The sequence below is a fragment of the Clostridium sp. CTA-7 genome (genome assembly GCF_054768095.1).
Map to the genome: position 1 here is coordinate 115,344 of NZ_BAAAAV010000001.1, position 57,671 is coordinate 173,014.

At 28.9% G+C, this 57,671-nt stretch carries 49 protein-coding genes (2 of these 49 cut by a window edge); 40 read left to right on the plus strand and 9 right to left on the minus strand.

What is annotated here, in order from left to right:
- The 6 genes from ACYUEX_RS00455 to ACYUEX_RS00480 form a co-directional block, all read left to right on the plus strand.
- A protein-coding gene (locus ACYUEX_RS00455; RefSeq protein WP_411169759.1) for a glycoside hydrolase family 130 protein crosses the window boundary here: on the plus strand, positions 1-569 show its 3' portion. 526 nt of this gene lie to the left of the window's left edge; 569 of the gene's 1,095 nt are visible here — the last part of the coding sequence; its start codon lies beyond the left edge, outside the window; the stop codon is at positions 567-569.
- A 73-nt stretch (positions 570-642) separates the two neighbouring features.
- On the plus strand, positions 643-1,674 hold the full coding sequence (locus ACYUEX_RS00460) for a LacI family DNA-binding transcriptional regulator (RefSeq protein WP_460286067.1): 1,032 nt from the start codon (positions 643-645) through the stop codon (positions 1,672-1,674).
- A 25-nt stretch (positions 1,675-1,699) separates the two neighbouring features.
- Complete coding sequence (locus ACYUEX_RS00465; RefSeq protein WP_460286068.1) at positions 1,700-2,611, plus strand: DUF1861 family protein; 912 nt, start codon at positions 1,700-1,702, stop codon at positions 2,609-2,611.
- 11 nt (positions 2,612-2,622) lie between these two features.
- Positions 2,623-4,203 (plus strand): alpha-glucosidase, encoded by a 1,581-nt coding sequence (locus ACYUEX_RS00470; protein WP_460286069.1) that lies wholly within the window; start codon positions 2,623-2,625, stop codon positions 4,201-4,203.
- Positions 4,204-4,491: 288 nt separating this feature from the next.
- On the plus strand, positions 4,492-4,725 hold the full coding sequence (locus ACYUEX_RS00475; protein WP_411169763.1) for a hypothetical protein: 234 nt from the start codon (positions 4,492-4,494) through the stop codon (positions 4,723-4,725).
- Between the two features lie 47 nt (positions 4,726-4,772).
- The gene (locus ACYUEX_RS00480) at positions 4,773-5,036 is read left to right on the plus strand and encodes a beta-galactosidase small subunit-related protein (protein WP_460286509.1); all 264 of its coding nucleotides are present in this window, start codon (positions 4,773-4,775) and stop codon (positions 5,034-5,036) included.
- A 1,071-nt stretch (positions 5,037-6,107) separates the two neighbouring features.
- Here ACYUEX_RS00480 and ACYUEX_RS00485 read toward each other — a convergent pair.
- Together ACYUEX_RS00485 and ACYUEX_RS00490 are read right to left on the minus strand one after the other, a co-directional pair.
- Positions 6,108-6,275: a hypothetical protein gene (locus ACYUEX_RS00485; protein ID WP_460286070.1), complete on the minus strand. Its 168-nt coding sequence runs from the start codon at positions 6,273-6,275 to the stop codon at positions 6,108-6,110.
- A gap of 273 nt (positions 6,276-6,548) precedes the next feature.
- A complete protein-coding gene (locus ACYUEX_RS00490) occupies positions 6,549-6,722 on the minus strand; it encodes a BhlA/UviB family holin-like peptide (RefSeq protein ID WP_460286071.1) in 174 nt (57 codons plus the stop codon).
- Positions 6,723-6,915: 193 nt separating this feature from the next.
- On the opposite strand from ACYUEX_RS00490, the gene ACYUEX_RS00495 reads away from it, so the two are divergent.
- Positions 6,916-7,341 carry a hypothetical protein gene (locus ACYUEX_RS00495; protein WP_460286072.1) on the plus strand — a complete coding sequence of 142 codons (426 nt, stop codon included), beginning with the start codon at positions 6,916-6,918 and terminating at the stop codon, positions 7,339-7,341.
- A gap of 73 nt (positions 7,342-7,414) precedes the next feature.
- Here ACYUEX_RS00495 and ACYUEX_RS00500 read toward each other — a convergent pair whose 3' ends face one another.
- Positions 7,415-7,561, minus strand: coding sequence for a hypothetical protein (locus ACYUEX_RS00500; protein WP_460286073.1), 147 nt, complete (start codon positions 7,559-7,561; stop codon positions 7,415-7,417).
- Between the two features lie 4 nt (positions 7,562-7,565).
- On the minus strand, positions 7,566-7,688 hold the full coding sequence (locus tag ACYUEX_RS00505; RefSeq protein WP_460286074.1) for a BhlA/UviB family holin-like peptide: 123 nt from the start codon (positions 7,686-7,688) through the stop codon (positions 7,566-7,568).
- A gap of 545 nt (positions 7,689-8,233) precedes the next feature.
- Between ACYUEX_RS00505 and ACYUEX_RS00510 the strand changes: the two genes are divergently transcribed.
- Positions 8,234-8,731: a hypothetical protein gene (locus ACYUEX_RS00510; RefSeq protein ID WP_460286075.1), complete on the plus strand. Its 498-nt coding sequence runs from the start codon at positions 8,234-8,236 to the stop codon at positions 8,729-8,731.
- Here ACYUEX_RS00510 and ACYUEX_RS00515 read toward each other — a convergent pair.
- Positions 8,721-9,017, minus strand: a complete 297-nt coding sequence (locus ACYUEX_RS00515) for a hypothetical protein (protein ID WP_460286076.1) — start codon at positions 9,015-9,017, stop codon at positions 8,721-8,723. The two genes, ACYUEX_RS00510 and ACYUEX_RS00515, sit on opposite strands and share 11 nt — an antisense overlap.
- 685 nt (positions 9,018-9,702) lie before the next feature.
- Between ACYUEX_RS00515 and ACYUEX_RS00520 the strand changes: the two genes are divergently transcribed.
- From ACYUEX_RS00520 to ACYUEX_RS00580, 13 genes are all read left to right on the plus strand, one after another.
- Positions 9,703-10,500 carry a Cof-type HAD-IIB family hydrolase gene (locus ACYUEX_RS00520; RefSeq protein ID WP_460286077.1) on the plus strand — a complete coding sequence of 266 codons (798 nt, stop codon included), beginning with the start codon at positions 9,703-9,705 and terminating at the stop codon, positions 10,498-10,500.
- 228 nt (positions 10,501-10,728) lie between these two features.
- On the plus strand, positions 10,729-13,443 hold the full coding sequence (locus ACYUEX_RS00525; protein ID WP_460286078.1) for a sigma 54-interacting transcriptional regulator: 2,715 nt from the start codon (positions 10,729-10,731) through the stop codon (positions 13,441-13,443).
- 263 nt (positions 13,444-13,706) lie between these two features.
- Entirely contained in the window at positions 13,707-14,090 is a 384-nt protein-coding gene (locus ACYUEX_RS00530; protein WP_460286079.1) for a PTS sugar transporter subunit IIA, read from the plus strand.
- A 16-nt stretch (positions 14,091-14,106) separates the two neighbouring features.
- Complete coding sequence (locus ACYUEX_RS00535) at positions 14,107-14,583, plus strand: PTS system mannose/fructose/N-acetylgalactosamine-transporter subunit IIB (RefSeq protein ID WP_460286080.1); 477 nt, start codon at positions 14,107-14,109, stop codon at positions 14,581-14,583.
- 18 nt (positions 14,584-14,601) lie between these two features.
- Positions 14,602-15,390, plus strand: coding sequence for a PTS mannose/fructose/sorbose/N-acetylgalactosamine transporter subunit IIC (locus ACYUEX_RS00540; RefSeq protein WP_460286081.1), 789 nt, complete (start codon positions 14,602-14,604; stop codon positions 15,388-15,390).
- Positions 15,377-16,222 carry a PTS system mannose/fructose/sorbose family transporter subunit IID gene (locus ACYUEX_RS00545; protein WP_460286083.1) on the plus strand — a complete coding sequence of 282 codons (846 nt, stop codon included), beginning with the start codon at positions 15,377-15,379 and terminating at the stop codon, positions 16,220-16,222. Before ACYUEX_RS00540 ends, ACYUEX_RS00545 begins: the two co-directional genes overlap by 14 nt.
- 16 nt (positions 16,223-16,238) lie before the next feature.
- The gene (locus ACYUEX_RS00550; protein ID WP_460286084.1) at positions 16,239-16,943 is read left to right on the plus strand and encodes an SIS domain-containing protein; all 705 of its coding nucleotides are present in this window, start codon (positions 16,239-16,241) and stop codon (positions 16,941-16,943) included.
- 216 nt (positions 16,944-17,159) lie between these two features.
- Entirely contained in the window at positions 17,160-18,068 is a 909-nt protein-coding gene (locus tag ACYUEX_RS00555; RefSeq protein WP_460286085.1) for a Gfo/Idh/MocA family protein, read from the plus strand.
- A gap of 242 nt (positions 18,069-18,310) precedes the next feature.
- On the plus strand, positions 18,311-18,514 hold the full coding sequence (locus ACYUEX_RS00560; RefSeq protein ID WP_460286086.1) for a hypothetical protein: 204 nt from the start codon (positions 18,311-18,313) through the stop codon (positions 18,512-18,514).
- 195 nt (positions 18,515-18,709) lie between these two features.
- Positions 18,710-19,837 carry an ABC transporter ATP-binding protein gene (locus ACYUEX_RS00565; protein ID WP_411169770.1) on the plus strand — a complete coding sequence of 376 codons (1,128 nt, stop codon included), beginning with the start codon at positions 18,710-18,712 and terminating at the stop codon, positions 19,835-19,837.
- Positions 19,837-21,420 (plus strand): ABC transporter permease/substrate-binding protein, encoded by a 1,584-nt coding sequence (locus tag ACYUEX_RS00570; protein ID WP_460286087.1) that lies wholly within the window; start codon positions 19,837-19,839, stop codon positions 21,418-21,420. The genes ACYUEX_RS00565 and ACYUEX_RS00570 overlap by 1 nt, the downstream gene beginning before the upstream one ends.
- 134 nt (positions 21,421-21,554) lie before the next feature.
- Positions 21,555-22,136 carry an AAA family ATPase gene (locus ACYUEX_RS00575; RefSeq protein WP_411169772.1) on the plus strand — a complete coding sequence of 194 codons (582 nt, stop codon included), beginning with the start codon at positions 21,555-21,557 and terminating at the stop codon, positions 22,134-22,136.
- A 480-nt stretch (positions 22,137-22,616) separates the two neighbouring features.
- On the plus strand, positions 22,617-23,258 hold the full coding sequence (locus ACYUEX_RS00580; RefSeq protein WP_411169773.1) for a histidine phosphatase family protein: 642 nt from the start codon (positions 22,617-22,619) through the stop codon (positions 23,256-23,258).
- A gap of 152 nt (positions 23,259-23,410) precedes the next feature.
- Here ACYUEX_RS00580 and ACYUEX_RS00585 read toward each other — a convergent pair whose 3' ends face one another.
- On the minus strand, positions 23,411-24,415 hold the full coding sequence (locus tag ACYUEX_RS00585) for a helix-turn-helix domain-containing protein (protein ID WP_460286088.1): 1,005 nt from the start codon (positions 24,413-24,415) through the stop codon (positions 23,411-23,413).
- A 304-nt stretch (positions 24,416-24,719) separates the two neighbouring features.
- Between ACYUEX_RS00585 and ACYUEX_RS00590 the strand changes: the two genes are divergently transcribed.
- The 9 genes from ACYUEX_RS00590 (at position 24,720) to ACYUEX_RS00630 (ending at position 43,131) form a co-directional block, all read left to right on the plus strand.
- Positions 24,720-25,670, plus strand: a complete 951-nt coding sequence (locus tag ACYUEX_RS00590; RefSeq protein WP_460286089.1) for an iron-hydroxamate ABC transporter substrate-binding protein — start codon at positions 24,720-24,722, stop codon at positions 25,668-25,670.
- Complete coding sequence (locus ACYUEX_RS00595) at positions 25,657-26,649, plus strand: FecCD family ABC transporter permease (RefSeq protein WP_460286090.1); 993 nt, start codon at positions 25,657-25,659, stop codon at positions 26,647-26,649. The genes ACYUEX_RS00590 and ACYUEX_RS00595 overlap by 14 nt, the downstream gene beginning before the upstream one ends.
- Positions 26,649-27,656 carry a FecCD family ABC transporter permease gene (locus ACYUEX_RS00600; RefSeq protein WP_460286091.1) on the plus strand — a complete coding sequence of 336 codons (1,008 nt, stop codon included), beginning with the start codon at positions 26,649-26,651 and terminating at the stop codon, positions 27,654-27,656. Before ACYUEX_RS00595 ends, ACYUEX_RS00600 begins: the two co-directional genes overlap by 1 nt.
- Before the next feature lie 2 nt (positions 27,657-27,658).
- A complete protein-coding gene (locus tag ACYUEX_RS00605; protein ID WP_460286092.1) occupies positions 27,659-28,459 on the plus strand; it encodes an ABC transporter ATP-binding protein in 801 nt (266 codons plus the stop codon).
- Positions 28,449-29,858 (plus strand): MFS transporter, encoded by a 1,410-nt coding sequence (locus ACYUEX_RS00610; protein WP_460286093.1) that lies wholly within the window; start codon positions 28,449-28,451, stop codon positions 29,856-29,858. The genes ACYUEX_RS00605 and ACYUEX_RS00610 overlap by 11 nt, the downstream gene beginning before the upstream one ends.
- Positions 29,859-30,364: 506 nt before the next feature.
- A complete protein-coding gene (locus ACYUEX_RS00615; protein WP_460286094.1) occupies positions 30,365-36,841 on the plus strand; it encodes an endo-alpha-N-acetylgalactosaminidase family protein in 6,477 nt (2,158 codons plus the stop codon).
- A gap of 197 nt (positions 36,842-37,038) precedes the next feature.
- Positions 37,039-38,634, plus strand: coding sequence for a peptide chain release factor 3 (locus ACYUEX_RS00620; protein ID WP_411169782.1), 1,596 nt, complete (start codon positions 37,039-37,041; stop codon positions 38,632-38,634).
- 231 nt (positions 38,635-38,865) lie between these two features.
- Positions 38,866-41,775, plus strand: coding sequence for a cell wall-binding repeat-containing protein (locus tag ACYUEX_RS00625; protein WP_460286095.1), 2,910 nt, complete (start codon positions 38,866-38,868; stop codon positions 41,773-41,775).
- Positions 41,776-41,949: 174 nt separating this feature from the next.
- Positions 41,950-43,131 carry a DegT/DnrJ/EryC1/StrS family aminotransferase gene (locus ACYUEX_RS00630; protein ID WP_460286510.1) on the plus strand — a complete coding sequence of 394 codons (1,182 nt, stop codon included), beginning with the start codon at positions 41,950-41,952 and terminating at the stop codon, positions 43,129-43,131.
- Between the two features lie 46 nt (positions 43,132-43,177).
- Here ACYUEX_RS00630 and ACYUEX_RS00635 read toward each other — a convergent pair whose 3' ends face one another.
- The gene (locus ACYUEX_RS00635) at positions 43,178-44,398 is read right to left on the minus strand and encodes an O-antigen ligase family protein (RefSeq protein ID WP_460286096.1); all 1,221 of its coding nucleotides are present in this window, start codon (positions 44,396-44,398) and stop codon (positions 43,178-43,180) included.
- A 159-nt stretch (positions 44,399-44,557) separates the two neighbouring features.
- Between ACYUEX_RS00635 and ACYUEX_RS00640 the strand changes: the two genes are divergently transcribed.
- From ACYUEX_RS00640 to dltC, 6 genes are all read left to right on the plus strand, one after another.
- The gene (locus ACYUEX_RS00640; protein ID WP_460286097.1) at positions 44,558-45,736 is read left to right on the plus strand and encodes a DegT/DnrJ/EryC1/StrS family aminotransferase; all 1,179 of its coding nucleotides are present in this window, start codon (positions 44,558-44,560) and stop codon (positions 45,734-45,736) included.
- A 77-nt stretch (positions 45,737-45,813) separates the two neighbouring features.
- Positions 45,814-47,130, plus strand: coding sequence for a nucleotide sugar dehydrogenase (locus ACYUEX_RS00645; RefSeq protein ID WP_460286098.1), 1,317 nt, complete (start codon positions 45,814-45,816; stop codon positions 47,128-47,130).
- A gap of 457 nt (positions 47,131-47,587) precedes the next feature.
- A complete protein-coding gene (gene dltD, locus ACYUEX_RS00650; protein WP_460286099.1) occupies positions 47,588-48,781 on the plus strand; it encodes a D-alanyl-lipoteichoic acid biosynthesis protein DltD in 1,194 nt (397 codons plus the stop codon).
- Between the two features lie 124 nt (positions 48,782-48,905).
- A complete protein-coding gene (gene dltA / locus ACYUEX_RS00655; RefSeq protein ID WP_460286100.1) occupies positions 48,906-50,423 on the plus strand; it encodes a D-alanine--poly(phosphoribitol) ligase subunit DltA in 1,518 nt (505 codons plus the stop codon).
- Complete coding sequence (gene dltB, locus ACYUEX_RS00660) at positions 50,423-51,577, plus strand: D-alanyl-lipoteichoic acid biosynthesis protein DltB (protein ID WP_460286101.1); 1,155 nt, start codon at positions 50,423-50,425, stop codon at positions 51,575-51,577. The genes dltA and dltB overlap by 1 nt, the downstream gene beginning before the upstream one ends.
- 25 nt (positions 51,578-51,602) lie before the next feature.
- Positions 51,603-51,833: a D-alanine--poly(phosphoribitol) ligase subunit DltC gene (gene dltC / locus ACYUEX_RS00665; RefSeq protein WP_460286102.1), complete on the plus strand. Its 231-nt coding sequence runs from the start codon at positions 51,603-51,605 to the stop codon at positions 51,831-51,833.
- 90 nt (positions 51,834-51,923) lie between these two features.
- Here dltC and ACYUEX_RS00670 read toward each other — a convergent pair whose 3' ends face one another.
- Positions 51,924-52,700 carry a DeoR/GlpR family DNA-binding transcription regulator gene (locus tag ACYUEX_RS00670; protein ID WP_460286103.1) on the minus strand — a complete coding sequence of 259 codons (777 nt, stop codon included), beginning with the start codon at positions 52,698-52,700 and terminating at the stop codon, positions 51,924-51,926.
- Positions 52,687-53,520: a hypothetical protein gene (locus ACYUEX_RS00675; RefSeq protein ID WP_460286104.1), complete on the minus strand. Its 834-nt coding sequence runs from the start codon at positions 53,518-53,520 to the stop codon at positions 52,687-52,689. The genes ACYUEX_RS00670 and ACYUEX_RS00675 overlap by 14 nt, the downstream gene beginning before the upstream one ends.
- 479 nt (positions 53,521-53,999) lie before the next feature.
- On the opposite strand from ACYUEX_RS00675, the gene ulaG reads away from it, so the two are divergent.
- From ulaG to ACYUEX_RS00695, 4 genes are all read left to right on the plus strand, one after another.
- Positions 54,000-55,064 (plus strand): L-ascorbate 6-phosphate lactonase, encoded by a 1,065-nt coding sequence (ulaG, locus tag ACYUEX_RS00680; protein WP_411169785.1) that lies wholly within the window; start codon positions 54,000-54,002, stop codon positions 55,062-55,064.
- An 83-nt stretch (positions 55,065-55,147) separates the two neighbouring features.
- Complete coding sequence (locus tag ACYUEX_RS00685) at positions 55,148-55,588, plus strand: PTS sugar transporter subunit IIA (RefSeq protein WP_460286105.1); 441 nt, start codon at positions 55,148-55,150, stop codon at positions 55,586-55,588.
- 26 nt (positions 55,589-55,614) lie between these two features.
- Positions 55,615-57,075, plus strand: a complete 1,461-nt coding sequence (locus tag ACYUEX_RS00690; RefSeq protein WP_460286106.1) for a PTS ascorbate transporter subunit IIC — start codon at positions 55,615-55,617, stop codon at positions 57,073-57,075.
- A gap of 370 nt (positions 57,076-57,445) precedes the next feature.
- On the plus strand, positions 57,446-57,671 hold the 5' portion of the coding sequence (locus ACYUEX_RS00695; RefSeq protein ID WP_460286107.1) for a PTS sugar transporter subunit IIB. The gene runs 68 nt beyond the window's last position; 226 of the gene's 294 nt are visible here — the first part of the coding sequence; the start codon lies at positions 57,446-57,448; the stop codon falls past the right edge of the window.

The following is a 57,671-nucleotide window of genomic DNA, read 5'->3' on the forward strand; positions in this document are numbered from 1 at the left end:
TAGTATCTACTAAAGATTTTGTAAGCTATGAAAGACATGGAATTATATTTGCTCCAGAAAATAAGGATGTAACTATATTCCCAGAAAAAATTAATGGTAAATATATAACATTTAATAGACCAGTACCAAGTGCTATTGGTGGGCCAGATATGTGGATGGCAGAATCACATGATTTAATTCACTGGGGAAAACAAAAGCATTTTTATGGAGTGTCAAATGATGATTCATGGGAAAATGGAAGAGTTGGAGGAGGAGCAGTTCCTTTCTTAACTGAAAAAGGATGGGTAAAAATTTACCATGCAGCAGATAAAGATAATAGATATTGCTTAGGGGCTTTCTTATTAGATAAAGATGATCCAAGTAAAATATTAGCTAAAACAAATAGAGCAATATTAGAACCAAAAGAAGATTATGAAATAGAAGGATTCTTTGGAAATGTAGTATTTACATGTGGATGCTTATTTGAAGATGGAATAGTTAAAATTTACTATGGTGCAGCAGATGATAAAGTTTGCAGAGCAGATATTAAAATAGAAGATATATTTAAAGTAATGGATAAAATAGTTTAATTTAAAATTATAGAAAATATTTTGGGGGCAGTCTTTATTGGTTGCTTCCTAAATTAATATTAGGAGATATAGTATGGCGAAAGTAACAATGAAAGAAATAGCAAACAAGTTAAATATATCAATTAATGCTGTATCCCTTGCATTAAATAATAAAATTGGTGTTAGCGAAGAAACAAGAAAGCAAGTTCTTGATATGGCAGAAGAATTAGGATATTTAGATAAATCTCCTAGATTTGTACAATCCTATGCAAGTCGAAATATATGTACACTTATAAAAAAATCTCACTTTGAAGATAGTACTTTTTATTCAAAAATATTAATGGGAATAAATGAAGAGGCTAGAAAAAAGGGATATGATATTATAACATGTATGATTAATGAAAATGAGCAAAGTATTCCAAGCTGTATAGAAAGTAAAAAGGTTTGTGGAATAATAGTAGTTGCAGCTATTGAAGATGAATATTTAGTTAAACTTAAAGATTATAAGCTTCCAGTTGTATTAGTAGACCATACATCATTATTAGAAAGTACAGATAGTATTTTATCAGATAATAAGCTTGGTAGCTTTAAAGTTACAAAGCTGCTTTTAGATAAAGGTTATAAGAATATAGGATTTTTTGGTGATTTAGAATACTCGTTAAGTATTAAAGAAAGATATTTTGGTTATAAAGAAGCAATAAAGAAGTTTGTTTGTATTAATTCAGAAGATGAAACTTTAGAATATATAGATAATTATTCTGTACTTCATAATTTAGAGGAATATATAATTAATCAGGATGAAAAAGGAGTACAAAAAATTATTTCTGAAATGGATAATATTCCAGAAGCATTTGTTTGCTCAAATGATAATGCAGCAATAATTGTAATTACTGCTTTAAGAGAATTAGGATATTCAATTCCAGATGATATTGCAGTTGTAGGCTTTGATGATATTGTATTAAGTTCATTAGTAATACCAAAGGTTACAACTGTAAGGGTTCAAAAGGATTATATGGGTAGAAAAGCAGTAAATAGATTGCTTTGGAGATTAGAACATAAAAATGATCCAAATGAAAATATTGTAATGAGCGTTGAAGTAGTTGAGAGAGATTCACATAAAAGATAATTATAAGAAGGTGGGGTAAAAGAATATGATAAAAACTTGTAATGGATTATTAAAGGAATATTTAGAGTCAAAACCATCAGTGTACAATGTAGAAAAAATTAAGTTTGTAAATGTAGGGGATAATGATGTATATAATATAACTGCTCCTTTTAAAAATGATGATAAAACTATAATAGCAGGTAGAGTAGAGGCTAGAGATAGTGAACATTCAAAAGTATATTTCTTTGAAAATATAAGTGAAGGTTGGAGTCCTGCTAAAGGATATCCAGTGTTAGAATTACAAGATCCTTTTTATACTAGAATTAATGATGAGTTAATAGTTGGAGGGGTAGAAATATTCCCTGACCCAGAAAAAGAAGATACATTAAAATGGAGAACTATATTCTATAAAGGAAAGAATATACAATCATTAGAAAGATTTTTTGTTGGCCCTGATGGAATGAAGGATTTAAGATTAGCACAATTATTAGATGGAAAAATAGCAGTTTTAACAAGACCACAAGGTGAAAAAGGTGGTAGAGGTAAAATTGGATTTACTATAATAAATTCTTTAAATGAATTAACTATAGAAGTAGTTAATAAATCTCCATTATTAAATGGATTATTTATAGATGAAGAATGGGGAGGAGCTAATGAAGCAAGACCATTGGATTCATCAACATTAGGAATATTAGGTCATATAGCATGCTTTGATAATGATGGAAATAGACATTATTATCCAATGACTTTCAAATTAGATATTAATACTTTAAAAGTATCAGAACAAAAGCTTATAGCAATAAGAAAAGATTTTAAACCAGGAGAAGCTAAAAGACCAGACTTAGAAGATGTTGTATTTAGTGGTGGTTTAATAATAGAAGGTAATAAGGCAAGATTATATTCAGGAATTAGTGATGCAGAAGCTCAATTTATAGAAATATATAATCCATTTAAGTAGGAGGTATTTAAATGAATAAAATATGGTGGAAAGAAAGCGTATTTTATGAGATATATATGTCTAGCTTTATGGACGGAAACAATGATGGTATTGGTGATTTTAAAGGAATTACATCTAAACTTGATTATTTATCAGATTTAGGAGTAAAGGGAATATGGTTAACACCATTTTATCCATCCCCTAGAGTAGATAATGGATACGATATTTCAGATTATTATAATGTAGATAAAGATTATGGTACTTTAGAAGACTTTAAAAGCTTTATTAATAAAGCACATAACTTAGGGATAAAAGTAATAGTTGATATAGTTTTAAATCATACATCAAGTATGCATCCATGGTTTATAGAATCAAGAAATTCTAAAGATAATGATAAAAGAGATTTTTATATATGGAAAAAAGAAGTTCCAAACAATTGGGAGTCTTTCTTCGGGGGAGATGCTTGGGAGTTTGACAAAGAAACTAAGGAATATTATTATCATGCTTTTGCAAAGGAACAAGTAGATCTAAACTGGAATAATCCGAAAGTATATGATGCAATGAAAGCTGTATTAAAATATTGGTTAGACTTTGGTGTAGATGGATTTAGATTTGATGTAATAAACTTCTTAACAGTTCAAAATGATTTAAGCAAAGACAATCCTTTTGATGAAAAAGGAGAACAAATACATAAGTTTGACAAGGATCAAGATGGTGTATTAGATATAATTAGCAGACTAGTATCTGATATAAAAGCAATTAAGGAAGATGCTTTTTTAGTTGGAGAAGTTGGTTCAGAAGACATAAATGAGTTAAAGAATTACTTAGGGAAAGATTTATTAGATGTAGTATTTAATTTTAACTTAGGAAGTATGGAGGAGTTTTCTTCAGAAAAAATATATAAAGAAATTAAATCTATGGATGAAGTGTATGAGGAAAATCAAATACCTACAATATTCTTTAATAGTCATGATATGGGTAGAAGCATATCAAGGTTTAATCCAAAAGGAGATTTAAATGGAATAGAAAAAGCAATGGCAGCTTTACTTTTAACTTCATATGGTGTTCCATTTATGTATTTTGGTGAAGAAATAGGTATGAAAGATTTATTATGTTTTGATATTAAAAAGATGAATGATATACAAGGTATTACTAAATATAAGCTTGAGCTAGAAAAAGGTAAAACTGAAAGTGAAGCATTAATTAGTGCAAATAAAAGTTCAAGGGATAAATCAAGAAGCCCAATGCAATGGAATAACTCAAAATACTATGGCTTTAGCAGTGTTGAGCCATGGATAAACATAGAAGACAAACTAGACGATACTAATGTTGAAAAGTGTTTACAAGATAATAATAGTATATTAAAGTTGTATAAAGATTTAATAAAATTAAGATATAATAATGAAGTTTTAATGTATGGCATATATAAAGAAATATCATTTAATAACAATGTTTTATCTTTTACTAGACAATTAGGAAGTAAAGAGGTAGAGGTTATAATAAATTATGGTGAAGATGTTTATACTTATAATAATAACTTTAAAACATTATATGAAAACAATACTATTAATGGAGCGCTGAAACAATTTGGTTTTGTGATAAATAAGAAATAGAACTTATTTATAGTAATAGTAGATGGAAATTTAACACATTAAGTAAATTTTAGATAGTAGATAGAATGGTGAGAGCTAATCTATCTACTATTTTTTTATTATAGATAGTATTGTATTATATAGGTTTCAATATAAGGATTATATGATAAATTTATATGATTAGTTTATAAGTAAGAACTTGTGGTATATAACAAATATAGAATATTTAGGAAACAATAGTATATAATGTTTTAAAGTTTATTAATAGATTTATATAATGTTTTTAATATAAATAAATAGGGAGGGTATATGTTTAATAAAAATAATAAATTTACTTTATACTTAGGAATATTTATTTTAATATACATTGTTATTACTAATGAAATACTAGGAAAAATAACATTTAGTTTACCATTTGTAATTATAGGTTTAGCTTTAATTATTTATTATTTTGTAAATAACAAATATTATGATAATGAAACATATAGCAAATACATAAAAATAATAACATCTGATTCCCATGCATTAAGAAGTGATATGTAAATCCACAAGAATGTGGAAACAGAACAGGAATTAGATGGGCAGAAATAATTGATAATAACAATGAAGGAATAAAAATAACTGGAGATAATATAGAAATGAGTGTATTACCATATACTCCACATGAACTAGAAAATGCATACCATGCCTATGAGCTACCACCAATATATCATACAGTTTTAAAGATATCCCTAAAACAATCAGGGGTTGGAGGAGATGATAGCTGGGGAGCAGAGGTACATGATGAGTATAAGTTAAAGGCAGAAGAAGAGAGAATATTAAAGTTTTCAATTATTGGCAAAGATTTTTTATAATTCACCTTATTCGAATCATCTAAACATGGCACAACTGGCATAGGCTCAAACAGTGCCAGTTCTTAACGGTAATTTGAAACGGTGGATTATAAAAATCTAGTTGCTCGTAATGATGCACCCTTCCGACAAAATAGTCCTTGAATTTTACCTATAAATGTAGCTATTATGGGTTAATAAGTATAAAGAGTGGTGAACTTCCACCAATGAGCGAAGAGTTGAAAGAGTAGAATATAAGAATAAATATAAAAAAGCTATTATTTCGCATCTATCAATGCGAAATAATAGCTTTTTTTATTTTTGTTTAGGCACACTAAACAGTTAACTACAATTTTTGTATTATATCATACCTTGCAAATGGCTTAAAATCGTACTTTTTTATTTCTTCGTGAAAATTCCTTTTAGCGAAATTAATTAAAGACATTTTCAATAATATGGTATAATTTAACTTGAAATAATTTAAATATTAGCATTGAAAAATTAGAAAATAGAAATAAAAGCTTATGGGGAGTGATAATTTTATGTTAAGAGGTAATAGTGTCAAAAATTTCCTAAAAATTGTAGCTATATATATAACTATGTTTGTTTCTACAGTGATAATATCTAGAATTGATCATACTGGTGATATGTATATTGGTGGATCACAATATTCTACTTATATAGGGAAACATTTGATGATTTCTTCCATTATGTTTTTGATATTAATTATATTATTTAAAGTAGAAAATAATGCTGTAAATATATATTTAATAATTCTACTAATTATGTGTATTATAATATTTATGAATTCAAGAATTTTTGGTTTTAATGTTAAATCAAGAAATCCTTTTATGTCTATACTTACGAACCCCTTTAGTTATTATTTAATAAATTGGATTGTATTAAAAAGCTTAACACAGTATAGTTTTTTAATAATGTTATCATATTTTATTACTTTAAGTATTCTGCATAGAGTGTCAATTAAGTTTATTAATATTATTAAAAATAAACTTAATTGACTTAAGTAAATTCAACTCCCTAAGCCTATAGGAAGTTGAATAGTGTTTTATAGTTTATGTTACGTATAAATAATTATTAAGGTAAATACAGCCATTTACGATCTGAAGAAGGTGCATCAAGGTCTAATTCTGGATAAAATCTAGCACCTTCTTCAACGTAACCTTTATAAGAACGTTTAGCTATATGTTCATCTTGTTGTTCCTTTCCAAATCCAAATATTACTGTATAGTCAGTTTTGCACATGGCGGCTTTAGTGTATTCACCAATATGATTTTGCCAATAATCAGCAAAACTTAGAGGACTTATAGGAGTATGTGGTACTCCTGTATTGCATGAATAAAACTCTGTAACTACAGACTGGAATGAATTTTTATTTATTTTAACTATGTCAGAAGGTTTTAATGTTAATTTAGAGCTAGCAGAACTGTCTGCTCCGAGTGCAAGCCATCCAGGATAGCCATGTTATCTTCTCTTTATTAGGATTGTCAACATAATCATGAAGTTTTTTTATTTCTATTATTTTTTAAAATCACTCTGAATTTCGGGACGTGTATTACTAAGCTGCTTTATTATATTTTGGTAGTTTTCTTCTCTTATTTGATTTTGTTTTAAAACATAAAGTAATAAGTATCCGAATAATGAGGCAAAAACACCTTGTGATGTAAGAAAATTAAATAATTTACTATTCATAAAATTACTCCTTTTAAAATATATAGATAGATTTATTTATAAAATAATAAACTACAATTTCTATAAAATTTGATTTAGCGAAATAAATTTAAATAATGGTAAAAATACACTATTATAGGTGTTATAATTAAGTTGACAATTAGTCCATTTGTTGGGATTGTATATAGGGAGGATCTTAAATGAAGATAAAAAAATGAAGCGTAGCTCTATTTTAACAATTATAGCTACTTTAATCTTTTGTAGTACATTTTTATTAGATTATATATGTAAAGAAAACAAATTAATTTATAGACATTGGCTTAGTCTTTCTATAACATACTATAGATATGCTTTTATAATTACATTATTTATAATACTTCCATGTTATTTAATTATAAAAAAAAGAAACATCTGGTTAAAGTTATTAGGATTTCCCATTATAGCATATATAGCATTTATGCTTCTCATAACCATGATTTTAAACCCAGCTCTTAATACTAATTCATATTATACAGAAATAGATGGGCAACGAGTAATCGCACTACAAAAGCATGTTTTGCATACTGATGGCCCAATTTATTACGTTCCGGTTAATATATTCTTTATGGAGAAATCTCCTGATTTCGTTTATCCGTATTAACTAGCGAATGAACTATTTATCGTAATAAAACCAGTATTGTAGCCAAGCTTTCAGCTACAATACTGGCTTTATATTATAATTTATTTTCTATATATTTTGCAAAAGCGTTACAAGCTGCTTTTTTTTCGGAATCATTAGGCATTCCTAATTCGAATCTAGCAAGCCATTTGAATGCAAATTCTCCTGGTCCACCAAATTCAAACCCCTGATTGCTAATCATAATATTATATATTTTGGTAGTTTTCTTCTCTTATTTGATTTTGTTTTAAAACATAAAGTAGAAGATAGCCAAATAATAGAGCGAAAACACCCTGAGTAGTTAAAAAATTAAATAGTTCACTATTCATAAAATCACTTCTTTCAATATATATAAAGAGTTTTTCTTATAAAATAGTAAACTATTATTTTTATTAAATCTAAATTCGCTAAAGTTGAACTTAACGTAATTTTAAAGCCAATGATCATTGAGCATTGGCTTTTGTTATTCATTAAAGATACTTTTAACGAAATTAGAATGTTTATATTTTATAAATTACTAATTCACAACTATCAGCAATCATATATATAAAATAAGGAATTTTATCAAGCTCTTTAATTATTTTGACATCAAAATTAAAATAGATTCTAAAAGTTTAGAGATTATAAGTAATAAGACTTGCATTTGAAAAATAAGCTTCTACCTTACTGTCATTAGTATAATAATTACTAGGTATTCTTGATAACCCAGCTCAATATCCTGTATTAGGAATCATACCAACAAAACTATATAGCGTAAATATATTTCCAATAGTAGTAGCTTCTTTTTATAAGTTAGAGGTTGGATGTTAGAATACAACTTTTAAAAAATAAATTTAAATGTGATATAATATTAAATAAAAATTGGGGGGTATTTATGAAATTATATAGATTAAAGTTCTTATTAATTTTTATTTTAATTATTTTAATTGTAATTCCTTGTTTACCATATAAAATGCCAGAAAGAGATAGATATGAATATGATAATTTGATAAGATTAGAGATCCAATGTCATGAGTGGAGTGGTGGGCCTAAAGTTATTGGTGGCCAAGAACATTTAGATAGATTTCTAGACACTTTACCTGACAAAACTATTTCAAGAGATACTGTAAATTTAATTGGAAATACTCCATATGAAAGTATATCAACATTTAGGCAGGGAATTCCTTCATATAGGGAATTTGTTGTTTATGGAGAATTTAAAGAAGGTTATTCAAGATTTAATGAGGTTAGTTTTGATATTAAAGAATGGTATCCTAAGAACCAATACGTAACACTATATGATAGTATGATTTTTTATGAATTAAAGATATATCCTATTATAATTATTATAATTATTTTTTTAATATTAGCCAGTTTAAAAATTAAAAAGTAACCCAGTATGCATTATCTTCTTTAGCTGGAATTGGATATCTAGAAGATCCAGCCGGGATGTACCCAGTTTGAGCTCTTAAAGCTCTTACTGCAGCTTTTTCAACTATAGAAGCATTTTCTGTGTAAGTTGTGAAAGCATATTCTGTTCTGTATACAACAGTTTCTGTTACTCCATTAGTTTTAAGCTTCCATGCATATGCGAAACTATTATTTCCACCAGTAGCTGTATTATAAGAATAGAAAATACTATGTGTATTTTGGAATACAGAGCTATTAATTTGGCTCAAATCAGCTATTTCAATACTGTAATTAGAACCAAATAATAATTTTCCTACGTCACCATGACCAAATAAAGTGAATTTGCTTATTGGATATATTCTTTTATCAACACCTGAAATGTTACCAGTATTTATATAGTTAATAAATTCTGCTTTAGATTTAACAAATTGTATATTAGCTCCAAAGACAGATGCACTATGTTTAAAATTATTAATATCTTCTTCAGAATAACTTCCTGAGTCTATTAACCATGTAATAACGTTTCTTGAGGCAGGTGAGTTTTTTATTTCTATTATTTTTTAAAATCACTCTGAATTTCAGGTAGTGTGTTACTAAGTTGCTTTATTATATTTTTATAATTTTCTTATCTTATTTGATTTTGTTTTAAAACATAAAGTAGAAGATAGCCAAATAATAAAGCAAAAACACTATTAACAGTAGAAATATATACATATATAATGAGGAACAAGAAATAAAAAAAACAAAAAAATGAATAGATTTTTATCAAGAAAGATGGAGGGACTGGCCCTATGAAGTCTGGAAATATGAATATGAACTTAAATTAGTTGTAGGTACTGGATTAATCAATGCAGTACCTACTTACATATATCCACTTTTTTATTGAATTTTACATATTACTAATATACTGTAATAATATAAAGTGAATATTTAATAGAATAGGGGAGAAGCACAATGAGCAATAAAGGAATAGTATTTTTTGATGTAGATGGAACACTAATAGATTGCTTTAAAGGGATTACAGAACCAACAGAGAAAACTAGGGAGTCTATTAAAAAATTAAAAGAGAATGGTTATTTAACAATGTTAGCAACTGGTAGATCTAAAAGCTGCTTAGATGAAGGATTATTGTCATTAGGGCTAGATGGATATATAACATCTAATGGATCATATGCAGATATAGATGATAAAATAATTTTTAGCTATCCAATTAATAAAGAAAAGCTAGTTGAAATTGTAGAGTACTTAAATGAAAATAATATGGATTATATTCTAGAGGGACAAGAATTAAATTATCTTTCCTCAAGTAATAATGAAAAACTAAATGACTTATTAAAGGGCGCAAATATTGGACAGGATGTTTTAACAGATAAGTGGGATATAAATGATATAGAGTGCAATAAAATAATAGCAATTATTAATACAGAAGATGACTATAATAAAACAGTAGAAAGGTATAGTGAAGAATTTGCATTTATGAAACATCCATATGGAATTTCATTCGAAATATATAAAAGTGAATACACTAAAGGATATGGAGTTACTGAATTAGCTGATAGATTACAAATAAAAATGGAAAATACATATGCTTTTGGAGATGGAGAAAATGACATAGAAATGTTTCAAGCTGTAGAGCATGGAATAGCTATGGGAGGTTATCATGAGTTACTAGAAGAACATGCTTATGATTTTACTGAAGATGTAGAAAATGAAGGAATAACTAAAGGGCTTAAAAAGTTAGGATTAATATAATTAGTAAAAATAATAGTAGTATATTAAAAAGAGTGAAGTGATAGATTATATATTTTTATCACTTCACTCTTTTTAATGTATAAACCAGTTATAAAAAAAGTTGCTAAGAATTATTTAGTAGATAAAAAGTTACAAGTTATAAATAATTAGCCAATCTAGTATTATCTGATAAGGAGAGAAATACTTATATTAGAATGATTTATATAAAGAAGTTTTAGGGGGATTTGTATGAATAATAAAAAAAAGATAATGAGCGCATTGAAGCAATTACAAATGAATAAGGAAAATATAGACAAATTCTCTAAAGGAGTGAAAGCAGAAGAAGTTTCTAAAACTTTAAATATACAAAGGTGTGTAGTTAGTAGGCATCTTAATGAATTGGTTAGGGAAGGGGTGGTAACCAAGACTGCCACAAGGCCTGTATACTTTAGGTATATAGAGTTAGAGCGTAATAAACCAAAGGTAGATTATATAGAAAGCAATGATCCTTTTACTAAAGTAGTAGGAAATAATAATAGTTTACTTCAAGTAGTAGATAAGTGTAAGAGTGCAGTAATTTATCCTAGTAGGTCAATGTCAATCCTACTGTTAGGAGAAAGTGGTGTAGGAAAGAGCTATATGGCAGAAATTATATATGAGTACGCTAAATATAAAAAATGTATATCTAAAGATGCACAATTTGTTGTACTTAACTGTGCAGATTATGCGAATAATCCAGAACTTTTATCATCATGTTTGTTCGGATATAAAAAGGGAGCATTTACAGGGGCCGATAAAGACAAAGAAGGATTAATAGAAGCTGCTCAAAATGGGTATTTATTTTTAGATGAGGTACATAGATTACCTCCGGAGGGACAAGAAAAGTTATTTATATATTTAGATAAAGGAATCTTTAAAAGGATAGGCTCTAGTGAAGAAACATCCAATGTTAATGTAAAATTTATATTTGCTACTACGGAGAAACCTAATGAAGCTTTATTAGATACTTTTTTAAGAAGAATTCCAGTGAAAATAAAAATTCCTAGTTTTACGGATAGACCAATTGAGGAGAGATTAGCATTGATTTATCAGTTCTTCTATATGGAATATAAAAATACTAATGTGGAATTTAAGGTAAGTAATAGAGTTGTAAATACATTACTTTTTTCAAAGCAGAGAGGAAATATAGGCGGTATAAGGGATACAATTAGATTTAGTTGTGCTAATTCATATAGAAGAAATATTAATGGGAAAGTAAAAGAAGTGCTTATGGAAGATCTAACAGACAATTATTTAATGTTAAGTGAGAAAATACAAAGTTATTTTAATAAGGACTATTTATATATTAATGATGATATTGAGAATAGAATAGATCTTTCTATTATGACATGTAAAACAGGGGATTACTTTAATGAAACCATAGATAATGTCTATGAAGAAATTAAGAAGTTTGAAAGAAGCCATACTAGTAATGATAGTTTAATAAAGAAACTTACAAAAGAAATAAATAAGTTGATTGATAATATCACATATGACTCTAGTAGTAAAGGTAATGAATTGATGGAGAGTATATACATTCAAAATGTTTCTAGAGGACTGCAGATATTAAATGATAAATATGGAGTAAAGTATTATGGTAATTCTTCTAAAGTATTAACTAAGTTTCTTTTGCAGTTAAGAGATGAAGATTATTTTGATAATAGTCAAGAGAATAACAATATTAAATATATAGATACTTATTTAAAAAAAAATTGGGGTAAGTTATATATTACGTCTGATAAGTTTATTTCAATAATAAATTCATCTTTAGATTGCAATATAAAATTAAAGTGTAGAGTATTAATAAACTTATATTTTATTTCCATAAGAGCTAATAAGATTAATTCAATTAATGCAATATTAGTAGCACATGGATTTTCAACGGCCAGTAGTATTGCAAGTTTAACTAATAAAGTGTATGAGGAATTTATTTTTGAATCATTTGATATGCCCATAGATATGAAACCGAAAGAGATAATAAAAAAGGTTACAGATTATTTGAAGAATCTAGATACAACTAATGGAGTAATAATACTAGTTGATATGGGATCATTATTTAACATGGGTGAAGAAATAGAAAAAGTATCAAAGGGTAATATAGGAATAATAAATAATATCACAACTCAGGTAGCTTTAGATGTAGGGGGGAGAATAATAAATAATCAAAGTATAGAAAGAATAATTGATTCTATCGAAAAAGGAAATGCTATTCAAAGCAAATTTATTGAAAAGGTAAAAAAGAAGAAGACTATAATCACTACATGTATAACAGGTATAGGTACTGCAACTAAAATAAGAGATTTAATGAAAATGTGCTTAGATGGAAATGATGTAGAGGTAATTGAATATGAGTATCGAAAGTTACTTACAAATGGAAGAAATGAAGAGATATTTAAATATTATGATATCCAGCTAATTATATCTACTATCGAAATAGAACTAGATGATGTTAAATGTATTCTTCTTCAGGATTTAATAAAGGAAAATGGAGAAAAAGAACTTGTAGAGACCCTTAGTGGAATGGGAATAACTAAAAAGTTAAATAATATAACTTCAAATATTGTGAAGTATTTCTCTATGGAAAATATTATAAATCAATTAACAATTCTCAATGTGAATAAAATAATAAATGATGTGGAAGAAATGATACAAATATTAGAGAGGGAACTAGGATTTAAGTTTTCATCACAATTAACAATAATTATATATATTCACGTAAGTTTATTAGTTGAAAGGCTAATAACAGGAAGAGAAATGCAATCTGATGATGATTATTCAGATTTCATTATTAATAATGGAGAATTTATAAATGCTATTAATAAAAGTTTTATGAATATACAAAAACAATATGGTGTAAAAATAAACATCACAGAAATAAATATGATATATCAAATTATTTCAAATACAGTTGCTATGAGTGAATAAGGAAACTTAATAGAGAGTGTGATACAAAACAAAGCCTAGATGTGTAAATTTAGGTGTTTGTAACAAAAAAATGTAGGTATTATTAAATAACTGTCACACAAGCTTAAAATGTGTGCAATTAAATCTTTAAAAAGTATAATAAAATCTATATTTCAGAAGTTGGCATAAGAACTGCTAATAATATAAGTATTGATAACGATATAAGTGCAAAGAAAATAGTAAGAAAATAATTGGAGGTGAGTATACTGATTGGAGTCTTATTGGTGAGCCATGGGGATTATGCAAAGGCAATGAAGGAATCCATAGAGATGATAGTGGGAAAAAGAGAAAATGTTTATTGCATTGGATTACAAGCTAATGAGAATGGAGAAAATCTCAGTGAAAAATTAGATCGGATAGATGAGGACATGAATAAATATAGTGAGTGTGTAGTATTTTGTGACTTATTTGGTGGCACACCATGTAATACAGTCATTAAGAAGTATTTAAACAATGACAAAATAAAAGTTATAAGCGGAATGAATTTTTCAATGCTATTAACTACATTATTACAAGAAGAAGCTGACATTGATATGATAATTGATGATGGGAAAAAGGGGATTGTTGATGTAAAGGATTTCTGTAATATGGATGATCGTTATGATTAAAAAATAGGAGGGCATTATGGAAATAGTAAATGTAAGAATTGACGAGAGACTAATACATGGACAAGTAGCAGCTTTATGGACAAATAAATTAGGTATTACAAGAATAGTTGTAGTTAACAACGAAATAATCAAAGATCAAATTCAGAAAATGGCTTTAAAAATGGCAACCCCAGTTGGGGTTAAACTATCTATTCTTTCAGTTGATACAGCAGTAAACAATCTTAAGATAAATAAGTACGAAAAGGATAAGATACTATTGATAACAAAGGGGCCTAAGGAGATATTTGAAGTAATTTCTAAGGGGATAGATATTAAAGAAATTAATGTGGGAAACATGTCTGCAAAGGCAGGATCAAAACTGGTTAAGTCTTCAATTAGCGTAAGAAAAGAAGACATCGAATATTTTAATAAAATTTCACAACTTGGAGTAAGAATAACTGCTCAAATGGTTCCTACAGAAGAAAAAATAAACTTCATGAATTTAATAAAATAATAGATAGGAGGAATTAGCATGAACGTACAATGGTGGCAAATATTATTACTTACTTTAGTGGCATTTTTTTCGATTATTGATTTATTATCTTTTGATATTGGTTTAGGAAGGCCAATACAAGCTGGATTCATTGCAGGTTTAATTTTAGGAGATCCAATAACAGGACTGATAATTGGTGGAACATTACAATTAATGATTTTAGGTATAGGAACTTATGGCGGTGCTTCAGTACCAGATTATACTACAGCAGCAATAATAGGTACTGTACTAGGAGTAGGACAAGATATAGAGGTGGCAATTGCAATAGCAGTACCAGTGGGATTATTACTAATTCAACTTGATATTTTAGCAAGATTTTCAAATACATTCTTTCAACATAGAGCAGATAAATATGTAGAAGATTGTAACCTTAAGGGAATTGCTAGAATGAATTTAATGGGAATGATTCCTTGGGGATTATCAAGGGCACTTCCGGTATTATTGGTATTATTATTTGGTCAAAACTTTGTAGAATTGGTTTTACAATATGTTCCACAATGGTTAATGGGAGGATTAAAGGTTGCAGGAGGATTATTACCAATAGTAGGTATTAGTATATTGCTAAGATACTTACCAACTAAGAAGTATATAGCATATTTAATTTTAGGTTTTGCTTTAGTAGTATACTTCTCATTACCTATGATAGGGGTAGCAACTTTAGGGTTAGTTATTGCTATATTAACGTTTAAATATAAATCTGAAAAGAATGCAAACGTATTGCCAGTTTATAGTAATATGGGAGATGGTGATGAGTATGACGAAGAATAATGAAAATCAATTAGTAAAAAATAATGAAGTTCAAGTAGGAAAGCATTTAACTGAAAAAGATTTAAAAAATGTTAACTTTAGATGGCTATATGGGAGTCAAATAGGTTGGAATTATGAAAGAATGATGGGACTTGGCTATATATATGCTATACTTCCAGCCTTAGAAAAAATATATAAGGATGATAAAGAAGCATTAAAAGAAAGCTTAAGAACTCACTCACAGTTCTTTAATACAGAGCCTGATATGGGACATTTAATTGTTGGTGCATCATTAGCTGTTGAAGAGGAGAAAGGTATAGAAGGTAAGGAAGCAGTACTAAGTATAAAGAACGGATTAATGGGACCATTTGCAGGAGTTGGTGATACAATATTTGGCGTAATTGCTGGAACTGTATTTGGAGCAATAGCAGCTAATATGGCCATAAAAGGAAGTTATACAGGACTAGTAATATGGACAGTATTTTTAATATGCAGATGGTTTATACGTACTAAAATGTTTAGTTTAGGTTATAAGCAAGGAACTTTATTAGTTACTAAGTTTAAGGATAAATTAAATTATTTCACAGAAGCTGCAACAATACTAGGGCTAACTGTTATTGGAGCATTGATACCATCAGTTGTTAGAGTAACAATACCATATGAGTTTGTTGCTGGTGATGTAGTAATGAAGGTACAAGATGTATTAAATCAAATTATGCCTGGACTAGCTCACGTGGGATTAGCAGCCCTATGCTTCTGGTTACTAGGACGTAAAAAAATAACATCTACAAAATTGATAGTGTTTGTAATGATTTTATCAGTAGTTTTATTTAATTTAGGAATACTAGTATAGATGGGAGGCCATAATTATGAGAAACAAATATTTTGAAGTAATTTCAGAGATGCTAATTAATTTAGAACAAAGTCAGTCAGAAAATATAGTGAAGGCTGGAGAAGTAGTTGCTAGTTGTATAATGAATGGTGGTATTTTACAGGCATTTGGAAGTGGACATTCATATGCTGCAGCTATTGAGGTATGTGGAAGAGCAGGTGGATTAATACCTTCAAAATGTATTATAGATCCAGCTGGTGGAATATATGAAATGATAGAAGGTGTAGGAAATCAACTTATTAAGAGACTAGATTTAAGAGAAAATGATTGTTTAATATTAATTTCAAACTCAGGTAGAAATCCGTTAAGCATTGAATTAGCACAATACGCAAAAAGTCAAAATGTTAAAATAATTGTTGTTACTTCATTAGATGTATCTAAAAAGTTAACATCTAGACATAGCTGTGGAAAAAATCTTTATGAATTCGCAGATGTAATATTAGATAACTGTGGAGTAGAAGGTGATGCTTCTATAGATGTACCAGGTTTACCAGTTAAAGTTTGTGGTACCTCTTCAGTAGCAGCAGCAGTACTATTAAATGCAACTATGCTACATGCCATAAATACAATGGTTGAAAAAGGATATAATCCTCCAGTATTTATGAGTGCAAATGTGGATGGTGGACCAGAATTTAACCAGAAATTATTAAATCAATATAGTGATAGAATATATAGATATTAATAATACTATATGATAATTATAATAGGTTGTTGTATTTATTTTAATTGATAGGACTAGTCTAGTGTTACATCACTAGACTTTTCTTAATGTATGGGAATGTAAAAAAGACTGTTTATTATATTTTGTGAAATATCAAAGAAGTTTAAGAATTGAATAGGGTTTGGAATATTATTATATTTTATATATAATAATATTATATATAAAAGGAGGGATACTATGAAAATTGCTATAATTGGGTTAGGCTCAATAGCTAAAAAGGCTTATTTACCTATTTTAGCTGTTAAAGAAGGAGTAGAGCTTTTAATCTGTACTAGAAATAAAGACGTATTAGAAGAAGTATCAAATAAATATAAAATAGATAGAGCATATAATAACATAGATGATTTGCTTAAGGAAGAAATAGATGGAGCAATAGTTTCCACACATGCAGATGGTCATTTTGAAATATCTAAAAAGTTAATAGAAAAAGGTGTTAATGTATATATAGACAAGCCACTTAGTTTTAACTTTGAAGAGAGCAAAGAAATTGAAAAATTAGCTATAGAAAATAATGTGATTGCTATGGTTGGATTTAATAGAAGATTTTGTCCAAAGGTTAGAGAGCTTAAAGGTAGAGGAAAAGCAGATATAATTATAATGCAAAAAAATAGAGAATACCCACCTGGTGATATTAGAAGATTTATTGTGGAAGACTTTATTCATGTTGTGGATACATTAAGGTTTTTAATGGGGGAGGAAGCTACAGCGGTTGATATTAATTATTCAAAGGATGGAAATAATCTCAATAATGTAGTAGTTACTTTAAAGGGAAATAAGGTAACTACAATTGGAGTTATGAATAGAACTGCAGGGATTACCGAAGAAAATATAGAATACATGGTTAAGGGAGATAAATACATTGTTGAGGATTTAGTTGATACATTGGAAGTTAACAACAAAGGCAAAACAAAAAATAGTTTTGGTGGATGGGATTCAACATTATATAAAAGAGGTTTTGAAGATATAATAGATCATTTTATAAACTCTATAAAAGAAGATACAGCTCCAAATCCATCAATTAGTGATTCTATAATTACACATAAATTATGTGAAGATATAGTGAATTATATTGTAGAAAATGAGTAAAATTAAAGGATAGTAATTAAAAGTTAATAATAAATAATGAAATAAAGCTAGCTGAAGATAGTAATGAGCCTATATAGTTACACTAAAATAAGTGATTTTAAGCATATACAAACAATATTTGTATGAATATAATAATTTACTTGGCATATATGGTTTATTTATCCAAATTATAGATATAATAATACTATATAAACTAACAAATAGTTATAATATATTATTAAAAGCATAATTGGGGGAAATTTATGGGTAATAAGGAAAGAAAAAATTCAGGAGTAAGCTTAGGAATCGTATTTGGTAGTGGATTAGGTATAGCATTAGGGATCATATTTAATGAGCTTCTTTGGGGAATAATCATTGGAACTGGTGTTGGACTAACACTTGGATCTATATATGATTCTAAAAATAATAATAATGACGATGCAGAAAAAGATATAACTAATAACTAATAAATAATAAAGGACAAGTGTAGACTTGTCCTTTATTATTTAGGTCAATTACAACACTGGCTTAAAGGAAAATCTAAATTTTTAATGATTTAATGTTAAAAAAAATACAGTAAATGTAAAATTTCAGGGTTGTAATTTGACAAACTGACAACTTAGTGATAGTATTGAGTTGTTACTGAGAAAGGGAGGTAATTTATGATAGAGTTTAGAAATGTTAAAAAAAGCTATAAAAATAACATTATATTAGAAGATTTTAATTTAAATATAGAAGACGGAAATTTAGTTGTATTAATAGGTTCAAGTGGTTGTGGTAAAACAACCTTATTAAAAATGATAAACAGATTAATAGAATCTACATCTGGAGAAATATTAGTTAATGGGAAAAATATAAAAGATATGGATCCTATAAAATTAAGAAGAAGTATTGGTTATGTAATTCAGCAAACAGGTTTATTTCCACATATGACAGTAAAAGAAAATATAGAAATAATACCTAAGCTTATGGGGAAGAGCCAAGAGGAAATTGATGAAAAGACAGTTGAGCTATTAAATATGGTTGGACTAGAGCCAGAAAAATATAGCGAACGATATCCAGTAGAACTAAGCGGAGGTCAGCAACAAAGAGTTGGAGTTGCAAGAGCTTTTGCAGCAGATGCTGAGATAATACTTATGGACGAGCCTTTTAGTGCTCTAGATCCAATAACAAGAACAGAGCTTCAAGAAGAACTTTTCAATATTCAAAAAGAATATAGAAAGACTATAGTTTTCGTAACTCATGATATGGATGAAGCTATAAATTTAGCAGATAAAATATGTATATTAAAGGGCGGTAAAATACTTCAATATGATACTCCAGAAAATATATTAAAAAATCCAGCAGGAGAATATGTTGAAGAATTTGTTGGTAAAAATAAAATTTGGACTAAGCCTGAAATGATAAAAGCAGAAGATGTTATGATATCAAAACCAGTAACAGTTAGTCCGAAGAGAAACTTGCTACAAGCAAGAGAAATAATGAGAGAAAAGAAAGTAGATAGTTTACTTGTAATAAATAAATTAGGAACCTTATTAGGATATATTACATTAGAAGATATTCAAAAAATATCAGAGAAAAATAAATTAGTTGAAGAAGTTATGAATAAAGAACCTAAGTGGGTTTCAGGAGATAAGAGTCTACCAGAATTACTAGAAGTATTTAATAATTTAAAGAAAGGATACTTGCCGGTTTGTGATGAAGTTGGTAGATTACTAGGATTAGTAACTAGAAGTAGTTTAATATCAGTTTTAAGTAGTCAATATATCGAGATGGGAGGAGATAATTAATGAATGCTTTTATGGAACAACTAATATCGAAAAAATCAGAAATCCTATCTCTTCTACTAGAGCATATACAACTTACAGTTATAGCTGTATTGATAGCAGTTGTAATTGGTGTACCACTAGGTATATTTATAACTAAGAATAAAAAGCTAGCTAAGGGTGTAATTGGATTTGCAAATTTAACTCAAGCTATACCAAGTTTAGCTATTTTAGGTTTCTTAATACCAGTTATAGGAATAGGATCAGCACCAGCTATAACTATGGTAGTATTGTATTCAATGTTACCTATAATTAAAAATACCTATACAGGAGTTACAAATATAAACCCAGATATGTTGGAAGCTGCAAAGGGATTAGGTATGACTAGTGGACAAACACTTGAGCTTATAAAAATACCTCTAGCAATGCCGGTTATGATGGCAGGTATAAGAATGGCAGCTGTTACAGCAGTTGGACTTATGACAATAGCAGCCTTTGTAGGGGCAGGTGGTCTTGGATACCTAGTATTCTCAGGTATTCAAACAGTTGATAATAACCTTATACTATTTGGAGCAATTCCAGCAGCTATATTAGCTTTAATAATAGATTGGATAACAGGAAAAATAGAAGAAGCAACAATGCCAAATGGTATAAAAAAATCAGATGGAACTATGAAGGTTAAAAGAAATGGTTCTAATAAAAATAAAAAGAGAAATATAATTATAGCATCTTTACTAGCTGTTGCTGTTATTGGAGGAGCATTAGCTTCAAGTTTATTATCAAAGAATGATAATAAGATAGTTATTGGTTCTAAAAATTATACAGAGCAGCTTATATTAGGAAATATGTTAGAAGAGTTAATTGAAAATAAAACAGATATAGATGTAGAAACTAAACTAAATTTAGGAGGAACTCAAGTTGCATTTAATGCGTTAAAATCTGGTTCAATAGATATGTATGTTGAATATACAGGTACTGGTTATGTAAATATACTAAACATAAAAGAGCCTAATTCAAATACAGATGAAGTTTATAACGTAATGAAAGATAGATTCAAGAAGGATTATGGAATTGAAGTATTAAATCCAATGGGATTTAATAATACTTATGCAATGGCAGTTACAAAAGAAACTGCAGATAAATATAACTTAAAGACAGTATCAGATTTAGCTAAGATATCAAGTGAATTAGTAGCAGGGCCTACAATAGAATTTGCTAATAGAGAAGATGGGTTATTAGGACTTAACAAGGCTTACAATATGGGCTTTAAAACCGTTAAACCTATAGATGGTGGTTTAAGATATACAGCATTAAATAGTAATGAAACTCAAGTTATTGATGCATTTACAACAGATGGATTAATAGAACAATTTAAATTAACTATTTTAGAGGATGATAAGAACTTCTTTCCTCCATATTATGCAGTTCCAATTATAAATGAAAAAACTTTAGAAAAGTTCCCAGAGCTTAGAGAAGTTTTAGGTGAATTAGATGGAAAATTAACAGATGAAAAAATGAGAAAGTTAAACTATGAAGTAGATGTAAATAAAAGGGATGCAAAAGCAGTTGCAAAAGAATTTTTACAAGCTGAAGGTTTAATAAATTAATATAATTTAGCAAAATTAAATCAAAATCAAGATTCCCTCCAATATACATTGAAATTAACTTAGATTATTGATATAATTAAAATCTGTTTTGAAAAATAATTTAATTTCATATAGAAGTTTTTGGAGGGTTTGCAATGCCAAAGAGAATTGCCATTTTAGGTGGGCCAAGATGTGGAAAAACTACATTAATACAACAACTTTATGTAGAAATGAAAATAAAAGATTTAAATGTAGGTGTAGCAACAGAATATAGCACAGATTACTTAAGAGATAAAGGCATGATAGAAAATATAGCTGAACAATATGGAATATATTTAGGACAACTTCACTTAGAAGAAAGCTTAAATGATTTTGATTATGCTATTACAGATTATGCTACATTTGTGCCATACATATATGCTAGATTCATGCTTGGTGATAAAAAAAGAACAACAAAAGAAATAGAAATATTAAAAGATCTTTATGTGTTAGCTTTAAGAGATTTACCAAAGTATGACCATATATTCTTTGTACCAAGAGAATTTGGTTATTCAAAAGATGGTGTAAGATGGCAAGATGAAGAAGTTGCACAAGCTGTGGACAAGGCTATACTAAGCTTTTTAGAAGCAGAAAATGTTAACTATACATTAATAACAGGACCAACAAAAGAAAGAGCAGAAAAAATACTACAAATTGTAGGAATTTCTCAGGAAATAAATCTAGATATGGCGAAATAAAAAATAATTGAAGAGGAGCTAACGTTTCGGTAGCTTCTTTTTTATGTTTAGAAAAGTGTAGAATTTAAAAAAGTAATTATATAATGCTTTTAGTACCTCAATGCTTAAGAGTAGATTTATTTTATACTTTTCTTCTTTAAGTTTTCAAGTTGATATATGTAAGTTTACGTTGACTTGGAGTGAAAGGGTGGAATAAGTAAACTTACATATATCAACTTTTTTATAATGAGATTTTATTTAATTATAAATTATATTAATATATAATAGTAAGACGAGCTTATTGGACAAAGTTTAGAAAATATAAACTATAGAAATGAAATATTAACAAATTATCAACACTAAAAGAAAACTTATCAACTGGAAACTGTGAATAATTAAATATTAATTGTTGATAATTTTCAGATTTTTTTAAATTAATATAAAAATGAATTATTTTACTATTTATATAAATCAATAATTATAAGAATTTACGGAGGGCATATGACTAAATTATATTTAACAAGACATGGAGAAACAGAATGGAATGAAAAAGGAATAATGCAAGGATGGGGAAATTCACCACTAACTGATCTTGGAAGAAAACAAGCAAAGTGGCTTGGCGATAGGATGAAAGATTTACATATAGATGTAATATATTCAAGTCCGATAGGAAGAGCTTATGATACAGCTAAAATAGTAAAAGGTGAAAGAGACATACTTCTTAAAACTCATGATGGATTAAAAGAAATTAAAATAGGTAGTTGGGAAGGCTTAAACCAAGAAGAAATGAAAAGTATGGGAGAAGAAAATTACTACAACTTTTGGAATGTTCCATCAAAATATGTACCAACAGGAGATGGAGAAAACTTCTATGAAGTAAAAGATAGGGCATTTAAAGCCATAAATGAGATTTTAGAAAAAGAAAAAGGTAAAACTGTTTTAGTAGTAACCCATACAATAACTTTAAAATCTTATTTATGTGAATTAGAAAAAAGAGATATAGATACTTTATGGGATCCGCCATTTATAAAGCAGACAAGCCTAACGGAAATAAACTTTACAGAGGATGGATACGATATGCCATTAGTGGCTTGCATGGAACATCATGAATATGCTAGAAAAGAATTTAATGAGTTTAAATAAAAGTTGTTAATATATAAAAGAATGTTATTAATTTACACTAAAAAGTTATATATAAAGCAATAATTTGTTTTTAAATTAAAAATATAAAGAAAAAATTGAATTATGTAAAGGGAATTAAAAGCTTGAATGTTATACTTTTAATTCCCTCTTTTTCATTCTTTGATTTTTCTAAAAGCTAGAGGTGTTTTTCCATGTACTTTTTTAAACATTTTTACAAAGTTTCCACAATAATTATAACCAATAATTTTAGAAATTTCTTCAATGCTTAAGTCGGTTGTTGATAATAAGTTCTCGGCAATTGTCATGCGAATTGAGTTAGTATATTGACTAATTGACATATGATATTTTGCTGAAAATCCTGCCTTTAATTTTTGTTCATTTAAAAATACCATTTTGCTTAAAGCTTTTATGGTGGGAGGATTACAAGCTTCCATTGTCAAAATTTCATAGGCATTTTGTATTGCATTAGCATCTGAGGCTGTTAATGTAACCTTTCTATTTTTTCCAATCATAATATCGCCATAATTTAATTGATTAGTAAAAGTGTTTTCGGGTGAAGAATGAATTTCTTTTGATATTAAGGCAATTGCTTCTAAAATCTTACTTTCTAAATATAGCGGGGTTAAAGCATCAGTTTGAGCTAAGTTTCTTAATTGCTGAATAATAGTAGCAATTTCAAGGGGAAGATAATGATAAGTATAATTAAAAATGAAACTATTAAAATCAACAATATTAGAAAAGTTTGGCTTAATAATTTCATCAAAATACTTCTTATAAATTGTTATTTCTGCTCCATGAAAGTGCTGTCTCTTTTTCCAAACCTGCGTCCCTTTTAAGTTCTTTTCTACAACAAAAAAGGAAGAGGGAGTAAATGAAGAAATAGGGTTATTTTCTATTTTAAATTTTGTAACTCCAGTATAAACAGTTCCAAAGCGCATTATTTCATCTTGATGGTCAAAAGAAAGTGAAAAATCTTCAGCAATAGTGTAGTCACCAATTCCAAAATCATAATATCCTTCACGACTGTATTTAATAAAATAACCAAGATCAGGTCTTTCTTTATTTTTATATATAGTGTAATTTTCCATAGGTAATGGCGAAAAAGTCATTTTACTTAAAACTTCATTTTGAAATTCATGTACTGATTTTGATATCATTTTTCCTCCTGAATAGGCTTATAAGTTAATAATAAATATTCTCTCTTTTTATTTAGTATAGATAAAGTCATAATAAAAATATTGGTTTTGGTAATACTATTTTTAATAAAAAATAGCATTTGTAACTTAATTTTATAATTATTATATCAAAGAAATGGATTATTTATAAATAAAAAATTATCATAATAGATGATAAAATTATTAAATTGGTTGCAAGTATTGAATTGAGAATGAGTATCATATACAATCGCTACAGAGATTAAGTAGTAAATAAAATAGTTATGGAAATGTATGGAGGTAAATTATGAAGAAAAATTTATTAAAAACAATAGTAGCTTCTTGTGTTACTGCAATTATGCTTGTAGGATGTAGTGCAAATGGTGGTACAACAGAGAATAAGACATCAGAAAAGACTATAACAGTAACAGATGTAAGAGGAGAAGTAGAAATACCTGAAAATCCTCAAAGAATAGTAGACTTAAGTGGAAATAGTGATATTTTATCTATCTTAGGATACAAAGTAATTGGAACTGCAAATAGTGATGCTTATGATTATACTAAATTTCCTTCATATTTAGAAGAAACATTAAAAGGAGCAGAAATTTTAGGATATAGCATGCAAGATACTATGGATATAGAAGCAGTTATGAACTTAAAACCAGACTTAATAGTTATATCAACAGTTCAAGAAAAGATGTATGATCAATTAAGTGAAATTGCTCCAACAGTTATGATTAAATTAGAAGCATTAAATTGGAAAGAGGATGTTAAGGCATTCGCAAAATTATTTAATAAAGAAGACATAGCAAATAAATGGCTTGAAGATTATGAAGCAAAAGCAAAAGCAGCAGGAGATAATATTAAGAAAGAGTACGGTCAAGATACAACATATCTTTCATTCTTAGCAAGTGGTGGACAATTCTTTATATTTGATGGTGCAGGATTTGGTAGTGTATTATATGAAGACATGGGACTTAAGAAACCAGAAGGAATGCCACAGCAAAGTGATATTAGCCTTCCAGTTGTTACATATGAAGGTTTAGCATCAATTAAAGCAGATTATATATTCTTAATGGCAACTGATGAAGACTTAGCTCAACTTGAAAGCAATGCAATTTGGAATAGCTTACCTGCAGTTAAAGAAGGTAAAGTAGTTAAACTAGGAGCTTCACCATATTTTAACCAAGGTTATAGCTCAATAGGTAGAGAATTATTAGTAGACGAAATAGGTGAAATGTTAAATGGAACAAAGTAAGAAACATATAATAGTTTTTACAATTTGTAGTATGTTACTTCTAATAATAGGACTGGTTCTAGCCATAAGGCTAGGATCTGTTCATATTGGTTTTTCAGAAATTTGGGATAGTATCTTTAATTATAGTGAAACTCTTGAGCTTATGTTAGTTAGAGATGTTCGTATTCCAAGAGCACTTTCTGTATTATTCACAGGAGGAATTTTAGGAGTAACAGGTGCAATGATACAAGGTGTTACTAGAAATCCAATAGCAGAACCATCAATTTTAGGAGTTAGCCAAGGAGCAACTTTAGTGATAGCAATTTTTTATGCTTTAGGAATAACAATAAATACAAAAAATGTTATGATAGCTTCTTTTATAGGAGCATTTATAACAGGTCTTATAGTTTTAGCTTTTATATCTAAAAAAGCAAATAATAATTCAATTGCAAAGATACTTTTAGCAGGAACAGCTATGAGTACATTTTTTATTTCCTTAACAACTATAGTTGGACTTTTATCAAATCAATCTCAAATGATAGGATTTTGGGTATCTGGTGGATTTAGAAATACAAGCTGGTCAGATTTTAAATTAGTATTTTTTGTAGGAATCATAGGGCTTATTATAGCAATCTTTTTATCACCTAAAATCAATATTTTAAATCTTGGAGATGACGTTGCAATTGGACTTGGGCAAAATCCTGAAAAAATAAGATTTACAACATTAATGGTTATTATACCTATGTGTGCAGCAGCAGTAGCAGTTGGGAAAAATATAGCCTTTGTTGGACTTATTGTACCTCAAATAGTTAGAAAAATATTAGGTGAAGATTACAGAAAAAATATACCTTGTTCTTTTTTACTTGGGGCAACTCTTTTAACTTATGCAGATATAGCAGCAAGGATGTTATTTGATCCTTATGAAACTCCAATTGGCGTATTTACAGCACTTATTGGAATACCATTTTTCATAGCAGCAGCTAGAAAGGAGAGGGGATAATGAAGAAAAAAAGATTTAAAATAGTTTTAATAATTTTATTGAGTTTATTACTTATCTCCTTTTTTGTTACATTATGCTGGGGTACATATAAAGTAACTCCTTATGAAGTTATAAATACTTTACTTGGAAATGGAACAAAGCTTCAAAATACAGCAGTTTTAAATATAAGACTTCCAAGAATGCTTGTTGGAGTATTTGTAGCAATTGCTTTATCAACAGCAGGAGCTATACTTCAAACTATAACAAAAAATGATTTAGCAGATACAGGAATAATAGGGATAAATGCAGGGGCAGCTGTTGCAGCAGTTCTATTTATTACATATAAAACTGAAAATTACTATAGTGAGCTTGGCTCATTATCTATTTTTGTTCTTCCTTTTATGGCTATAGTTGGAGCGGCAATTTCTTCATTTATAATATATATGCTATCTAGCAGAAAAGGAATAAGGCCAAAAAGATTACTTTTAATAGGTATAGGCATGAATGCAGCACTTAATGCTTTTATTACCTTCTTTACCTTTAGAGGAGGAGTTTCTGATTATAATAGAGTTTTAGTTTGGACATCTGGAAGCCTTTGGGGATCTGGATGGAGTTATGCTAAAGTAATAATTCCAATAGTGACTTTAATGTTTATATTAGTTTTACTAAACCATAAAAAACTAGATGTTTTAAATCTTTCAGATGAGCTTTCAATATCTCTTGGATTAAACCTAGAAAAAGAAAGAAAAAAGTTTTTAAGTTATGCAGTTATATTAGCAGGAACTGCAACAGCCTTTGCAGGAAACATTGGATTTTTAGGACTTATATCTCCTCATATTGCAAGGAGATTGGTTGGTCCTTATCATAAGCACTTTGTTTCAATTTCAGCAATAATAAGTATTATAATAATTCTTCTTGCAGACGCAGTTTCAAGAAATCTATTTTCTCCAATTGAAATTCCGGTTGGGATTACTGTATCAATATTTGGAGTACCATATTTTATTTATTTAATGATGAAGGAGAAATAATTATGGAAGCTATTAGTGTAAAGAATTTATCAGTTGCATATGAAAGCAATACTATAATTGAAAATATGAACTTATCAATCCCAAAGGGAAAAATCAGTATAATAATTGGAGCAAATGGATGTGGAAAGTCAACCCTTATTAAGAGTATATCAAGAATTAATAAACCAAAGTCTGGCGATATCTTTATAAACAATAAAAATATAAAGAAGATAAAAGAAAAAGATATAGCAAAAGAAGTAGCATTTCTTCCTCAAGGACCAGTATGTCCTACTGGACTTACAGTAAGAGAACTTGTAGCTTATGGAAGATTTCCACATCAAAAAATGATAGGTGGATTAAATAGCCATGATAAAAAAATCATTGACTGGGCAATAGAAGAAACAGGCCTTAAAGAATTTTCAGAAAGAGAAGTTGAAAACCTATCTGGAGGGCAAAGACAAAGAGCATGGATTGCTATGACTTTGGCTCAAGAAACAGATATTATCATGTTAGATGAGCCAACAACTTATTTAGATATGTCATATCAACTTGAGGTTTTAGAAGTATTACAAAAATTAAATAAAGAGAAGCAAATTACAGTAGTAATAGTTCTTCATGAGCTTAACAATGCTTGTAGATTTGCAGATAATATTATTGGTCTTAAAAAAGGAAAGATTATTTGTGAAGGAAGACCAATAGATGTAATAACAAAAGAATCACTAAAAGAAATATATGGGGTAGATGCCAACCTTCAAATGAGTGAAAATGGTGAATATCCAATATGTATGGAATATGAACTTCTAAGGGGGGAGCATGAAAAATAAAAACTTTACAATAATAGTTATAGGGCAAATTATATCTTTGTTTGGTAATGCCATTCAAAGATTTAGTATGTCCTTATATTTACTAGAATTTACAGGTAGTACAGCTGCCTTTGCAAATATACTAGCAATATCAACAATACCATATATCTTATTTGCACCAATTGCTGGGATGTTATCAGATCGTGTAAATAAGAAAAAGATAATGGTTTACTTAGATTTCTTCTGCTCAATCTTAATTGGGGGATATGCAATAATATTGCTTAATGGTAGGGATCATGAAGTAATAGTTGCTATAGTAATGTTTATGTTATCAATATGCTATACATTATATGGACCAGCAGTTACAGCATCAATTCCTCAAATAGTTGAAGAAGATAAACTTACAAGTGCCAATGGTATAATAAATCAAGTGGGATCAATAGTAAACTTTGCAGGACCAATACTTGCAGGTATTCTTTATGGAATAGTTGGAATAAAATTAATAGTTATAATAAATGCCATAAGCTTTTTTGCTTCTGCAATAATGGAATTATTCTTAGACATTCCAGATGTAGTAGCAAATGAAGAAAAACTAGAATCAAATGTTGTAGTTACTTTTGAGAAAAATACAGTAACTACAGAAGTTGCAGCAACAGTATTAGATTCACAAGCTTCAGAATTAGAAGAAAGAGCAGCAGCATCTACAGAAATTAAGGAAAATACAAAGAAGAAAGACAAGATACTATCAATGGAATTTATAAAAAATTCCTTTATAGATATGGGAAGAACTTTCAAGTATTTATCAAAAGAGAAAAAAGTTGTTCTTGGAATAATAGCTTCATATGCATTATGTAATATTTTCTTAGTTCCTATATTATCAATAGTTGCACCATACTTTATAAATATATTCTTAGGATTACCTTCACAGGTATATGGAATAGTAGAGGGGATATGCGTTTTAGGAATGATATTAGGTGGACTTTGGATAAGCTTAAAGCCAACTATGTTTTCAATGAAGAAGGTCCATTATACATACTTTCCAATGATTGTTGGAGTTTTGCTAATGTCTACTTTAGGAAGTATAAAAGCAAATAACTATACAATAGCATTATTATTTGCTATAGGTGGACTTGCAATAATGATGTCTCTTTCATTATCAAATGTCTTAACATTAACATTTATACAAAAAGAAGTGCCAATAGAAATGCTAGGCCGTGTAACAGCCTTTTCAACGGCAGTAGCAACCATAAGTGTAGCACCAGGACAATTACTATATGGACAAGTCATAGATTTTGGAATACCGATAGGAATAATTTTATTTATAACAGCAGTAGCCAATATTGCTCTTGTAATTTTTGTTAAGTGGAATGTAAGAGAATTAAATTATAACAAAGTAAACATTAGAGAAACAGATAATTAAGAAACATTTATATTTGGCTCTGATTGTACATAATCATAATTGATTTGTGTTCAATCAGAGCCACTTTTAATGTGAAATAAAAAAATAATAAATTAAAGGTAAGAAATCACCTTATTGAATCTAATTTCAGAAATGTTATGTTTTTTATGACACAGGATAATTAATTCTAGAAAAAAGAAAATACAGCAAGATAATATAATTTTTCACTAACATAATAATATTTTATTACTAATAAATAATGTAAAATTATCTCATACTATGTATGTCGTATGTCCAAATTTACTACATAGTGACATTATTTGGAAAAATTTCTAAAAGGACAAAGGCGAATGAAAGGGATACATTTTGCGAAGTCTTTCTATTATAAAAGTAAATAATTCACATTTTATAATGATAGGATGAGGATTTTGCAAATGAAGGAGAAAAATGAAAGGAGGAAAGCTAAAAGAACTGGGTAGAATTTATTGTAATAACAAATCTAAACTAAAGGAAAGGAGTTTATGTATATGGTTAATATTATAAAAGGGAGAATGAAAAGGTTTTGGTCCGCATTGATAGCGTTTACTGTATTTTTTTCAACATGTCTATTGCCATCTTTACATGTTTTAGCAGCACCAAAAATTGTAGGACATATAAAAGCTGGAAGTGGTAATGGTAATGGTCATTTCGGCAGTGCGACTCCAGAGGCTTTTGTATTATCAGATAAAAAAGACATTACAAATGAGTTAATTAGCTTTCAGATGAAAGTAGGAAGTGAAAAGAAAGATACAAGATTTCGTTTTGTAACAAAATATGTAGACGATAACAAATGGGGATATGTTGCATATGATGGAGCATCAGGTTGGCTTATAGAGTATAAGAATGGTAGCTCAGAATATAAAGGAGTTACAGGACTACCAGATTTAAATCAAAATGATATCGTAAACATTAGTGCAGAGTATGAGGAAAATGGACTTAAACTAAAAGTAGATAATAAGACAAGTGGTAAGAGTGGAGAAGCACTAATTGATACAGCTAATTTTGTTAGTTTAAAAGATCAAGCAGGACAAATTGGACTTGGTGCAGCTGCATATCAAACAGCTTACACTGATATCTATTTTTCCGATGTAACAGTTGGAAGCAATAAGTACACAGATTACAATGCTTGGACATTATATAAAGATAACCTTGCAGGTCAAGTATGGGAACCATCAGTAGTAGTTTCAGACGGGGAAGAGCCATCTGAGAAAGGTGAAAAGTGGTTTAAATTGACAGGTGGTGCTAACAATGGTGGTGGACATGCTTATGGCAATGCAGCTGCAAAAGCACCAGTTTTATTACTTGATAATGATAAGAAGATGGAAGATGCCGGTGAGCTTTCACTAAAAGTAAAACCAAGTAGTAACTGGGGAGTTTTTTATACTTATGTAGACGATAACAACTGGTTATATGTAGGATATGATTCAGCTAGTAAGTGGTATTATCAATATAAGTTAAATGGTAGTGAGTCTTATCCAAAGATTTCAGGTCTTCCAGAGCCTGTAGAGGGTCAAGAATTACAAATGTCTGTATCCTTAAGTCGTGAGACATTATCAGTAACTGTTAATGGAACTACAGTTAGAGTTACTAATCAAGCTTTAATTTCATTTGCTGAGAAGGCTTCCGGAAAAGGAAGATTTGGTGTAAAGACAAATGGAGCAACATCAATTTCATTTGCAGATGTGAAATACAATGGAACAAGCACTATGGAAGATAATTGGGTATTCTGTGCAGAGCGTACAGGACAAAAAGTAGAAGAAGTATATTCAAAGCTTGTACCAATATCAGGAACTGTTTTAACTAAAGATGGGAAGGCAATTCCAGAAGCAGTTATACGTATAGGAACAAAGTCGGTTAAGAGTGATGTAAATGGAAAGTATCAGTTTGATGGATTGGAAGTTGGAGAACATAATATGGCTGTTACAAAGCCAGGTTATGATGCATATTCTAAGGTTATAAAAGTTGAAGATAAAGACAATGTAGTAGATATTATATTAGAAGAAAAAGCAGGATTAGATTTAACAGAGTATGATACTATTGCATCAGATGAAATGAAAGTATATATTGGGAAAACATTCCCTGTTGTTGCTAGATATCAAATACTTAAAGATGGCGTAGAAGTAAAAGACCAATATATGCGTGGTAACGAAACTAAACTTAATACTGTAGCAATCAATGGTATAAAAATTGAACCAACTGTTACAGTTGAAAAGACAGAAGCAGATTTTAGAATATATTCAATGCATGTTGAAAATGTTGAAAATAACATAAATTTGGATATGAAAATAAAAGTAAGCGTAAAAGAAAATGATTTAACATGGGAAGTAACAGAGCTTACAAAGGCGGAAGGCTCTGCAAAGATTGCTACTATTGATGTTCCACAGTTAAATCTTTTAACAGTAGATGCTGTAGAAGAAGGTGCTAATTTTGCAGGTGCACAAACTTCTACAACTACAACAGCAAGTGGAGACGTATTTATTGATTTTGAAAATGGATTTGTTCCATCAAAAACAGAATCTTATTTATATGGATTCCTTACAAATGAAAAGTTAAGTGCAGGTCTTTTCAGTAATTCAGAAGCTGAAGGAGATAAACGTGTTGTAAGAAACAATGGTGCAGATACAATGAGTCTTACAAGTGCACCATGGTATTATGAATTAGGAGATAAGCAGGGACAAGCTGCAGCTAACAAATATGAATCTTATCCAGTAAGTGATTTACCATGTACAAAGGTATCTATTGCAGCAGATGAAAATGGAGATGGAGATATTGACTGGAATGATGGAGCCCTTGCGTTCCGTGATATTATGAATATGCCTTATGAATCAGAAGTAATTAAGGATATGGTTAACTATCGTATTGTTATGAACTTTGCAAGTATGGCATCTAATCCTTATTTAACAACAGCTGATAATATTAAGAAAGTATATCTTGCAACAGATGGGCTTCCACAATCAGTTATGTTAAAGGGATATGGAAATGAAGGTCATGATTCTGCAAACTCTGAATATGCAGATATTGCAGAGCGTGAAGGTGGAGTAGAAGATTTCCAAAAATTAATTGACATTGCACATGATTATAATACAGAAATTGGTGTTCACGTTAATGCACAGGAAGTATATCCAGAAGCAGCTTCATTTAATGAAGATATGTTACAAAAACCATTTACAAATGGATGGGGATGGCTAGATCAGTCACATGTAATTGATAAGCTTTGGGATTTATCAAGTCAAGCAAGATGGAAACGTCTTGTACAATTATATGATCGTATTAATGGAACAAATTTCTATACTAGAGAATGGCCATTAGCTGTAGAAGATTCAAAAGGTGAAGTAACTGCAAGCAAAGAAGAAATTAAGGCTGATGCTGAAAGCCGCGAAAATAATATGGATTTCATATATCTTGATGTATGGTATCAAAATGCATGGGAAACAAGAAATATTGCAAAAGAAATCAATTCTCTTGGTTGGAGATTCTCAACAGAGTTTAGTGGGCAAGGAGAATATGATTCTACATGGCAACACTGGTCAACAGATGCAGCTTATGGTGGTGCAAGTGCAAAAGGATTTAATAGCGATATTATCCGTTTTATAAGAAATGACCATAGAGATTCTCAAGTATTGAATTATCCTGCATATGGAGGAACAGCAGATAATCCATTACTTGGAGGTTACAGACTGTATGGATTTGAAGGATGGGGTGGAGATAGAGACTTTAATGACTATATTTTACAAACATTTAATCAAAACCTACCTACTAAATTTTTACAACATTATAATGTAACTGATTGGAAAAATTATAAAGAAGGACAATCACCTGTAGGAAATCATGAAAAAGAAATTACATTAAAAAATGATGCAGGAGATAAAGTTGTTGTAACAAGAAATGAAGAACAAAGAAATGATGATAATATTGAGCGTACAATTACTTTAAATGGTAAAGTAGTATTAAATGATGTTACGTATTTATTACCATGGACAGATGAGGATGGAACAGAAAAATTATACCATTGGAATTTAGATGGTGGAAAAACAACATGGGAACTTCCAGCAGGATGGGAAGGGCTTGGAAATGTTGTAATGTATGAACTATCTGACCAAGGACGTATAAATGAAATAAGTGTTCCTGTAACTAACGGTTCTATAACTTTAGAAGCTAAAGCAGCAACAGCATATGTATTAGCAAAAGGTTCTGAAATCAAAGAACTAAAAAATGACTTTGGTCAATTGGATTATGTAGTAGATCCAGGATTTAATGGTTATGCTGCAGGAGAAAAATTATCTTCAGATGAATGGTCAGGAGATATAAAAGATGAATCAGTTGTAATAGAAAAGGCAAATACAGGGGATCAAAGACTAGCATTTAATAATCCTTCTGAAGATGTATCTGTAACTACAACTATTTCAGGATTGAAGAAAAATACAAATTATGTAGCAGAAGTATATGTAGAGAATAATAGTGATGAAAAGGCAACTATAGAAGTAAATACAGGAAGTAAGACAGTTTCTAACTATACTGAGCGTTCTATTTTAAATAACTATGTAAAATCTGATCAAAAGAATGGAAGTAAAATGCAACGTATGCAAATTTCATTCACAGCAGAAAAGGATACAGCAGAATTAACTTTAGCTAGAGCAGCTGGAGAAGGCTCTACTTATATGGATGATATCCGTATTGTAGAAAAGACATTGAATAACTTCCAAGAAGATGGAACATTTAAGCAGGATTTTGAAACAGTAGTACAAGGATTATATCCATTTGTATTAAGTTCTGCACAAGGAATTTCAGACCCTGCAACTCATTTATCACAATTAAATGCGCCATATACACAAGCAGGATGGAATGGAAGAGTAATTGATGATGTAATTTCAGGAAACTGGTCATTAAAACATCACGATGCAAATACTGGAATAATTTATCAAACACTTCCGCAAAATTTCCGTTTTGAAGCAGGCAAAGTGTATAACGTCGAATTTGATTATCAATCAGGACCAGACAAAGCATATGCTATGGTCATTGGAGATGGAACAAATTATACAGCACCTGCAGCTGATCAGTATCTTGTACAGGCTTGCGGAGAGACAAAACATGTTAAAATGCAGGTAATTGGCAGTGGAAGTGGACAAACTTGGATTGGCCTTTATGAAAATGGAAGTAAAGCAGGCAGTGGATCTATGGGACAAAGAGATTTTACCCTTGATAATCTTTTAATTGAAGAAGATAAGGATGCTATCGCAGTTACACTTTCAAGTTTAAATCTTTACAAAGGCGAGACTGCTACAATATATGGAAGTGGTTTAGATAAAATCCAATGGAATTCAAGTGATGAAAAAGTAGCAGTTGTAGATAAAGATGCTAATGTTGTAAAAGCATTATCAGCAGGAAATGCAACTATTATAGCAACACTTCCAGATGGAAAAGAAGTTGTATTTGAAGTGGAAATTGTAGATGATGTTGTAATAGATATTCCAAGAACTGAATTAAGCGGTATAAGTTCTAGTGCAAATACAGAAGAACCTACAGGTGAAGGAGCAGGAAGTGGAGTGGCTTCTGCAACTACTGATGGAGATTCTTCTACATTCTGGCACTCAAATTGGAGTGGTACAGGCTTTGTTGTAAGTAAGGAAAATCCAGCAATTTTAACTGTAGATTTAGGAACGGGAATGGAAATTGGAGGATTTAAATTCCAACAAAGACCAAGTGCAAATAATGGTATTGTACAACAATACAAATATGAAATTCTAGATTCAGAAGGAAATGTTTTAGAAACTTCAGATTCTATTACTGTTCCAGATTCAAATACACAAGGAGGAGCATGGATAACTTCTAAGTTTAATAAAACACTTACTGCAAAAACAATTAAAATTTATGTAGAAAGTGGTAAAGGTAATTTTGCAGCAATAGCAGAAGTTGCACCAATTATCCTACAAAAGGTAGCAGATACAGCAACTTTAGAAGATGTGACACTAAATATAGGTGAGAAAGTGACATTAACTCCTAAGCATCCAGAAAATACTGTTCTAAAAGGTATTGTATGGAGCTCTTCTGATGAGAATGTAGTAAAAGTAAATCAAAATGGTGTTTTAACAGGAGTAAGCTCAGGCACTGCTAAGATTAAAATAACAAATGCAGCAGGTCTAATAGCAGAGAGTACAGTAACTGTTGAAAAACAAAAATTAGATTATACTGAATTAGAAAAGACTATAAAAAATTCAGAAAAAGTTGATTTAACTAAGTATAAAGATGGAGTTGAAAAAGAGGCCTTTGTAAAAGCACTAGAAGATGCAAAAGCTTTAATTGACAATTCAGTTTCACAAGATGAAATAGATAATGCAGTGAAAATTCTTACAGAAGCACAAGCAGCATTAAAATTGCTAGACGTAGAAGAAGATGTTGACAGAAGCGAATTAGGAAATGTAATTGCAGAATATGAAAAGATTGACTTAGATAAATATCAAGATGGAGCAGAGAAAAATGCCTTTATAAATGCATTAAAAGAAGCAAAAGGTGTATATAAAAATGCATCAACACAATCAGAAGTAGATAAAGCTCTATCAAAATTAAAGATAGCGAAAGGCAATCTAATAGATGTAGAAACAGAAACACCTGAAGCTTCTAAAGTGGATAAGTCTAAGTTAGAAGAATTCTACAAAGAATGCCTAAATTATTATATTGAAGAAAATCATTCAAAAGAAAATTGGGAAAAATATCAGGAAGCATTAAAAACAGCAGAAAAAGTTATAAAGGATGATAACGTAACACAAAAAGATGTTGATAAAGCATTGAATGCTCTTGTTAATATTACAAAGTTAATGAATAAAGAGCTTGGAAATCCTTCAACTGTTCCAGAATTACCAAAGACAGGAGATGAAACTAGTGTTAATGTATTGATTCTAGGATTAGTAATTAGTACACTTGGAATTTTCGCATTAACTTTTAAGAAGAAAGATGAAAATTTAATCTAATTTGATACAAGCATAGAAGAAGGGCATGTATGGTATTCTTAATAGAAAGCCAGACTATGCTCTTCTGCTATTTAATGAAAAGCTCTTTTTGGAATGTTGTAATAAAATTTTCATTTTAAATTATATAACTTTAGGGTATAATGAATAACTAGAGAAATAGAGATAAAACTTAACTTAATTTTAAGGAGGAAGCTACTTTGGCAGATTATATAAATGAAATAGAAAAAAGAAGAACCTTTGCTATCATATCTCACCCAGATGCAGGTAAAACAACATTAACAGAAAAGTTCTTGTTATACGGAGGAGCTATAAGGCTTGCAGGTTCAGTTAAAGCAAGAAAGGCTTCTACTCATGCAGTATCAGACTGGATGGAAATAGAAAAGCAAAGAGGGATTTCAGTTACTTCCTCAGTAATGCAATTTAACTATAAAGGACATTGTATTAACATATTAGATACACCAGGTCACCAAGATTTCTCAGAAGATACATATAGAACTCTTATGGCAGCAGATAGTGCTGTTATGGTAGTAGATGGAGCAAAAGGTATAGAGGATCAAACAAGAAAGCTATTCCATGTTGCATCTCTTAGAGAAATGCCTATATTTACATTCGTTAATAAGATGGATAGAGAATCTAAAGATCCATTTGAATTATTAGAAGAAATAGAAAATGAGCTTGGAATAAAAACATACCCAATGAACTGGCCAATAGGCTCAGGTAAAGAGTTTAAAGGTGTATATGAAAGAGATAACAATAGAATTATAGCCTTTTCAGCAGGAAATCACGGTCAAAGTGAAGTAGATGCAGTAGAAGGTTCAGTAGACGATCCTAAGTTTAGAGAAATATTAGGAGATGCGCTTCATGATAAGTTAATGGAAGATATAGAACTTTTAGATATAGCTGGAGATGAGCTTGATTTAGAAAAAGTTAAATCAGGAGAATTAACACCAGTATTCTTTGGATCAGCTTTAACAAACTTTGGTGTTGAGCCATTCTTAGAACATTTCTTAGAAATGACTACATCACCACTACCAAGAAATTCAAGCATAGGAGAAATAAATCCATTTGATGATAACTTTTCAGCCTTTGTATTTAAAATACAAGCAAATATGAATAAAGCTCATAGAGATAGAATTGCATTTATGAGAATATGCTCAGGTAAGTTTGAAAAAGGGGAAGATGTTTATCATATGCAAGGTGGCAAGAAGATAAAGCTTGCACAACCACAACAATTTATGGCTCAGGATAGAGAAATCGTAGAAGAAGCATATGCAGGAGACATAATTGGGGTATTTGACCCAGGTATATTCGCAATAGGAGATACTTTATGTGCACCATCAAAGAAGTTTAAGTTTGAAGGAATTCCAACCTTTGCGCCAGAGCACTTTGCAAGAGTAAGACCAGTAGATACAATGAAGAGAAAACAATTCGTAAAGGGAGTTACTCAAATAGCTCAAGAAGGAGCAATTCAAGTATTTAGAGAACTATTTATAGGAATGGAAGAAATAATAGTTGGAGTTGTTGGTGTACTTCAATTTGAAGTTCTAGAATATAGATTGAAGAATGAATACAACGTTGATATAAAGATGGATAGACTTTCATTTAGATATGTAAGATGGATAGAAAACAAAGATATTGATATGGATAAATTAAATCTAACTTCAGATACTAAAAAGGTTAAAGACTTCAAAGATAGAAATATCCTTATATTCCAAAATGATTGGGGAATTAGTTGGGCATTAGATCATAATAAGGGATTAGTATTATCTGGCGTTGGGAAGAGTGACGAATAAAATTCAGGTAGAGAGATGGATAATTAAAGAAATTATCCATCTCTTTATAATTTAATAAAGTACAGACGTTTATTTCATATTAAAAAATATAGTTAAAATTATAAGAGGAATATTTAATTAGATTTAAAGTATTATTTTAATAATAAGGTAAAAGACGTAAAAATATACAATAAAGGATTGAAATAATTCAAGTGAATTGATAAGCTATATAATGGAGAGGGAGGTGAGAATGTGTCATTAAAGAAAATAAAAAGAATGGTGGCGCAACTATTAATAATAGCATTTATAGTACCAAATATAAGTGCAAAGGCAATTACGAACAATGTTAATTCAGTTATTGAGGAAACTACTATAAATGAAGATGTAAGTAGTAGCAACCAAAATGTACAAGCTGTTGATAACAGTGAGAAAAAGGAAGAATTAAAACAGGATAGCAGTAATGATAAAGAGCAAAATAAAGTTACTGATGAAGCTTTAAACAATGATTTAAAAGAAAATTCTTCAAAACAAGATTCTTCAAATGAAATAAAAAAAGAAGAAGTTAAAAAAGAAGAAGAAATTAAGGAATCAAAGGTAACATTAGATGCTAATTCAAATAGCGAGCTTAAGGGAACTAAATATACAAAGAAAAAGGCTATAAACACAAATGTAAAAAGCTTTTCTATGGCATCACAAGAAGGGCAAGAACGTGAAGAGTTTAAGTTGAAAAGAGAAGCTCTAGAAAACTTAGAAGTTCTAGAACCAATGACAGATAAGCCATATGAGTTAACAATTGCTAATTCAGATGGAAGCTTTGAATATGTTGATGCTTATGAAAATTTATCAGAGGCCGTAGATGCTGCAAAAAAAATGCCAGAACAATCATTAGCCAGTTCTCAAATGCCTGCAGTAATAAATTTTGCTGGACAAGTTGTTTATTCAACAAATCAAATGGCAAGAGTAATAAAGTACAGTAATAATAGTCCAGTTTATGGAACTGTTAATTTGTATAAAGATCCTCAATTAACTGATGCATTTACATATGTTAATCCAGGATATATGGATGATGCACCTATATTAGAAATGAGTGGTACATCTGCTAAAGTAATGATTAATGGATATGATGGATGGATAAATAATAATACTTCATCTGGAACTTATGATATGATAGTAGTTCCTTTAAATCAAGTTAAAAATCCAAGTTACTATAGTGTGAAAAATGGAGAGTTAACTCATTTTATAAGTTATGATTTAACAGGGGTTACTGGATTTACAAAAACTCTAGGAAAAGCCCCATCTTATTTAAGAGAAGGCGTTAGATATTTAAGCTATGATGGAATTTACTTCTATGATGGAAGTAATATTGAAGCAGGATTAAATACTTTAATTAATGATTATAGGGCAGGAGTTAGAAATAATTCATTAAATGGAGGCAATCCACATTATTTATATTATGGTAATCTACCATTTAGAAGTAAGACAGTTTATTCAGCAGATGATTTAAATAGGTATATAAATGCCTACACTAAATCAGGATCTAAGCTTAGAGACTTAGGTGGTGCTTTAAAAGAAGTTGAAAACAACTATGGAGTTAATGCACTTTTAACACTTGCAGTTTCAATAAATGAATCTTCCTATGGAATGTCAGATATTGCTCAAACTAAAAACAATTTATTTGGATTAAAAGCATATGATTCTTCAGTAGGTTCAGCTGATAGTTTTGCTTCACCAAGAGATTCTGTAGTAGACTTTACTAAGAACTATATTTCAAGAGGTTATGCAGATCCAGCAGATTGGAGATACTTTGGAGGTTTCTTAGGAAACAAAAACAGAGGTGCAAATGTAAAATATGCATCAGATCCTTTCTGGGGAGAAAAAGCTGCAAGCTTTGCATATGAAATAGACAAGTATCTATCAGGTGGTAATACTAATTTAAAAGATACTAATGCTAATCAAGTTGGTATGGCTAGAACTAATAATGCAGTTATAAAAAGAGATGGTTCATTATTATATAATGTGACTAACGATACTAATCAATATGGTGGATATATAAATACTCCATTTATAATATCAGACCTTCAACAAGTTACTATAAATGGACAAAAATATTATGAAATATATCCAGAAAGAAATACACCAGTAGGAAAAGGCGGAGCAGATAATAAATATCATGGAAGCTATAACTGGAGTGATAGAGGATATATAAGTGCAAGTAATATTAGTTTAGTTAATATATTTACACCGCCAGTTGAAGTGAAATCTGGAATTGATAGATATGCTACAGCTGTAGAGCTTAGTAAAAGTTCATTTAATTCAGCAGAAACTATAGTAATTTCAAATGGATATGCTATACCAGATGGATTAACAGCAACACCAATTGCTTCATATCATAAGGGACCATTATTACTAGTTGAGAAGACTTCTATTCCATCATCAACTCAAGATGAAATAAAGAGACTAGGTGCAAAAAATGCCATTATTGTTGGAGGTCCAGCAGTTGTATCGCAAGATGTTGAAAATAAGCTTCGAGGAGTAGGAGTTACTAATATAATAAGATTAGGAGGCTCTACTAGATATGAAACAGCTTTACAGGTTGCTAAGTATATTGATCAAAATCTATATGATGTAGAAAATGTAGCAATTGCTAATGGTTATGGTGAAGCAGATGCATTATCAATAGCACCTATATCAGGAAGAGATAAAATGCCAATAATACTAGTTGAGAATAATAGTATTTCAAATGATGTTTATGATTGGTTAAAATCAGAAAGTCTAAATAATGCATTCATTATTGGAGGAACTACAGCAGTTAATGATAATATACTAAGTAAAATTAATTCAATAACTAAACAAGATGTTTCTGGAAATAGATTAGGTGGAGCAAATAGGTATGAAACAAATGCCAAAATTATAGAAAGGTTTTATGGGAATGTAACTGAAAAAGTCTATGTGACTGAAGGATTAGAATTAGCAGATGCTTTAACATCAGGACCTATAGCATCACTTAATGGATCGCCAGTAATAATATCTGAGAGTCAGTTAACTTATACTCAAAAGTTAGTTTTAAAAAATAAAACAACTAATAGTATAGTACAAGCTGGTGGAGTGGTTTCTAGAGCAGTTATAGAGAACCTTAGAGAACTATTAAGTAGAACACAATAATATAAATTTAAAAGTATATTATATGAATAATCTATATAAAGTGTATTGATAATAAAATCAATACACTTTACTTTTATATTTAAAACTATGATAAGCTTGAATTTTAATATCTACAATTATATAATTGGGGATATACATATTAAAATTGTGAAAGGGTTGAAAATAATGGATAATATAAAAGTAATACCATTTTCTCCTCCAGATATAACTGAAGCAGAAATTAATGCAGTCGTAGAGGTTTTAAGATCAGGATGGATAACATCAGGACCAACTTTAGCAAAATTTGAAGAAGAATTAGCAGAGTATTGTGAAGCAAATAAAGCAGTAGCGTTAAATAGTGCAACAGCAGCAATGGAACTTATATTAAAGGTTTTTGATATAAAAGAAGGAGATGAAATAATAACAACTCCCTACACATATACAGCAACTGCAAGTGTAGCAGTTCACAGAGGAATTAAACCTATATTTTGTGATGTAGCAAAAGATTCTTTTTTTATTGATTATGAAAAAATTGGTGATTTAATAACTGAAAGAACTAAAGTTATAATGCCTGTAGATTTTGCAGGAGTACCTTGTGATTATGATAAAATAAAAGCAGTTTTAAAAGAAAAGAATAGAGAAGATATAATAATTTTAGTAGACTCAGCTCATTCCTTTGGAGCAAAGTATAAAGGAGAAAGAGTTGGAGCACAATGTGATTTCCATAGTTTTTCATTCCATGCTGTAAAGAATTTTACAACCGCTGAAGGTGGAGCTATAACTTACAATGATAATAACTTCAATGGAAGAGAAAACTTATATCAAGATCTTAAATTCACTTCTCTTCATGGACAATCAAAGGATGCTTTATCTAAGATGAAGGCAGGGGCTTGGGAATATGATATAATTACAGATGGATTCAAATGTAATATGACAGATATAAATGCTGCTATTGGAAGAGTCCAATTAACAAGATATGAAGATATGTTAAAGTATAGAAAAGAAATATTTGATACTTATACGAAGGTATTAGAAAAAGAAGATTTCGCTATAATACCATTAACTAAATATGGTGAAGGTACTGAAAGCTCTTATCATTTATATCCATTAAGAGTAAAGGGGTTTAATGAAGAACAAAGAAATTTACTGATTCAAAGATTAGCTGAAAAAGGGATTTCAACAAATGTTCATTTTAAGCCATTACCTATGTTTACTTTGTATAAAAATTTAGCGTATAAAATAGAAGATTATCCAAATGCATATGCACAATATGTAAATGAAATTTCACTACCAGTTTATAGTACATTAGAATTAAAAGATGCAGAATATATTGCAATTGAATTAGTTAAAGAAGTTAAAAATATAATTAATAACTAATAAAAAATACTAAGTCTAAAAAGGTATAGACTTAGTATTTTTTATGTTAATTTTCTTTATCTAATATAGCAACTAAGTAGCCAGTATAAATCCAAAAAATCATTGAAATGAAACTAATTATATAAACTAAACTGCTTTCTAAAAGATTAATTAGTACAATACCTATACATAAGGCAAATAAAACTCCATATTTTAATTTATATTCAAAACTTGAAGATTCTAATTTTTTCGTGAAAAAAATAAATATAAAAATAATAAAAGTAGTAAATAAAATTGTAGCAGGGATACCATTAATACAAGATATTTCTAAAAATATATTATGAACTCCACCAAAATCCAATCCCTGTAGATAAGTCATTCTTAAATCCTTTAATCTACCAGCCTTATTAACATTTCCAACACCTGCTAAGGGTACAGATTTTAATAATCTAAAGGCAGTCATCCAAAGGTATTCTCTTCCTGTTAATATTTTATGTAGTATATTTTCAGGAAGGGTAAAAAATGAAGTTATAGAAATAGCCATTGGAATAAATATAATTGAAAGTCTAATATAAATATTTTTAAACTTAAGCAATAAAAATACGAATAACAAAGATAATAAAGGGAAATAAGCACTTCTTCCCCCTGATAAAAAAACGGAAATAGTTTGAATAGTTATGTTAATAGTTAAAAATATTTTTATATATTTATTTCTAGTAGTAAAAAATAAATATAAAGCTATTAAAATAGACAATGATGCAGCTATTCCAAAAGAGTTCTCATTTTTAAATAATCCCTTATAAACTAATACTAATGGAACACCATCCTTAATTCCTAAATCAATAGTAATTGTTTTATTTATAAAAATCATTACTAAAGAAATTGATGAAAGTATAAATGTCATAAAAGTAAAAAAGTAAGATATAATATTTAATTCTTTAATTAATCTAACTTTACTTTTATAAGTATCAATAGAAAATATAACTGTCATAAGCATAAAATTTACTAGCCAAAACTTTAAGTTTACATTTAGTTTATATTGGGTTAAATTTAAAAATAAAGTTAAAGCTAAAAATAAATAAAGGAATATTTCAAAAAAATATATTTTTCTTCTTCTAAATATAATTAATTCAAGTAAATTTATAAGAACTAAAATTAATCCCCATAATAGGACTACTTTATTTAATGTATTAAAAAAAGGATAATCTGATATAACTGTTGCAAATGATAAACTTATAAAAATATATGACAATTTCAAATAAAACTTATTAGTTATTATATCAAGCATACTGGTACACCCCTTAAGATTAAAATTTTATAGTACAATTTTAACATTTAATTATTGAATAGTCTAAGAATTTATATAAAAATATTGTATAACATAATAAATGTGATAAAATATTAATGTTAGCTTTTTGTAAATTAAAATAAAAAGGAGCGTATAATAATGAATATACCTTTAATAGATTTAAAAGCTCAATATGAATCATTAGCGGAAGAGCTAAATAAAGCAACATTAGATGTTCTATCATCAGCTAATTATATAATGGGGAAAAATGTAATAGATTTTGAAAAGGAATTTGCAGAATTTATAGGAGTTAAGAATGCTATATCAGTAGGAAATGGTACAGATGCTTTAGTAATTGCACTTAAAGCAATGGGAATAAAAGAAGGCGACGAAGTAATAACTACTCCATTTACATTCTTTGCAACAGCAGAGACCATTTCAGCAGTAGGAGCAACTCCAGTATTTGTAGATGTAAATAAAGATACTTTCAATATAGATGTAACGAAAATAGAAGAAAAAATAACTTCAAAAACAAAAGCTATAATGCCTGTACATATATTTGGTCAAACAGCAGACATGGATGAAATAAATGAAATAGCTAGGAAGCATAACTTATTAGTTATAGAAGATGCTTGCCAAGCTGTAGGTGGAAAATATAAAGGAAGAAAAATAGGAACATTAGGTGATGTTGCTTGCTTCTCATTCTTCCCAACAAAGAACTTAGGTTGTGCTGGTGATGGTGGAATAATAGTAACAGATAATGATGAAATAGCTACTATTGCAAGAGCACTTAGAACTCACGGTAGTGGGGAAAATGGTCAAAAGGCATATAATCTTTTAAATAATATAGATGAAGAAATAGCAACTGCAGAAGGAGCAAACGATACAGTTTATAATCCGCTTAAATACTACAACTATTTAATAGGATATAATTCAAGATTAGACGCAGTTCAAGCAGCTATTTTAAGAGTTAAATTGAAGGAAATAGATAGTTGGAATGCAAAGAGAAGAGAAATAGTTGAGCTTTATAACAAGGCTTTACAAAATAATGATTTAGTAACTCCAGTATGTAAGGATTACAATGAACATGTATATCACATGTATATATTACAATCAGAAAATAGAGAGAAAGTTTTAGCAAATTTAAAAGAGGCTGGTATAGCAACTGGTGTTTACTATCCAGTTCCATTACATCTTCAAAAAGTTTATAAGAATTTAGGGTACAAAGAAGGAGATATGCCTGTATCAGAATACTTATCACATAGAACCTTTGCTATACCTGTATATCCAGAATTAACAAAAGAGCAAGTTGATTATATAATAAGCAAAATAAAATAATAATATATTCTAATAAATAAGCTATAATAAAAATTAATATCAATTAGCAAGTTTTTAATTGATTAGGAGGAAAAGTTATGTCAGTTTTAAAAAATGAATTATTACAAAAAATAAATAATAAAACTGCAAAAGTTGGTGTAGTAGGATTAGGTTATGTTGGATTACCTTTAGCAGTTGAAAAAGCAAATGCAGGATACGAAACAATAGGTTTTGATGTTCAAGATGAAAAAGTACAAATGGTTAATAAAGGACAAAACTATATTGGGGACGTTGTTGATGCAGAATTAAAAGAATTAACAGAAAAGGGTCTTTTAAAAGCAACTACAGATTTTAGCTTTATAAAAGATGTAGATACTGTTTGTATTTGCGTTCCAACTCCACTTGATTTATACAAGCAACCAGACTTATCATATGTTGTAAATTCTACAAGGGATGTAGCTAAATACTTACACAAAGGTATGATAGTTATATTAGAAAGTACTACTTATCCAGGAACAACTGAAGAAGTACTTAAGCCAATATTAGAAGAAAGTGGATTAAAATGTGGAGAAGATTTCTTCTTAGCATTCTCACCAGAAAGAGTAGATCCAGGTAACAAGAGCTTCAATACTAAAAATACTCCAAAAGTAGTTGGTGGATGTACTGAAGAATGTACAGAAATAGCAGCTGCATTATATGAAAATGTGCTAGAAGGAGAAATACATAAAGTTTCTTCACCAGCTGTAGCTGAAATGGAAAAAATTCTAGAAAATACATTTAGAAATATAAATATAGGATTAGCAAACGAAATGGCTATACTATGTAATAGAATGGGAATAGATGTGTGGGAAGTTATAGATGCTGCTAAAACTAAGCCATACGGTTTTATGCCATTTTATCCAGGTCCAGGACTTGGTGGTCACTGTATTCCACTAGATCCTTTCTACTTAGAATGGAAGGCTAAAGAATATGATTATCACACTAAGCTTATAGAAACATCAGGAATAATCAATGATTCTATGCCAGATTTCGTTTTAGAAAATATCATGAAGATATTAAATAAACACAAAAAGGCTTTAAATGGATCAAAAGTTTTAGTTATGGGATTAGCATATAAGAATGATATAGATGACTACAGAGAGTCACCATCATTTAAAGTTATAGAACTATTAGAAAAGAATGGAGCAGAAGTTATAGTTAACGATCCTTTCTGTGATACTGCTAAATATAAAGGAAAGACTTATCATTCAGTAGATTGGAAAGAAATTATTGATGAAGCTGATATGGTAGTTATAACAACTGGTCATACTATTTATGACTATGAGCAAATAGTTGAAAGAGCTAAAGTTGTTTATGATACAAGAAATGCAACTAAAGAAGTTGTTAATAATAGAGAAAAAATTTATAAATTATAATATTTATATTAAAAAAACTAAGGTAGGTATGTCTAATGTCATATCTACCTTAGTTTTTTTATAATATATAAATAGTATGCTTCCTATATAATTCTTGTTTAACATTAATTTATATTTCCACTTTTATTCTTCTTAGCGGTTGTTCCTGCAATAATAGAGAAGGGCTCAGCATCTTTGGTTACAATAGCTGCGGCACCAATAAATACTCCATCTCCAATAGTATAGATTGTAATAAAAATATAGTTTATCTAGAGTAAATATTTAATCGATTATTAATTATAGTATAAAATAAAAAATATAAAAAAGCGTAAAATTAATAAATAGTTAAGGTTTTTTTAAGAAAAATCTGGTAAAATATTCAATGTATTAGTAAATTATTTGAAGGAGTGTAATGAAAATGTAAAAATATAATTATTAATTAATTAAAATAAAAAATAGATTTTAGTAGGTGTAATAAATGAAAAAATACAGATATTTTATAATACCAATAATAACTATTACGGTTTTTTCTTTTTTCTTTAATAGAATTATAGACAAAAAGTATAATGAGTTAATAGGGAAAAAGGATTTAACAGGTATTAAGCATACTTATAATCATTTGCTTAGAGATAGGGGAGGGGTCTTAAAGGACCTAATTAATGATGAAGGAGATTTAATGTTATTAGGATCATCAGAATTAAGTTCGGACGTAAATCAAAATCCTATAAACACTTTTCCTTTTAAGGAAGCGAATTATGATATAAGTATTTATGGGAGAGCACATACCCAGTCTTTACAACATTCTACAATTTTAAGTAGCACAAAAAACATAAATTCTAAAGATAAAATTGCAATTATTATATCAGCACAGTGGTTTGATAATGAGAAAGGTATGCATGGAAATGATTTCAGTGTTAATTTTTCGGAACTTCAGTTTTACCAGTTTTTTAATAATAATAAAATAAGTGAAGATAGCAAAAAGTATTATGCTGAAAGGGTATCATCATTATTAAAACAAAGTGAAGAATATGGTGAAGAGGCATTATATGCTAAATTATATTTTAAAGATAATGTAATTTCTAACATAGCATTATTTTTATTAAAACCATATTACAAATTTAAAGAATATATGCTAGAAGAGAAAGATAAAGTACAAGTGATTAAAACATTAAAACCGTTAGGGGATAAGAATAATACAGAAAAAAATCTCAAAGATATAAATTGGAATGAAGAATATTTAAGAGCCGAAAAAGAAGGTGCAGAAGAGGTTAAGGACAACCATATAAATGTTGCTGAATCTTATTATGATAAATATCTTAAAGATAACTATGATAAATCTAAAGATAGGATGAAGGGTAAGGAGTTATTAAGATCAAAAGAGCTAGATGATTTTAAATTACTTTTAAAAGTAAATAATGAGTTAGGATTAAAACCACTTATTATATTAATGCCTATAAATGGTTTATATTACGATCATCTTGGTTGGGATATAGAAAAAAGAGAAGAATTCTATAATACAATTGAGAAAGTTGCTAAAGATCAAGGATTTGATGTACTAAATTTACAAAATAAAGAATATGAAAAGTACTATATGTATGATGTAATGCATTTAGGATGGAAAGGATGGGTAAATATAAGTGAGGAAATGTATAAGTACTTTGATGAAAGATAAAAAAGAATTAATAGATTCTTTAATTTTAACAGCTATACTAATAGCAATATTCTTGATATTTGTAGTATCAACAATTAAAGATTTACCATTCGTTTATAATCAATTTTAAAAGAGGTAGAATTATATGAAGATTTTAGAAAACATAAAAGTATATTCAATGGAAAATAAAATTGCAGCAGTAGTTGATGATAATGAGCTGACTTATAGAGAGTTAGAGGAAAAATCAAATAGTTTAGCGTATTATTTATTAAAGGAATTTAATGATGATAGAACTCCTATAGTTATATACGGAAACAAAGAAAATGAAATATTAATAGCTATGATTGCAGCATTAAAATCAGGGAGGGCATATGTTCCAGTAGATATAACTTTTCCTGAAGAAAGAATAAATAATATATTAAAGGAAGTTAACCCCAAAATTATTATAAATTGCACAGAAAAAGAAATATCAAATGATATAAGCATCATAGATATAAATTCTTTAAATGAAATATACAGTTTATATGGAAATAGAGAAATAGAGAAAAAATATTGGGTAAAAGATGATGAAAACTGCTATATATTATTTACATCAGGAAGTACAGGAAAGCCTAAAGGAGTTCAAATAAGTAAAAATAATTTAGATTCATTTACTGAGTGGTTTACGGATTACCTAAAAGTAGGAAATGATAATACATCAATATTAAATCAGCCTTCTTATTCTTTTGATTTATCAGTTATGCCTGTTTATTTAGGCCTATTAAATGGAAAAAAATTATTTAGCTTATCAAAGAAAACTTTAGAGAATATGAGAGAAACATTTAATCAGTTAAAAAAATCAGATATGAGATTATGGATATCAACTCCAGCTTTTGCAGCAGTATGTATGCAAGACGATTTATTTAATAAAGAGCTAATGCCTAATATAGAAACTATGTATTTCATAGGAGAAGTTTTACCACCTAAAGTAGTTTTAGGTTTAAGAGAAAGATTTCCAAATGTAAGAATAATAAATAGTTATGGGCCAACAGAGGCAACAGTAGCAATAACAGGAATAGATATTACAGATGAAATATTAAGTTCTGAAAAAGAATTACCTATAGGATACCCTATGGATGGTTCAATTATTAAAATACTAGATGAAGAAGGTAGAGAGGTAAAAGAAGGAGTAAAAGGGGAAATAACTATCTATGGTAAAAGTGTAAGTAAGGGATACTATCAAAATGAAGAAATGACAAACAGAGTATTTTTTAACACTATTATAGATGGAAAAGAATATAGGGCTTATAAAACAGGGGATATGGGATACTATAAAGAGAACATACTTTATTTTTGCGGAAGAAAGGATTTTCAAATAAAGCTTAACGGATTTAGAATTGAATTAGAAGATATTGAAAACAACCTTAGAAAAGTAAATAATATAAAAAATACAATAGTATTACCTGCTTATAAGGAAGAAAAAATATCACATTTAGTAGCTTTTGTAATATTAGAGAAAGAAACAGGACTAAGTAATTTGAAAAATACTTTAATAATAAAAGATGAACTAAAAAAATATATACCAACATATATGATTCCTAAAAATATAAAGATGTTAAAGGAGTTTCCTGTGAATAATAATGATAAGGTAGATAGAAAGAAACTTATGGAGGAAATTAAGTAATGAAGTTAGCACAATATGGAGATTATTTATACCTATATATATTGCTACTATCATTTATACCTGCAATAATATTAGGAATTAAAAGAAAAAATATAAAGACATATGGGGTAGTTATATCAATATTAATGGTGGGGTTAATAGTCGGAAATGTAAAATTTAGTATGATTCTGTTTATAATGTTTATATTAGGCGAATTCCTAGTAATATATTCATATTTATTTATAAGAAAAAAGACAGATAGTAAAATAATTTATTACATGGCATTATTTGCATCAATGCTACCACTTATAATAACGAAAGCATCAGTGTTTGTAAGCTTTGGACCAATAGGATTTATTGGATTATCATATTTAAACTTTAAAGCTATACAAATGATAATAGAAATATACGATGGAGTAATAAAAGAGGTTAAATTTTCAACATTAGTTTATTTTTTAATCTTCTTTCCAACATTAAGTTCAGGACCTATAGATAGATTTAGAAGGTTTGAAGAGGACTTAAATAAGCAAATAGAGAAGAGAGAATACTTAGACGAGTATTTATATGTAGGCTTAAGAAAAATAATTATAGGACTCGGATATAAATTTGTTATAGCATACATAATTAATACTATGTGGATGAGTAAGATACCAGCAGATATAACATTTTTTAATGGATTAAATTATATGTATGCCTATAGCCTATATTTATTCTTTGATTTTGCTGGATACAGTTCCTTTGCTGTTGGCACAAGCTATATATTAGGAATAAAGACACCAGATAACTTTAATAAGCCATTCTTAAGCAAAGATATGAAAGAATTTTGGTCAAGGTGGCATATATCTTTATCAAGATGGTTTGGAGATTATTTATATTCAAGAATTGTTTTAAGCTCAATGAGAAAAAAGAGATTTAAAAGTAGATTTACAGCTTCACATTTTGCTCAAATAATTACAATGCTTGTTATGGGAATTTGGCATGGGCTTCATTGGTTCTATATTATATATGGATTATACCAAGGAATTGTACTAGTGCTAACAGATATAATTCAAAGAAAATGGAAGTTCTATAAAAAACATAAAAAAGAAAAGTGGTTCCAATGGACACAAATTGCAATTAACTTCAATGTAGCATGCTTTGGATTGTTTATATTTTCAGGGTGGCTTTTTAGATAAAATTATATTTTAGGAGGATTTTTAAATGGAAGATAAAGTTTTAGATATTTTTGAAGAAGTAACAGGAACAGATGAAATAAGAGAGGATTTAGACTTAGACCTATTTGAAGCTGGTCTTTTAGACTCACTTGGAATAATAGAAGTATTATTAAAGATAGAAGAGGTATTTGGAGTAAAGCTTCAACCAACTGACTTAGAAAGAAAAGATATGGCTACAGTTAATAACCTAGTAAGCTTCTTAGAAGGCAAAATGTAGATTATAAAAATTAAATACAAATTATAATTAATAAAGTAGCATTTTTGTGCTACTTTATTAATTTATCTATTAACTTTAGAATAATTAAATTTAAATTGAATTTTCATTATAATCAATTATGATTGATTTAACTCCAGCAGAGTTAAGTTCAGATATTTTTTTAGGATCTGCATCTGAGTCAGTAATTAAATAATCAACATCAGATATTTTACCACTAGAAAAATTATGATGAATTCCAATTTTGTTGCTTGTAGTAAGTATATATACAGGACCAGTGCAACGCTTTATCATTTCTTTATTTATTGTAGTTTCTTGTATAACAGAAGTACTTATTCCGTAATCAGGCTTTATTCCGGAAACTCCCATAAAGCATTTGGTAGATGTTATGTTTGAAAGTACTTGCATTGCTAAATCCCCAATCATAGAATGCTTTCTACCATAAACTTCTCCACCGGTTAATATTAAATATATATTAGATGGCAAATTCTTTTCAAGAGCTCTACCATTATTAGTTACAACTGTAACTCTCTTATCTTCTAAATAATCTAGTATAGAAATAGCAGTAGAACTAGAATTTATAAAAATTGTATCTCCATCCTCAACTAAAGAAGCTGCATATTTTGCAATAGATTGTTTTTTTATCTTAACAATGTCAGTTTCATTAGAAACCTCATCTTCTAATATTTTAGCTCCGCCGTAATATCTAAGAACCAAACCCATAGATTCAAGTTCTTTAAAATCTCTTCTTATTGTAATAGGAGCTGTATTAAATAACTCAGATAACTCTTCAGTTTTAGCTTCTTTATTTTGAGTCAAATAATCAATTATCTTTTGTTGCCTTGGTGAAAGTGAATTATACAATCCCATTATAGATGTCCTCCGATCTTTTAGGTTTTATTTTAAAAATAACTTCAGATTTGTATGTTATATACATTGAAGTAGTATTATTCTTTATATCATCTAAATAGATTTTAGCACTAATAAAATCATTATCATAGATTTTTAGCAAAGATAAATTGAAAAAATGTAAATATTTCTCACGATTATTTAATAAGGTCACATTTACCTTTTTGAAATACTTTTTAGCTAACACATAATCCTTTTGATAAAGGTTATATATGCCAGAAATTTCATTCCAGGATAAAATAGGAGCAATCTTTTTTCTTACATCTTTTCTATCTTTCAAGTCCATACATTTATTATAATATTCCTTAACCTTTTTACTATTATCAAGGCTTATATAAGATAGAAATAAACTATAGTAATAAATTAATAGTAAGTCATAAGATGCTTTAAAAGGCTTTATTGTAACCTTTTCTAGTAATTCAATTATTTCATTGTGCTTATTCAAATCACTAAAAGCTAAAAGTTTATAAACTAAAATAGATTTTCTATAGCTTTTAAGTAAGTCATACTTGTCTAGCTTAGATAAAGTTTCTAAACCATTAACAGGATTACAGCTTACAGTAAGTTCATTAATAGCTTTTTTATAAAGCTTATCCAAATATTCATGTAAAAATACAAAAGATATCATTATTAATGAAAATAATAAATAAACAAGTTTTAGTCTAATATCAGTAGAAGTAGAAATTAAATAAATCATATATATTACAAATAATATATAAACTAAATAATCTAAATACCGTTTATTTTTCTTACTTAAAGAATACCAACCTTTTTTACCCATGAAAATTCCCCCTCTTATAAATTGTTAAGAAAATATTATTACTTATTATAAGTATAAAAAATTAAAGATGAACAAATCAGAATCTCTTCATGATTGTAATAAAAAAATCATTATATACTACTTAAAAATATAAAATGAACAAATTAAAGTTTAATTATGATTGTTTGTATCTTTATTATAGAAGAAAAGAACATAAAAATCAATTAAAATAAGAAAAAATAAAAAGAATATAAAAAAAGGTGTTGATTTTTGTGAAAAAATAGATTATTATAAAGATACAAACAAGATAAACAAACCAAAAGAACCAAAAGAACAAAAATAATAATAAAAATTAGAAATAAAGTAAAAAGCAACAATCAAAAAGAACATTAAATCAAAATTAAGAAACAAAAAAACAAAAAGATAAAACAATAAAGAAATAAAATAACAAATTTACAAAGTAATAAATTAAGGATGCATATATTTTAGGAGGTATAGCAATGTCACAAGTAGAAAAAATTACAAGAGAATCATGGGTTTTAAATACATTTCCTGAATGGGGAACATGGTTAAATGAAGAAATCCAAGAAGAAAAGGTTGCACCTGGAACTTTCGCTATGTGGTGGTTAGGTTGTACAGGAATTTGGGTTAAAACAGAAGGAAATACAAATATATGTGTAGATTTCTGGTGTGGAACTGGAAAGAAGACTAGAAAGAACCCTTACATAGATCCAGAACATCAAATGGCAAGAATGTGTGGAGGAAAGAAGTTACAACCGAATTTAAGAGTTACTCCTTTCGTTCTAGATCCATTTGCAATAAAGGAAATAGACGCTGTAATTTCAACACATGACCACAATGATCATATTGATGTAAACGTTGCTGCAGCAGTTATGCAAAACTGTGATTCATCAATTCCATTTATAGGACCACAAGCTTGCGTAGATAAATGGGTATCTTGGGGAGTTCCAAAAGAAAGATGTATAGTAGTTAAACCTGGAGATACAGTAAAAGTAAAAGATATAGAATTAGTTGCATTAGAATCTTTTGATAGAACAGCATTAATCACAGCGCCACCAAAAGGAAATTTAGTAGGAACAATGCCAATAAATATGGATATAAAAGCTGTTAACTACTTAATTAAAACACCAGGTGGAAATATATATCACTCAGGAGACTCTCATTACTCAAACTATTATGCAAAACACGGAAATGACCACAAAATAGATGTTGCATTAGGATCTTACGGTGAAAATCCAAGAGGTATAACAGATAAGATGACATCTGTGGATATATTAAGAATGGCAGAATGCTTAAATACTCAAGTTGTAATTCCATTCCACCATGATATATGGTCAAATTTCCAAGCTGATACAAATGAAATATTAGCACTATATGATATGAAAAAACACAGATTACAATATAAATTCAACCCATATATTTGGCAAGTTGGCGGTAAATTTGTTTACCCAGCAGATAAAAATAATAGAGAATATCATTATCCAAGAGGATTTGATGATTGTTTCTCAGTTGAAATTAATACTCCATACAACTCATTCCTATAAAACTAGATATTTTGCAAGCTAGGTATATATCTAGCTTGCAAAGTAAAAACTAAAGAAGTACATGAAGAAGGGGAGTAATCTATATGTTAAAAGAGCTAATAGATAATAAAAGATATTCATTCCATAAAGAATTTAATAATTGGGAAGATGCAGTTCAGGCTGCGTGTAAACCTTTAATTGAAGAAGGAGTAATTGAAACAAGCTATGTAGATTCAATAATAGAAAATGTAAAGAGCTTTGGGCCTTACATAGTTATTGCTCCTAATATATGTATTCCACATGCACAAGAAGGAAAGGGGGTAAATGATACTGCAATTTGTTTCATGAGAACAGAAAAACCTGTTCACTTTGGAGAGACGGCAGAGCATGATGCAAGACTATTCTTTGTATTAGCATCAACAGATAATGAAAAACATATGCAAAATTTAGTAGAACTATGTGAATTAGTAGAAGACCAACAAGTTGTAGAAAAATTACTAAACTCAAATTCAGCACAAGATCTAAAAGCTTTATTAAAAAATTAAAATCAAAAGTTTAAGGGGGATTTTAAATGGATTTTATAGTTTCTATATGGCAATTTTTCCAAGTTAATATTTTAACACAACCAGCATTCTTTGTTGGATTTATAGTACTTATTGGTTACTTATTATTAAAGAGACCTATATATGAAGCGTTTGCTGGATTTATAAAAGCAACAGTTGGTTACTTAATCTTAAATGTAGCAGCGGGGGGACTTGTAAATAACTTTAGACCTATATTAGCAGGACTTAAAGATCGTTTCAATTTAACAGCAGCAGTTATTGATCCTTACTTTGGGCAAACAGCAGCTCAATCAGCTATTGAAAGTGTAGGTAGATCATTTTCAATGATGATGCTTGTTTTACTTGTAGCATTTATGTTTAATATATTATTAGTATTATTTAGAAAAGTAACAAAGATTAGAACAGTGTTTATAACAGGACACATAATGGTTCAACAATCATCAACAGTTTTATGGCTAGTAATTTTCGCTTTCCCACAATTACAAGATACGAAAGTAGTACTTATGATGGGATTACTTCTAGGAACATATTGGGCAGTTTCTTCTAACCTTACAGTTGAAGCATGTCAAGAGCTTACTGAAGGTGGAGGATTTGCAATAGGACATCAACAAATGTTTGGAGTTTGGTTAACAGACAAAATTGCAGGAAAAGTTGGTAATAAAGAAAAGTCTATTGAAGATTTAGAATTACCAGGGTTCTTATCAATATTTAATGATAACGTTGTCGCAACTGGTACATTAATGATGTTATTCTTTGGAGCAATAATGCTTATATTAGGACCAGATCTATTACACAAAATAGATGCAGGATTTAAAGCAGATAGAAACTTTATATTCTACATTATGGAAAAATCACTTAACTTTGCAGTTTACCTAAGCATATTACAACTTGGGGTTAGAATGTTCGTAGCAGAACTTACTGAGTCATTCCAAGGTATATCAAACAAATTACTTCCAGGTTCAATGCCAGCAGTAGACTGTGCAGCAGTATATGGATTCGGACATCCAAATGCAGTAACTATAGGATTTATATTTGGAGCTATAGGACAATTTATAGCAATCTTAGGATTAATCGTATTCAAGAGCCCAGTATTAATAATAACAGGTTTCGTACCAGTATTCTTTGATAATGCTACTTTTGCAGTGTTTGCGAACAAAAAAGGTGGTTTAAGAGCAGCTATGATTATACCATTTGCATCAGGAGTAATCCAAGTTATAGGTGGAGCTTTTGCAGCATACTACTTCCAATTAGCACAATTTGGAGGATGGCATGGAAACTTCGACTTTGCAACAGTTTGGCCAGTAATTGGTATATTAATGAACAAATTACAATACGTAGGTGTAGCTATCTCTATATTAGCATTACTAGCTATTCCACAAATTCAATATATGAAGAACAAAAAAGGATACTTCAAGTTAGCAGAAAATTATGATGAATATATGGCTGAAAAAGCAGCTGGAGAAATTTAATAATTTATAACTGATTAAAAATAAGTAAACCATAACTAAATAACTTACTATTTAGTAAAAATATATTAAGTAATAACACTCATATTAAAATAATAAATAGCTTAAAATTAGCTAACCACAATATATTATGCACTATAATAATATACTCCTTAACATTTTTGGCACTTTGTTAAAATTGTGGTTAGCTAATATAAATAGCTAATGCCAACAAATAAAAATAAATGTAAGCAATACAAATAATATAAACAAAGAAAAAATATTAAATCGAAAGCAATTAAAAATTTACATAAATAAATTTAAGCATCAAAAGAAATAGGATCTTTAAACATTAAAAGAAATAAAATCTATATGAAATTTTGGAGGGATTATTATGTTAAAAGTAATAGCAGCATGTGGAAGTGGAATGGGGTCAAGTCAAATTATAAAAATGAAAATAGAGAAGATATTTAAAAAATTAAATATCCAAGTTACTATAAAACATTCAAGCGTTGGAGAAGCTAAAACTCAAGCATCAAACTATGATGTAGTGTTTTGCTCAGATGCTTTAAAAAGCAACTTTAAGAGAGCAGAAGAAGCTGGAACAATAGTTATAGGAC

Bases quoted from the DNA above. Each gene is read 5' to 3' on its own strand.
- ACYUEX_RS00460 (WP_460286067.1), top strand. From the start codon at position 643: ATGGCGAAAGTAACAATGAAAGAAATAGCAAACAAGTTAAATATATCA.
- ACYUEX_RS00465 (WP_460286068.1), top strand. From the start codon at position 1,700: ATGATAAAAACTTGTAATGGATTATTAAAGGAATATTTAGAGTCAAAA.
- ACYUEX_RS00470 (WP_460286069.1), top strand. From the start codon at position 2,623: ATGAATAAAATATGGTGGAAAGAAAGCGTATTTTATGAGATATATATG.
- ACYUEX_RS00475 (WP_411169763.1), top strand. From the start codon at position 4,492: ATGTTTAATAAAAATAATAAATTTACTTTATACTTAGGAATATTTATT.
- ACYUEX_RS00485 (WP_460286070.1), bottom strand. From the start codon at position 6,275: ATGTGCAAAACTGACTATACAGTAATATTTGGATTTGGAAAGGAACAA.
- ACYUEX_RS00490 (WP_460286071.1), bottom strand. From the start codon at position 6,722: ATGAATAGTAAATTATTTAATTTTCTTACATCACAAGGTGTTTTTGCC.
- ACYUEX_RS00495 (WP_460286072.1), top strand. From the start codon at position 6,916: ATGAAGCGTAGCTCTATTTTAACAATTATAGCTACTTTAATCTTTTGT.
- ACYUEX_RS00500 (WP_460286073.1), bottom strand. From the start codon at position 7,561: ATGATTAGCAATCAGGGGTTTGAATTTGGTGGACCAGGAGAATTTGCA.
- ACYUEX_RS00505 (WP_460286074.1), bottom strand. From the start codon at position 7,688: ATGAATAGTGAACTATTTAATTTTTTAACTACTCAGGGTGTTTTCGCT.
- ACYUEX_RS00510 (WP_460286075.1), top strand. From the start codon at position 8,234: ATGAAATTATATAGATTAAAGTTCTTATTAATTTTTATTTTAATTATT.
- ACYUEX_RS00520 (WP_460286077.1), top strand. From the start codon at position 9,703: ATGAGCAATAAAGGAATAGTATTTTTTGATGTAGATGGAACACTAATA.
- ACYUEX_RS00525 (WP_460286078.1), top strand. From the start codon at position 10,729: ATGAATAATAAAAAAAAGATAATGAGCGCATTGAAGCAATTACAAATG.
- ACYUEX_RS00535 (WP_460286080.1), top strand. From the start codon at position 14,107: ATGGAAATAGTAAATGTAAGAATTGACGAGAGACTAATACATGGACAA.
- ACYUEX_RS00540 (WP_460286081.1), top strand. From the start codon at position 14,602: ATGAACGTACAATGGTGGCAAATATTATTACTTACTTTAGTGGCATTT.
- ACYUEX_RS00545 (WP_460286083.1), top strand. From the start codon at position 15,377: ATGACGAAGAATAATGAAAATCAATTAGTAAAAAATAATGAAGTTCAA.
- ACYUEX_RS00550 (WP_460286084.1), top strand. From the start codon at position 16,239: ATGAGAAACAAATATTTTGAAGTAATTTCAGAGATGCTAATTAATTTA.
- ACYUEX_RS00555 (WP_460286085.1), top strand. From the start codon at position 17,160: ATGAAAATTGCTATAATTGGGTTAGGCTCAATAGCTAAAAAGGCTTAT.
- ACYUEX_RS00560 (WP_460286086.1), top strand. From the start codon at position 18,311: ATGGGTAATAAGGAAAGAAAAAATTCAGGAGTAAGCTTAGGAATCGTA.
- ACYUEX_RS00565 (WP_411169770.1), top strand. From the start codon at position 18,710: ATGATAGAGTTTAGAAATGTTAAAAAAAGCTATAAAAATAACATTATA.
- ACYUEX_RS00570 (WP_460286087.1), top strand. From the start codon at position 19,837: ATGAATGCTTTTATGGAACAACTAATATCGAAAAAATCAGAAATCCTA.
- ACYUEX_RS00575 (WP_411169772.1), top strand. From the start codon at position 21,555: ATGCCAAAGAGAATTGCCATTTTAGGTGGGCCAAGATGTGGAAAAACT.
- ACYUEX_RS00580 (WP_411169773.1), top strand. From the start codon at position 22,617: ATGACTAAATTATATTTAACAAGACATGGAGAAACAGAATGGAATGAA.
- ACYUEX_RS00585 (WP_460286088.1), bottom strand. From the start codon at position 24,415: ATGATATCAAAATCAGTACATGAATTTCAAAATGAAGTTTTAAGTAAA.
- ACYUEX_RS00590 (WP_460286089.1), top strand. From the start codon at position 24,720: ATGAAGAAAAATTTATTAAAAACAATAGTAGCTTCTTGTGTTACTGCA.
- ACYUEX_RS00595 (WP_460286090.1), top strand. From the start codon at position 25,657: ATGGAACAAAGTAAGAAACATATAATAGTTTTTACAATTTGTAGTATG.
- ACYUEX_RS00600 (WP_460286091.1), top strand. From the start codon at position 26,649: ATGAAGAAAAAAAGATTTAAAATAGTTTTAATAATTTTATTGAGTTTA.
- ACYUEX_RS00605 (WP_460286092.1), top strand. From the start codon at position 27,659: ATGGAAGCTATTAGTGTAAAGAATTTATCAGTTGCATATGAAAGCAAT.
- ACYUEX_RS00610 (WP_460286093.1), top strand. From the start codon at position 28,449: ATGAAAAATAAAAACTTTACAATAATAGTTATAGGGCAAATTATATCT.
- ACYUEX_RS00615 (WP_460286094.1), top strand. From the start codon at position 30,365: ATGGTTAATATTATAAAAGGGAGAATGAAAAGGTTTTGGTCCGCATTG.
- ACYUEX_RS00635 (WP_460286096.1), bottom strand. From the start codon at position 44,398: ATGCTTGATATAATAACTAATAAGTTTTATTTGAAATTGTCATATATT.
- ACYUEX_RS00640 (WP_460286097.1), top strand. From the start codon at position 44,558: ATGAATATACCTTTAATAGATTTAAAAGCTCAATATGAATCATTAGCG.
- ACYUEX_RS00645 (WP_460286098.1), top strand. From the start codon at position 45,814: ATGTCAGTTTTAAAAAATGAATTATTACAAAAAATAAATAATAAAACT.
- dltD (WP_460286099.1), top strand. From the start codon at position 47,588: ATGAAAAAATACAGATATTTTATAATACCAATAATAACTATTACGGTT.
- dltA (WP_460286100.1), top strand. From the start codon at position 48,906: ATGAAGATTTTAGAAAACATAAAAGTATATTCAATGGAAAATAAAATT.
- dltB (WP_460286101.1), top strand. From the start codon at position 50,423: ATGAAGTTAGCACAATATGGAGATTATTTATACCTATATATATTGCTA.
- dltC (WP_460286102.1), top strand. From the start codon at position 51,603: ATGGAAGATAAAGTTTTAGATATTTTTGAAGAAGTAACAGGAACAGAT.
- ACYUEX_RS00670 (WP_460286103.1), bottom strand. From the start codon at position 52,700: ATGGGATTGTATAATTCACTTTCACCAAGGCAACAAAAGATAATTGAT.
- ACYUEX_RS00675 (WP_460286104.1), bottom strand. From the start codon at position 53,520: ATGGGTAAAAAAGGTTGGTATTCTTTAAGTAAGAAAAATAAACGGTAT.
- ulaG (WP_411169785.1), top strand. From the start codon at position 54,000: ATGTCACAAGTAGAAAAAATTACAAGAGAATCATGGGTTTTAAATACA.
- ACYUEX_RS00685 (WP_460286105.1), top strand. From the start codon at position 55,148: ATGTTAAAAGAGCTAATAGATAATAAAAGATATTCATTCCATAAAGAA.
- ACYUEX_RS00690 (WP_460286106.1), top strand. From the start codon at position 55,615: ATGGATTTTATAGTTTCTATATGGCAATTTTTCCAAGTTAATATTTTA.